The following is a 41,271-nucleotide window of genomic DNA, read 5'->3' on the forward strand; positions in this document are numbered from 1 at the left end:
CGCGGGGGGGGGCGGGGGGGGGGGGGGGGGGGGCGGGGGGGGGGGGGGGGGCGGGGGGCACGGCGGGGGCGGCTCGGGGTGGCAGGGCTTCGGGTGGTGGTGGTGCCCGTGGCCCTTGCCCTTGCCGTTGCCGTGGTGCTCGTGGCCCTTGCCCTTCCCGTGGCCCTTCCCGCCACCGTTTCCCTGGTCGTCGCCGTCGTGGTGGCCGCCGGCGATCGCCACCGCGATCTGCGAACCGCCCGAATCGGTCGAGGCGTAGGCGCAGGCGTCGGCGGCGGCGGGCACCGGTGTGGTGAGCAGCCACACGAGACCGAGGGCCGCCAGCGGCCGCGCGAGGAGTGATCCGTACAGAGACACGCCGTCGAGCTTGATCACAGACGGGGCGCGCCGGGGCGGAATCGCGCGGGATTCGCCAGATGGAGGGGATCTCCGGATGTGAGGGCTTGACGTTTCGCCGGATGTCGGTGACGGATTCGGCGCAATGCCCGGTATTGGCGGTCGTGATGATTGCGGACGGGTGGCCGGCACCGCTCGTTCAGGCCTCCCGGGGGAGAACTGTCCGGTTGTCGCCCTGTCGGACGGACCGCCCAACAGGGCATCCTGCACCGGCGACCGGGCCCCGAGAACGGCAACAGCCGAGGTACGGAGGGGGCCTGGGACCCCGTCGGCCGCGGACGGCAGTCTTCCGGGAACCGACGCACGATCATATGCACGTGAATTTGCACAGTCCGAAGGCGTGAAGTCTGCGTTCCAGGAGCACGTGCCAATGGCGTGTGACCAAGAACGGACCGCGAATTTCCGTTTCTACTCGCTCTCTTGGCGGGCGATCAGTAGCCTCACCTCGAACACCGGCCGCGAACACATGGCCGCACCCCCCATGGCGACTTGTTGGAGACATTGATGGAGCGTCCCGCCTGGGCCCCGCCCGGCATCGACATTTCGGTGCCGAGCGTGTCCCGTATGTACGACTTCTATCTGGGCGGCTCGCACAATTTCGAGGTGGACCGGGAAGCGGCGCGCAAGGCCATGGAGTTCATGCCTGGCCTCCCCAAGATCATGCAGGCGAACCGTGCCTTCATGCGGCGCGCCGTCCGCCATGCCGTTGACAACGACGTCACCCAGTTCCTCGACATCGGCTCCGGCATACCCACCTTCGGCAACGTGCACGAGGTCGCCCGCGCCGCCGACCCCGCGGCCCGGGTCGTCTACGTCGACCACGACCCGGTCGCCGTGGCCCACAGTCGCGCCGTCCTGGAGGGCGACGACACCGCGGCCGTCGTCTCCGCCGACCTGCGCAAGCCCGCCGACATCCTCTCCAGCCCCGAGGTGACCCGGCTCCTCGACCTGGACCGGCCCGTGGCCCTGCTCCTCGTCGCCGTCCTGCACTTCCTGGAGGACGAGGACGAGCCCTACCAGGCCGTCGCCGAGCTGATCGAGGCCCTCGCCCCCGGCAGCCTCGTCATCCTCACCCACGCCTCGTACGAGGGCATCCCGCTCCCCGAGGAACAGGCCGGCGGCACCGTCGGGATCTACCGCGACATCCGCAACCCCCTGGTGATGCGGTCCGGCGGCGAGATCATCCGCTTCTTCGAGGGCACCGAACTGGTCGAGCCCGGACTCGTCCCCATGCCGCTGTGGCGGCCGGACGGCCCGGCCGAGGAGGAGGATCCCTACGCCTTCTCCGGGTTCGCAGGGGTGGGGCGCAAGGCGTGAAGGTCCCGTCGCAGCCGTCCGGCGCCGTCGCCGAAGCCGACGGCCCGGAGGACAGACTCAGGCGGTTCGTCACCATCTGGAGCAGGGCGATCTTCCCGGTGACCGCCACCTCGCTGACCCGCACCGAGTTCGAGGGGCACCTGCTGCCGCTGGCCCGCACCCTGTGCGACGCCCTGCACGCCCGGCCCTTCGACACGGCACCGGCCCAGCGCACCGGCGCGGCCCTCGTCGCCGCCCACTGCACCGACCCGGACGCGCTCGGCCGCAGCCTCGGCGTCGTCGACTCGTACCTGGTGCTCTACTGCGGTGCGGAGTCGGACCTGCCGGCCGAGGAACTGCGCGCCCGCTGCGCCCGCCTCCAGCACGCCATGGCCGCCGGCTACGCGGGGGCCCTGCGCGAGCGGACCCTCACCGAACAGGAGGCCATCGCCCGCTCCGCGCTCGCCGCCCGCAGCGCCGCCGAGATCGCCCTGCACGCCACCGAGAGCCGCTTCCGCGCGGTCTTCGACGGGGCGGCCATCGGCATCGGCATCGCCGACCTCGACGGCAACGTCCTGGAGGTCAACGAGACCCTCACCCGCATGTTCGGCGGGATGGAGGGCCAGGTGCGCAGCCGGAACGTCAGCGAGTGGGTCCACCCGGAGGACGGGCCGCACGTCTGGAAGCTGTACGAGGAGCTGGTCCGCGGCGAACGCGAGCACTACCGCGTGGAGAAGCCGTACTACCGGGGTGACGGAACGGTTCTCTGGACCAACCTCACCGTCTCGCTCCTCCGGGACGCCGAGGGCCGCCCCCAGTACCAGCTGGCCCTCATGGAGGACACCACCGAACGGCGCCTGCTCCATCTGCGCCTGCGGTACGAGGCCACCCACGACGCGCTCACCGGGCTGCCCAACCGGACCCTGTTCTTCGAACGCCTGGAGAAGGCGCTCACCTCCGGAGAGAACGCCCGCTTCGGCCTCTGCTACCTCGACCTCGACGGCTTCAAGGTCATCAACGACAGCCTCGGCCACTCCACCGGCGACCGGCTGCTCGTCGAGGTCGCCGACCGGCTGCAGAGCTGCGTCACCGGGGCGGGCGAGATGGTGGCCCGGCTCGGCGGCGACGAGTTCGTCGCCCTCACCACCGGCGCCGCCGGCCGGCGGGACGTCACCGAACTGGCCGACCGCATCCTCGCCGCCCTCGCCGCCCCCCTCCGCATCGACGGCCGCGAACTCACCGTGCGCGGCAGCCTCGGCGTCGTCGAGGGCCCGGCGGGGGAACGGACCGCGGCCGAGGTGCTCCGCAGCGCCGACATCACCATGTACCGGGCCAAGTCGGCGGGCGGCAACCGCTTCGAGGTCGCCGACCCGGAGGCCGACGCCCGCGCCATCACCCGGCACGGGCTCACCACCGCCCTGCCGACCGCCCTGGAACGCGGCGAGTTCTTCATCGAGTACCAGCCGCTCGTCCACCTCGACGACGGCAGCGTGCACGGCGCGGAGGCCCTCGTCCGGTGGTGCCACCCGCAGCACGGGGTGCTCGGCCCCGACCGGTTCATCCCGCTCGCCGAGGACACCGGCCTCATCGTGCCGCTCGGCCGCTGGGTGCTCCAGGAGGCCGTGCGCCAGGCCCGCTTCTGGCAGGCCCGGCACTCCGACGGCGGCCCGCTGCGCATCAACGTCAACCTCTCCCCGACGCAGCTCCACCACCCGCGCCTGGTCGCCGACACGGTCGACGTCCTGGAGCGCTCCGGCCTCGAACCGGGCGCGCTCTGCCTGGAGGTCACCGAGTCGGCCCTCATCGGCGCCGACGAGGACCTGCTGAAGCCGCTGCGGCAGCTCGCCGAGATGGGCGTGGACATCGCCCTCGACGACTTCGGCACCGGCTACTCGAACCTCGCCAACCTGCGGCGGCTGCCGGTGAGCGTCCTGAAGCTCGACCGCTCCTTCACCCGGGGGATGCAGCAGCACCCGGTGGACCCGGTCGACCTCAAGATCGTCGAGGGGATCGTCTCGCTCGCCCACAGCCTGGAGCTCGCCGTCACCGTCGAGGGCGTGGAGACGGGGGCGCAGGCGCGGCAGCTCCGGGACCTCGGCTGCGACACGGCCCAGGGCTGGTACTACGCCCGCCCCGGCGCCCCGGACCGCATCCATTCCCTGCTCCTGGCGGACGCGGTCTGAGCCCCGGCCCGGTGGACCTCAGTCCTCCTCGGAGAGCTGTGGGGTCCACTCGTACCGTGCGGTGGCCGGGACCTGGTCGCAGATCAGGAGGTATCCCTCGGGGCTGAAGGAGGCCGCGAGCGCCTCCTCCGCGGAGCAGGGGGCGAACACGGCGGGCCCGGCGGGGTCCGGCGGCCCCGCCTCGGCCCCGGCCGGAACCGTGCGGACCGGGGTCGGTGAGGCGCCGTCCGGAGTGCCTCCGGACCCGGTGTCCGAGGTGAGCGAGGACAGCGCGGTCATCGCGGCGGCGGTGAGGGCCACGGCCCCCAGGACGGCCGCCCCGAGGACCACGCGCCTCCGGCGGCGCTCCGCCGTCGTGGACGATGCCGCGGTGGGTGCCGGAGGGGCATGGCGTGCCGGAGGGGCGTGGCGTGGCGGCTCCGCCGCGGCCGCCGGCTCGTCCGCGAACTGGTCCGGCACCAGGAAGGGTTCGCCGTCCCACAGGACGGGCCACCGCTCGGCCCCCCGGGCCGTCCGGTGGCGGGCCAGTTCGTCCCGGGCCTCGCGAGTCGTGGGCCGGTCCCCGGGGGCGTCGGCGGTCATCGCGGCCACGAGGGCGGCGGGCGCCCCGAGTTCGCGGAGCACGAGACCCGCCGCGTAGACGTCCTGCGCGGGACCGCCCCCCGATCCGGCCCGGACCTCCGGGGCCAGGTAGTCCGGGGTGCCCACGGCGAACGCCGTCGAGGTGAGCCGCAGATGGGGCAGCACCCGGGCGACTCCGAAGTCGCTCAGGTACAGGTGAGGGCGGCCCGTGCCGCTCGCCGCGAGCAGCAGGTTGGACGGCTTCACGTCGCGGTGCACGAGCCCCGCCGCGTGGACGGCGGTCAAGGCGTCCATGAGCTGATGGGCGATCAGTAGGACCACTGGCGGCGGGAGTTCCCCGTAGTCGGCGAGGAGTCCGGCGAGGGTGCCGCCGCGCACGAGCGGCAGCACCAGCCAGGCCTCGCCGTCCCGGACGAACCAGTCGACGGGGGCCAGGACGTGCGGGTGGCCGAGGCGCACCGACTGCTCGCAGACGAGCCGCAGCAACGACTCCAGATCCGCGCTCCCGGACACCTTCACGGCCACGTCCGTGCCGTCGCGCGTGTCGACGGCACGCCAGACCGCACCCTGGGCTCCGCGCGCCACCGGCGCCACGAGCCGGTACCGCCCGGCCAGCGTCCCCCCTGCCTCCATGCGCCGCAGAGTACCTCCGAGGCGCGGTGGGTCAGAGGGTGGCCAGCGTCAGGACGACGGTGTCGGCGCTGGTGGCGACCGAGACGGAGGTCTTGTCCGAGGTGGCGGTGAAGACGCCGGCGATGTCCACCACCGTGTACTGGGCGCCTTCCAGGGCCTTGCGGTAGTCGGCGAGGACGGCCCGGGGGTCCTGGGTGGTGAAGGTCAGGACGTAGGCGCCCTTGCTGCCCGTGACGCTGGTCAGCTCTCCGGAGGGCAGCGGCAGGCCCGCGGGCAGGTCGTCCGGCTTCTTCACGCCGCCGGTGGCGGGCGCCTCGGAGGTGGGTGAGTCGGTGCCGCCGTCGGCCGGCGCCTGTGTGGTGGCGGTGGCGGAGGGGGCGCCCTTGGCGTCGGTGCCGTCGGACCCGCAGGCGGTCAGCCCGAGGACGGAGAGGGCGGCGACGGCGACGAGCGAAGTGGTGCGCTTCCAGGGCATGGTGACGTCCCATCAGTGAGGGTGGGTGAGGTCGTGCCTTCCGACGGGGAGATTGACACATGAAAACTCTCTTTGACAAGTGTCAATTCGGAGGCCTAGCGTCCTCTCATGGACGCGACCGCCATCGCCCGCAATCAGGAGCTCCAGCGCCAGTGGTACGGAGCCCCGCTCGGCGAGTTGTGCCGGGAGCTGTGCGACCGCTTCGGAATGACCCAGTCCGGGCTCGCGGAGACCCTGGGGATCTCGCCCGCCATGCTCAGCCTCGTCATGCGGGGCCAGCGCGCCCGCATCGCCAACCCCGACGCGGCGGCCCGCCTCTCCGCCGTCCTCCACCTCGCCCAGGAGGTGCGCGCCGGCACCGTGCCGGCAGGGGACGCCCCCCGGGCCCTCGCGGAGATCCGCGCCAGCAGGACACCCGGCCAGGACTCGATGGGCGCGGTCGCGCCCCCACCGCGTCCGGCGAGTGAGAACCGCCCGGCCGGAGCCGGAGCCGGAGCCGGAGCCGGAGCCGGAGCTGGGCCCGGTGCCGGGGCCGGACCCGACCCGGACCTGAGCTTCGCCCTGCGTCTGCGCGACCTGCTCACCAGCCGCGCGAGCGCCGTGGACATCCTGGCCGCGGCCGCGCTCCTCGACGCGGACCACCCCGGTCTCGCCGAGGTCCTCCGCGTCTGCGGAGCGGGCCGCACGGACGAGGCCGTCGCCCTCGTCCGCACCCCGCGGCGGTGACCGCGGGCCGCGTCACGTGCCGCGACGGGAGGCCATGAGCAGCTTCTGGAGCTCGCGGGCCGCCCTCGGCGGGGCCACGTCGCTCCGGTGCGCCAGTGCGATGGTGCGGCGCAGGCCCGGCCGGGCCAGGGCCGTCACCCGCAGGTCGCGGCCCGCGCGCGCCGCGACCATCGCAGGCACGACCGCGAGCCCCAGTCCGGCCCGTACGAAACCGAGCACGGCGTCCAGCTCCCCGCCCTCGACGGTGAACGAGGGCTCGAAGCCCTCCGCCCGGCAGGCCGCCACGGTCAGCTCCCGCAGGTCGTAGCCGTGCCGGAACATCACGAGCGGCTGGTCCCGCAGGTCCTTGATCCGCACGGGCCGCCGCGGAGGCGGCTCCGAGACGGCGGAGACCACGACCAGGTCCTCCGTCAGCAGCTCGACCGTCGTCAGGGCGGGCGAGGGGGAGGGCAGCGGCAGCACCACGAGGGCCAGGTCGAGCGCCCCGCGCGCCAGCTCGCGTACGAGGTCGTGCGAGCCGCCCTCCTCGATGAGGAGCTCGATCCCCGGGTGCAGGCCGTGGAAGGCCCGCAGCACGTCCGGGAGGAGCCCCGTGCACAGGCTCGGCGTCGCGCCGAGCCGCACCCGGCCCCGCTTGAGCTGGGCCAGCTCCTGCACCTCCAGGCGGGCCGTCTCGGTGTCGGCGAGGATCCGCCGCGCGAGCGGCAGCAGGGCCTCGCCCGCGTCGGTGAGGGCGATGTTCCCCCGGGCGCGGCTGAACAGTTCCGCGCCCAGCTCCTGCTCCAGGGCCTTGATCTGCTGGGAGAGCGAGGGCTGGGAGACGTGGACGCGCTCGGCGGCGCGGGTGAAGTGACGGGTCTCGGCGACGGCGACGAAGTAGAGGAGCTGCTGGAACTGCATGCTCCCAGCCTAGGGGAACCGAATAGGTACAGCCTATCGAGATGAGCCGGACCATGTCTTGGACCTCTCGGGTCCTTCGGCCCTAGCGTCGAGAACATGGCTCTGGCACCCACGAGGGAGCGGACGGCCGCCCGCCCGCCGTCCCCCGCACCGACCCCGACCCGTGGCTTCTGGTCGTCGACCCTCGGCAAGAAGACGGTCATGGCCGTCAGCGGGCTGATCATGCTCGGCTACCTCGTCGCCCACGTCGCCGGCAACCTCAAGGTCTTCTTCGGCCCCGAGGAGTTCAACGCCTACGGCCACTGGCTGCGCGTCATGGGCGCCCCGGTCCTGCACCGCGAGTGGGCCCTCTGGCTCGTCCGGATCGTGCTCGTCGCCGCCGTCGTCGCCCACGCGGTCTCCGCGTACCAGCTCAGCCGGCGCGACCTGAGGGCCCGCCCCACCGCGTACGTCCACCGCCGCAGGCGCGCCTCCTACGCCACCCGCACCATGCGCTGGGGCGGGATCATCCTCGGCCTCTTCGTCGTCTGGCACCTCCTCGACCTGACCACCGGCACCGCCCACCCCGGCGGCTTCGAGGAGGGCAAGCCCTACCAGAACGTCGTCGACACCTTCTCCACCTGGTACGGCGACGTCGTCTACATCCTCGCCATGCTCGCCCTCGGCCTCCACGTCCGCCACGGCTTCTGGAGCGCCGCCCAGACCCTGGGCGTCGGCAACGCCCGCCGCGAACGCGTCCTGAAGTTCTCGGCCAACGCCCTCGCGCTCGTCCTGACCGCGGGCTTCGTCTCCGTCCCCGTCGCCGTCATGACCGGAGTGGTGAGCTGAATGACCTCCCCCGACTACACCGTGGGCGCCCCGATCGCCGACACCAAGGCCCCCGCCGGCCCCATCGCCGACCGCTGGGACACCCGCCGCTTCGAGGCGAAGCTGGTCAACCCCGCCAACCGCCGCAAGCACCGGATCATCGTCGTCGGCACCGGCCTCGCCGGCGGCTCCGCCGGTGCCACCCTCGCCGAACAGGGCTACCAGGTCGTCCAGTTCTGCTTCCAGGACTCCCCGCGCCGCGCCCACTCCATCGCCGCCCAGGGCGGCATCAACGCCGCGAAGAACTACCGCAACGACGGCGACTCCGTGCACCGGCTCTTCTACGACACCGTCAAGGGCGGCGACTTCCGGGCCCGCGAGTCCAACGTCCACCGCCTCGCCCAGATCTCCGTCGAGATCATCGACCAGTGCGTCGCCCAGGGCGTCCCCTTCGCCCGCGAGTACGGCGGACTCCTCGACACCCGCTCCTTCGGCGGCGTCCAGGTCTCCCGCACCTTCTACGCCCGCGGCCAGACCGGACAGCAGCTCCTCCTCGGCGCCTACCAGGCGCTGTCCCGGCAGATCGCCGCCGGAAACGTCGAGATGCACGCCCGTACGGAGATGCTCGACCTGATCGTCGTCGACGGGCGGGCCCGCGGCATCGTCGCCCGCGACCTGATCACCGGACGGATCTCCACCCACCACGCCGACGCGGTCGTCCTCGCCAGCGGCGGCTACGGCAACGTCTTCTACCTGTCGACGAACGCCATGAACTCCAACGCCACCGCCGTCTGGCGGGCGCACCGGCGCGGGGCGTACTTCGCCAACCCCTGCTTCACCCAGATCCACCCCACCTGCATCCCGCGCACCGGCGACCACCAGTCCAAGCTGACCCTGATGAGCGAGTCGCTGCGCAACGACGGCCGCATCTGGGTGCCCAAGGCGCAGGGCGACACGCGTCCGGCCGCCGACATCCCCGAGGACGAGCGCGACTACTACCTGGAGCGCATCTACCCCTCCTTCGGCAACCTCGTCCCCCGCGACATCGCCTCCCGCGCCGCGAAGAACGTCTGCGACGAGGGGCGGGGCGTCGGCCCCGGAGGACAAGGGGTCTACCTGGACTTCGCCGATGCGATCCGGCGGATGGGCCGCAAGGCCGTCGAGGAGAAGTACGGCAACCTCTTCGACATGTACGAGCGGATCACCGCCGAGAACCCGTACGAGGTCCCCATGCGGATCTACCCCGCCGTCCACTACACGATGGGCGGACTCTGGGTCGACTACGACCTCCAGACCACGGTCCCCGGCCTCTTCGCCATCGGCGAGGCCAACTTCTCCGACCACGGGGCCAACCGGCTCGGCGCCTCCGCCCTCATGCAGGGCCTCGCCGACGGCTACTTCGTCCTGCCGGCCACCATCAACGACTACCTCGCCCGCCACCCGTCGAGCGAGCCCGTCACCGACGACCACCCGGTGGTCCGCGACCTCCTCGCCGAGACCGAGGACCGTCTGAACCTCCTCCTCTCCGTCGACGGCGACCGCACCCCCGACTCCTTCCACCGCGAACTCGGCGAACTCATGTGGGAGTACTGCGGCATGTCCCGCACCGAGGAGGGCCTGAGCAGGGCCCTGCGCCGCATCCCCGAGATCCGCGAGGAGTTCTGGCGCCGCGTCAAGGTCCCCGGCACCGGCGAGGAGTTCAACCAGTCCCTGGAGAAGGCCAACCGGATCGTCGACTACCTGGAGCTCGCCGAGCTCATGTGTCTCGACGCGCTCCACCGCGCCGAGTCCTGCGGCGGCCACTTCCGCGAGGAGTCCCAGACCCCGGACGGCGAGGCCGCGCGCCGCGACGAGGAGTTCGCGTACGCGGCGGCCTGGGAGTTCACCGGGCAGGACCGCCCACCCGTCCTCCACAAGGAGGACCTCGCCTTCGAACACGTCCACCCCACCCAGCGGAGCTACGCATGAGGATCGACCTGCGCGTCTGGCGCCAGAAGAACGGCGACGCCGAGGGGGCCATGGTCACCTACGCGGTGGACGGCGTCTCACCCGACATGTCCTTCCTCGAGATGCTCGACACCCTCAACGAGGACCTCATCCTGCGCGGCGAGGACCCCGTGGCCTTCGACCACGACTGCCGCGAGGGCATCTGCGGCGCGTGCAGCCTCGTCATCAACGGCGACGCGCACGGACCGGAGCGCACCACGACCTGCCAGCTCCACATGCGCGCCTTCCGCGACGGCGACACCATCGACGTCGAACCCTGGCGCGCCTCCGCCTTCCCGGTGGTCAAGGACCTGGTGGTGGACCGCTCCGCCTTCGACCGCGTCATCCAGGCCGGCGGCTACATCACGGCCCCGACGGGCTCGGCCCCCGAAGCCCATGCCACCCCGGTCCCGAAGGCCGACGCGGACTCCGCCTTCGAACACGCCGAGTGCATCGGCTGCGGCGCGTGCGTGGCGGCCTGCCCGAACGGCTCGGCGATGCTCTTCACCTCCGCCAAGGTCAACCACCTGAACGTCCTGCCCCAGGGCTCCCCGGAACGCGAGACCCGGGTCCTCGACATGGTGGCCCAGATGGACGCGGAGGGCTTCGGCGGCTGCACCCTGACGGGCGAATGCGCGACGGCCTGCCCGAAGGGCATCCCGCTCCCGTCGATCGCGGCGATGAACAGGGAGTGGCTGCGGGCGCGGAGGAAGGCCGGCCGGGGCTGAGGCCGGATCCGGACAATCCGAGGGAGTGGGCCCCGCCACACGCGGCGCCCCGGTGCGAAAGATCATTCACGGAATGATCATCTTCTCCGCAAGATCTTCGCTCCGGGGCGCTTCCGTGCGCCGGGACAGCAAGATCGAATCCGTTCAAAATTGCACTTCCAGTGGCAAGTTGACCACTTCACGGCCAACCGCCGACGGGTGATTTCCGCCGCGCCGACACCCCCGGGTACTGATGGGTCCTGCCGGGGGCATATGACCAAACCCCCGGTCGCACAGACCTACTGGGGGTTTCTCATGTCCAGCATCACCCGCCGCCGGGCCCTCGGCGTCGCGGCAGGCGCCGCGGGCGCCGTCACGGTCCTCGCCCAGGCGGGCCCGGCCGCGGCCTCGGCTCCCCGCGCGGCCGCCCCGGCGGCCGACTCCGACCCGGCCTCCTTCGACGAGGTCTACCGGGGCCGCCGCATCCAGGGCGGGCCCGCGCACGGCGGCCACCACGGGGGACACCACGGAGGCGGCTACTCCGTCACCATCGACGGTCAGGAACTGCACGTCATGCGGAACGCCGACGGCACCTGGATCAGCGTGATCAACCACTACGAGCCCGTCGCCACGCCCAGGGCGCTGGCCCGCGCGGCCGTCCGGGAACTCCAGGGCGCCCCGCTCGTACCCCTCACCCTCGGCTGACCGATCCAGGAGCGGCACCACCATGACCGTACGCAAGAACCAGGCCACCCTCACCGCCGACGAGAAGCGGCGCTTCACCGCCGCCCTCCTGGAGCTCAAGCGCTCCGGGCGGTACGACGCCTTCGTCACCACGCACAACGCCTTCATCATGAGCGACACCGACGACGGCGACCGCGTCGGCCACCGCTCGCCGTCCTTCCTGCCCTGGCACCGGCGCTTCCTCATCGAGTTCGAGGAGGCCCTCAGGTCCGTCGACGCGACCGTCGCCCTGCCCTACTGGGACTGGACCGCCGACCGCACCTCCCGCTCCTCGCTGTGGGCGCCCGACTTCCTCGGCGGCACCGGCCGCGCCCGCGACGGCCAGGTCACGGACGGCCCCTTCGCACGGACGGGCGGCCGCTGGCCCGTCAACGTCCGCGTCGACGGACGCGACTACCTCCGGCGCGACCTCGGCGCGGCCGGCCGGCAGCTCCCCACCCGTGCCGAGGTGGACTCCGTCCTCGCCATGGAGACCTACGACACCGCCCCCTGGAACAGCGCCTCCGACGCCTTCCGCAACCACCTGGAGGGCTGGCGCGGAGTGAACCTCCACAACCGCGTCCACGTCTGGGTCGGCGGCCAGATGGCCACCGGCGTCTCCCCCAACGACCCCGTCTTCTGGCTGCACCACGCCTTCGTCGACAAGCTGTGGGCCGACTGGCAGGCCCGCCACCCCCGCTCGGCGTACCTGCCGTCCGCGGGCACCCGGAACGTCGTGGACCTCCACGACACCATGCGCCCGTGGAACGACGTGACCCCCGCGGACATGCTGGACCACACGGCCCACTACACCTTCGACACGGCGGCCTGACGGGCTCCGGACCCTCCCCGGGTGCCCGCGCGGGCACCCGGGGAGGGTCCGGGCGTAGAGCATTTGCCGACAACAAAGGATGATCTGCGCGGAAAGGAGGAATCCGGGACGTGCGCGCCGGGTACCCGGGCCTTCGCAGGCCGGGAGGCGCACACGGTCCGTGTCGCGCGCCGTCCACCGGGCCGTACCCGAGGGAACGAGGAGAACACGTGACCCGGCAAGAGTCGGCGCAGGCCCCGCGCCGGCAGTGGGAGGAACCGGGCCCGAACCGGTGGAAGGCGCTCGGCGTCTGCCTCGTGGCGGGCTTCATGACCCTCCTCGACGTGTCGATCGTGAACGTCGCGCTGCCCTCCATCCGCTCCGGACTCGACGCCTCCGAGTCGGACCTCCAATGGGTGCTCTCCGGGTACGCGCTCGCCTTCGGCCTCTTCCTCGTCCCGGCCGGACGGCTCGGCGACGCGCGCGGCCGGCGCAGCGTCTTCCTCGTCGGCCTCGCGCTCTTCACGCTCGCCTCGGCCTCCTGCGGAGCGGCGCAGTCGAGCCTCTGGCTGGTGATCTCACGGCTGGTGCAGGGGGCGGCCGGAGGCCTCGTCTCACCGCAGATCTCCGCGCTCATCCAGCAGATGTTCCAGGGGGCCGAGCGCGGCAGGGCCTTCGGAGTGTTCGGCACCGTCGTCGGCATCTCCACCGCCGTCGGCCCCCTCCTCGGCGGGCTGCTGATCCAGGGGGCGGGAGCCGAGGAGGGCTGGCGCTGGGTCTTCTACGTCAACCTCCCGATCGGGATCGTGTGCCTGTTCCTCGCCCGGCGGCTGCTGCCCGACACGCCGGACGCCAAGCCGGTGCGGCTCGGCAGCCTCGACCCGGTCGGCGTGGTGCTCCTCGGCGCCGCCGTCCTCGCCCTGCTGCTGCCCTTCGTCCAGTCCCGGCAGTGGGCCGGGAACGGGAAGTACCCGCTCGTCCTCGTCGCAGCCGCGCTGCTCGCGGCCTTCGTGGGCTGGGAGCGCCGCTGTGCGCGGTCGGGCACCGAGCCCCTCATCGACCTGGAGCTCTTCCGCGTCCGGTCCTACTGGCTCGGCTCGCTGCTGATCCTGCTCTACTTCGCGGGATTCACCTCGATCTTCTTCGTCAGCACGCTCTACCTGCAGAACGGACTGCACTACACCGCGCTCCAGGCCGGACTCACCCTCACCCCCTTCGCCCTGGGCTCGGCGGTCTCGGCCGGGGTCGGCGGCCGGCTCGTGGACCGCTTGGGCAGGCCGCTCGTGGTCCTCGGCCTGGTGATGGTGGCGATCGGCCTCGCCGGGACGGCGTTCGCGGTGCACCAGGTGCCCGGCCGGGGCGCGGGCTGGGCGATGCTCGCTCCGCTGCTCCTCGCGGGGATCGGCAGCGGCCTGGTGATCTCCCCGAACCAGACCCTCACCCTCTCCGAGGTTCCGGTGCGCCGCGCGGGCAGTGCCGGAGGCACCCTGCAGACCGGCCAGCGGGTCGGCTCGGCGATCGGCATCGCCGCCGTCGGCTCGGTCTTCTTCGGCCAGGTCGCCCAGGACGGCTGGGCCACCGCCTACGACCACGGCCTCCTCGTCTCGCTCGCCTTCGTCGGGGCCGCGCTCGCCGCGGCCGTCGCCGACGTGGTGGCGGGCCACCGCGCCGCCCGCCGCTGATCCCCGCGCGCCCGGACGGACACGCCGCCGCCGACGCGGGGCCGGGCGCGTCCCGGCGCCGTCACGGGGTGCGGAAGCCGCGGAAGGTCACCTGCTTCCGGGTGGTGAAGCCGAGCCGTTCGTAGAGCGCGATCGCAGCGGTGTTCTTCTCGGCCACGTGCAGGAAGGGGCGTTCGTGCCGGGCCAGGACGCGGGTGACGAGCGCGCCCACGAGGTGGGCCGCGTACCCCCGCCCGCGCGCCTCGGGGGCCGTGCAGACGGCGCTGAGCTCGGTCCAGCCCGGGGGCCGGAGCCGCTCGCCCGCCATGGCCACCAGCCTGCCGCCCGCGCGGATTCCGAGGTAGGTGCCGAGTTCGCGGGTGCGCGGCCAGAACGGTCCCGGCTGCGTGCGCGCGGTCAGGTCGAGCATCTCGGGCACGTCGGCCGCACCGAGTTCGACCACCTCGGCACCGGTCGCGAGACGGGCCGCCCCGGGCCGGGCACCGGCGGGCCGGACCATCTGCCGGCCTTCGAGGACGAAGACCGGCTCCCAGTCCGGCGGCGGGACCGCCGCGCAGCTGAACATGTCGGCGAAGGCGTCCCGGCCGAGGAGCCGGGCGAGGTCGGCCCAGTCCGCCGCGTCCGCGTCAGCGGGCACCGCAGAGAAGGTCGCGACCTCCGGCAGGTAGGCCGCGGCACGACCGCGCCGGCGTCCCAGATCCGAGTGGTGGCCGCGCAGCGACTCGCCCACCGGGTCGTCGAGTACCCGGGCGTCGTCGTACTCGCCGTCCGTCATCGTGTGTCGCCTTTCCTCGGGACCGCCACTGTTCCACAGGGGCCGAGGGGCGACGTCCACGGGCCCGGCCCGCGCGCGGGGACTCCTCAGGCCCGTCCGGAGAGGGCCCGGGCCAGGTACGGCGCGGTGCGGCTGTCCGCCGCCCGCGCCACCAGGTCCGGGGGACCCGCCGCCACCACACGGCCGCCCTGGTCGCCACCGCCCGGGCCGAGGTCGACGACCCAGTCGGCGGTGGCGACGACGTCCATGTCGTGCTCGACGACGATCACCGAGTGCCCGGCGTCCACGAGGCCGTGCAGCTGGCGCATCAGGACCTCGACGTCCGCCGGGTGCAGACCGGTCGTCGGCTCGTCGAGCACGTACAGGGTGGGGGACCGGTGCGGCCGCTGGAGCTCGGAGGCGAGCTTGATGCGCTGCGCCTCCCCGCCGGAGAGCTCCGTGGCCGGCTGCCCGAGCCGCAGATAGCCGAGGCCCACGTCGAGGAGGGTCCGCAGGCTGCGGGCGGCGGCGGGGGTGTCGTCGAAGAAGGCGGCGGCGGACTCGACGGTCAGGTCGAGGACCTCGGCGACGGTGAGGCCGCGCAGCCGCACCTGGAGGGTCTCGGGGTTGTAGCGGGCGCCGTGGCAGTCGGGGCAGGGCGCGTACGTACTGGGCAGGAAGAGGAGTTCCACCGAGACGAAGCCCTCGCCCTGGCAGGTCTCGCAGCGGCCGCCGGGCACGTTGAAGGAGAAGCGGCCCGCCTTGTACCCGCGCGCCCTGGCCTCCTCGGTCTCGGTGAAGAGCTTGCGCACGACGTCGAACAGTCCCGTGTACGTGGCGAGGTTGGAGCGCGGGGTCCGGCCGATCGGACGCTGGTCCACCGTCACAAGGCGCCCCACCCCCTCCACCTCCTCCGTGAGGGCGTCGACCAGGGTGGACTTCCCCGAGCCCGAGACGCCGGTGACGGCGGTGAGGACGCCGGTGGGGAAGGCCGTGTCCACCGCCCGCAGGTTGTGCCGGGTGACCGGCCCCGGCCGCAGCCAGCCCGCCGGTTCCCGTACCGTCCGTGCGGGCGCGGGAGCCCGGTCGAAGAGGAACCGCCGGGTCGCGGACGCCTCGACGCCGGCCAGGTACTCCGGCGGACCGCTGTACAGCACCCGCCCGCCGTGCACTCCGGCGCGCGGGCCGACGTCCACCAGCCAGTCGGCGTGGCGTACGACGTTGAGGTGGTGTTCGACGACGAAGACCGAGTTCCCGGCGGCCTTGAGCCGGTCGAGGACCACGAGCAGGGCCTCGGTGTCGGCCGGGTGCAGCCCGGCGGAGGGCTCGTCGAGGACGTACACCACGCCGAAGAGGCCCGAGCGCAGCTGCGTGGCGAGCCGCAGCCGCTGGAGCTCGCCGTTGGACAGGGTGGGCGTGGCGCGGTCCAGACTGAGGTAGCCGAGGCCGAGTTCGGTGACCGTGCCGATCCGGGCGACGAGGTCCTCGGTGAGGACGCGCGCGGTCTCCGAGGCGCCCTCCGCCGTCGCCGCCGTCGAGAGGAGGCAGGACAGGGCCGTCAGGGGCAGCGCGGCGAGCTCGGCGACGTTCCGGCCGGCGAAGGTGACCGCGAGGGCCTCCGGCCGCAGCCGGCCGCCACCGCACGCCGGGCAGGGCGCACTGGTGAGGAAACGCTCCGCCTTCGCGCGCAGGGACGGGCTCTTCGAGTCGGAGAAGGTACGCAGGACGTAGCGGCGGGCGCTCATGTACGTGCCCCGGTAGGGGCGCTGGATACGGTCCGCCTCCCGCACCGGGTGCACCGTGACGACCGGCTGCTCGTCCGTGAAGAGGATCCACTCCCGGTCCTCGGCGTCCAGCTCCCGCCACGGCCGGTCGACGTCGTGGCCGAGGGTGTCGAGCACGTCCCGCAGGTTCTTCCCCTGCCAGGCGCCCGGCCAGGCGGCGATCGCCCCCTGACGGATCGACAGACTCGGGTCCGGCACCAGGAGTTCCTCGTTGGTGTCGTGGATCAGCCCGAGGCCGTGACACGAAGGACACGCGCCCGCCGCCGTGTTGGGGGAGAAGGAGTCGGAGTCGAGCCGTTCGGCGCCCTCCGGATAGCGGCCGGCCCGGGAGAACAGCATCCTCAGGGAGTTGGAGAGGGTGGTCACCGTACCGACGGAGGACCGCGCGTTCGGCGAGGACCGGCGCTGCTCCAGGGAGACCGCCGGCGGCAGCCCGGTGATCTCGCCGACCGCGGGCGCCCCCACCTGGTGGATCAGCCTCCGGGCGTAAGGGGCCACCGACTCGAAGTAGCGGCGCTGCGCCTCGGCGTAGATCGTCCCGAAGGCCAGCGACGACTTGCCGGAGCCGGAGACCCCGGTGAACACGACGAGCGCGTCGCGCGGGATGTCGACGTCGACCCCGGCGAGGTTGTGCTCGCGGGCGTCTCGGACGCGGACGTACGGGTCGTGGGGGGTGTCGTGCATGAGGGTGACCTTATCGAATGGTCCGCGTTTGCCCTGGTCGCTCCCTGGGACCCCGGCGGGCCTCGACCGGGCCCGGGCGGCCTCGACCGGGCCCGGCGGTCATGGGCGGGCCCCGGCGGTCATGGGCCGGGGGCCCGTCCCTCGTCTCCGTGGAGGCGGCTCTTTGTCCCGGGAGTGGAAGAAGTCGTACCTGTTTCCTGCTCAAGTAGTTCCCAGGTCGGCGGAGCACTGCTACGTTCCTCTCGAAAGCCCGACGGATCGGCAGCCGCGGACAGGCATTCGGCCCCCAGCCGGAGGCGGGGGAGGGGAGGGATTCGTGAGACGGATGACTGCTCGACCCGCGAACGTGCACCAGGCGCGGCTGCTGCGCCTGTTGCGCGACGGAGGGCCCAACTCCCGTGCGCAGCTGGGCGATCTGGTGGACCTGTCCCGTTCCAAGCTGGCGGTCGAGGTGGACCGGCTGCTGGAGACGGGGCTGGTGGTCGCGGACGGGCTCGCCGCCTCGCGCGGCGGACGCCGCTCGCACAACCTCCGGCTCGCCCCGGCGCTGCGCTTCCTCGGGGTCGACATCGGGGCCACCTCGATCGACGTCGCCGTCACCAACGCCGAGCTGGAGGTCCTGGGGCACCTGAACCAGCCCGTGGACGTCCGCGAAGGACCCGTCGCCGTCTTCGAACGGGTGCTCGCCATGGCGGACAAGCTGAAGGCGTCGGGGGTCGCGGAGGGTTTCGACGGCGCGGGCATCGGCGTGCCCGGTCCCGTCCGCTTCCCCGAGGGCGTGCCCGTCGCACCGCCGATCATGCCCGGCTGGGACGGCTTCCCCGTCCGCGAGGCCCTCAGCCAGGACCTCGGTTGCCCGGTGATGGTCGACAACGACGTGAACCTCATGGCGATGGGGGAGCAGCACGCGGGCGTCGCCCGCTCCGTCGGCGACTACCTCTGCGTCAAGATCGGTACCGGCATCGGCTGCGGCATCGTGATCGGCGGCCAGGTCTACCGCGGCACGACGGGCAGCGCCGGCGACATCGGACACATCCAGGTCCAGCCGGACGGACGGGCCTGCGCCTGCGGCAACCTGGGCTGCCTGGAAGCGCACTTCAGCGGTGCGGCGCTGGCCCGCGACGCGGAGGACGCGGCGCGCTCGGGCCGGTCGGCGCAGCTCGCCGCGCGGCTGGAGGCGGCCGGGGAGCTGACCGCCGAGGACGTCTCGGCGGCCGCGGCGGCGGGCGACACCGTGGCCCTGGAACTGATCCGCGAGGGCGGACAGCGGCTGGGCCAGGTCATCGCCGGGCTCGTCAGCTTCTTCAACCCGGGGCTCGTCGTCATCGGCGGCGGCGTCACCGGGCTCGGCCACACCCTGCTGGCCAGCATCCGCACCCAGGTCTACCGTCAGTCGCTGCCGCTCGCGACCGGCAACCTCCCCATCGTGCTGGGCGAGTTGGGCCCCACCGCCGGAGTGATCGGCGCGGCCCGCCTCATCAGCGATCACGTCTTCTCACCGGCCTGACCCGACGGGCCCCGCCCGCCCCACCACTGTCTTCGGCAGCGGCACGCCGCACGCCGAAGCACGTACCACCGCACGATCCGGCATCACCGCATCACCGCATCACCGCATCACCGCATCACCGATCACCGCACGAGCAGCGTCACCGATCACCGCATCACCGCACAAGCGGCGTCGCCGCACCTCCGCACGCCGCGCCCCCGACTCACCGCACCACCACGCCCCGCACCACGCAACGGTCCCGTGGCTCTCAGCCATGCCCGCTCACCCCGCACGCGCCGGCACGTCCAAGGCCTCGGGGCCCTGAGTCCTTCGCCCGTTCCCTCTCATCTCACGCCGCTCACCGTGTCCCGCTTCGCCCTGCCCGCTCACGGCCGTATCCGCCGAGGGGATCCCGATGGCATCACGCCCACCGCTGCTCACGATGAACCGCATCACCAAGTCGTTCCCCGGTGTCCGCGCCCTGGACGGCGTGGACCTCGAAGTCCAGGCCGGCGAGGTCCACTGCCTCCTCGGCCAGAACGGCGCCGGCAAGTCGACCCTCATCAAGGTCCTCGCCGGAGCTCACCAGCCCGACGACGGTGAGATCACCTGGGGCGGCGAGCCGGTCTCCCTGACCTCTCCGATCGCGGCCATGCGGCTGGGGATCGCCACCATCTACCAGGAGCTGGACCTGGTCGGCGGGCTGTCCGTCGCCGAGAACGTGTTCCTCGGGAACGAGCCGACCTCCGCCGGGTTCGTCGTGCGCGGTGCCCGGGCCCGCGCGGCCGCCGGACGTCTCCTCGAGCGCCTCGGGCACCCGGAGATCGACCCGGCCCGGCTCGTCGGCGAGCTGTCCGCCGCCCAGCAGCAGATCGTCTCCATGGCCCGTGCCCTCTCCCACGAGGTGCGGCTCATCGTCATGGACGAGCCGTCCGCCGCGCTCGACCCCGACGAGGTCGACAACCTCTTCCGGATCGTCGCCGAACTCACCGCCGACGGCGTCGCCGTCGTGTACATCTCCCACCGGCTGGAGGAGATCCGCCGCATCGGTGACCGGGTCACGGTCCTGAAGGACGGCCGCTCCGTCGCCGGCGGCCTGCCGGCGGACACCACCCCGACCCGCGACATCGTCGCCCTCATGACCGGCCGCACCGTCGAGCACGTCTTCCCCGACCGCCCCGGCGGAACCGACGGCGCCGCCGCTGCCCGGGACCCCGTCCTCAGGGTCGAGGGCCTCACCCGTGGCGGCGAGTTCGCCCCCCTCGACCTCGAACTGCGGCCCGGGGAGATCGTCGGCCTCGCCGGACTGGTCGGCTCCGGCCGCAGCGAGATCCTGGAGACGATCTACGGGGCGCGCAGGCCGGACGCGGGCCGTGTCCTCGTCGACGGCGTCCCGCTGCGCCCGGGCAGCGTCCGCGCCGCCGTCCGGGCCGGGATCGGACTGGCCCCCGAGGAACGCAAGGCGCAGGCCCTGCTGATGCTGGAGTCGGTCGGCAGCAACGTCTCGGTCTCCACCCTCTCCCGCTACTCCCGCGCGGGCTGGCTCGACCGGCGTGCCGAGCGTGCCGCCGCGCACCGGGCGGTGCGCGAGCTGTCGCTGCGGCCCGACGACCCGGACGCGGCGATCAGGACGCTGTCCGGCGGCAACCAGCAGAAGGCCGTGCTCGCGCGCTGGCTGCTGCGCGGCTGCAAGGTGCTGCTGCTGGACGAGCCGACCCGGGGCGTCGACATCGGCGCCCGGGCGGAGCTCTACACCGTGATACGCCGGCTGGCCGACGAAGGACTGGCGGTACTGCTCGTCTCCAGCGAGGTTCCCGAGGTCCTCGGGCTCGCCGACCGCGTGCTGGTGCTCCGCGAAGGCTCCGTCGTGCACACGGCGCAGGCCCGGGAGCTCGACGAGCACCGCGTACTCGATCTCGTGATGGAAGGGAACCCGACGCCATGACGCAGCAGGCCTCCGCCGCACGGAAGGACGCGCCGTCGTCCGCCACCTCCGACACCGGCGGGAAGGGGGCCCACCGACCGGCGCTGATGCGGTGGGACGTGCGCAGCATGTCGCTGCTCGGCGTCCTCGTCGCCCTCGTCGCCGTCGGCGGCATCACCCAGCCGGACTCCTTCCTCGCCACCAGCAACCTCCAACTCGTCCTGACCCAGGCGTCGGTCATCGGCGTCGTCACCGTCGGCATGACGTTCGTCATCACCAGCGGCGGCATCGACCTGTCGGTCGGTGCGATCGTGGCCCTCGCGTCCGTGTGGGCGACGACCGTGGCCACCCAGGAGTTCGGTTTCGCGGGCATCCTCTTCACCGCGGTGCTCGTCGGCGTCGGCTGCGGTCTCGTGAACGGGCTGCTGATCGCGTACGGCGGCATGGTGCCGTTCATCGCCACCCTGGCCATGCTGGCCTCCGCCCGGGGTCTCGCCCTCCAGATCACGGACGGCAGGACCCAGATGGTGACCGTGACCGACGTCCTCGACCTCGGCGTCAAGGACGCCTACGTCCTGGGCGTCCCGCCGCTCGTCCTCGTCTTCGCCGCCGTGACCGTCATCGGATGGCTGCTGCTCAACCGGACCACGTTCGGCCGCCGCACCGTCGCCGTCGGCGGCAACGCGGAAGCGGCCCGGCTCGCCGGCATCGACGTGCGCCGGCAGCGCCTCTACCTGTACCTGTTGTCCGGCCTGTGCTGCGGGATCGCCGCGTTCATGCTCATCGTCCTCGCCGGATCCGGCCAGAACACCAATGGCAACCTGTACGAACTCGACGCCATCGCCGCCGCCATCATCGGCGGCACCCTCCTCAGCGGCGGACGCGGCACCATCGTCGGCTCCGTCCTCGGCGTCCTGATCTTCACGACCATCACCAACATCTTCGCCCTCAACAACCTGGAGACGGCGGTCCAGCAGATCGCCAAGGGCGCGATCATCGTGGCCGCCGTCCTCGTCCAGCGCCGCACCCTGCGCGGTGGCGACGCCTGACCCGCCTTCCCGCGCCCCTCCTCGCCCCGATCCGACCTGCCCAGCCGAAGGGTTGATCCGCCATGCCCCGAACCGCCCCCAGCCGCAGAGGACTTCTGTTCGGCAGCGCCGCCGTCTCCGCCGGAGCCCTGCTGACCGCCTGCACCAGCAACGAGCCCAAGCAGCGGGAACAGCCGGCCGGCAACACCCCGGCCGCCGACGAGAAGCCCGGCAAGCCCGTCACCATCGGCTTCGCCGGCCCCCAGGCCGACCACGGCTGGCTCAACGCCATCAACCAGAACGCCAAGTCCCGCGCCGCGAAGTACTCCGACGTCACCCTGGAGATCACCGAGGGCTCCAACGACACCGCCGCCCAGATCGGTCAGGTGCAGACCCTCATCAACAAGAAGGTCGACGTCCTCGTCATCCTGCCCGCCGACGGCAAGGCGCTCACCCAGGTCGGTCTCCAGGCGATGCGGGCCGGTATCCCCGTCGTCAACCTGGACCGCGTCTTCGCCTCCCCGCAGGCGTACCGCTGCTGGATCGGCGGCGACAACTACGGCATGGGACTCAACGCCGGCACGTACATCGGCGAGCAGCTCAAGGACAAGCCGAACGCCAAGGTCGTCGAACTCGCCGGCCTCGACAACCTCGAACTCACCCGGCAGCGCACCCAGGGCTTCGACGACGCCCTGAAGAACTACCCCAACATCACCAAGGTCGCCCGCCAGGCCGCCGACTTCACCGTCGAGTCCGGCCAGGCCAAGATGGCCCAGCTCCTCCAGGCGCAGCCCGCTTTCGACGCGCTGTGGAACCACGACGACGACCAGGGCGTCGGCGCGCTCCGTGCCATCGCGCAGGCCGGCCGTGACGACTTCCTGATGGTCGGCGGCGCCGGGGCCAGGTCCGCGATGGACGCCATCAAGGCCGGTACCGGCGTCCTCAAGGCCACCGTCCTCTACCCGCCGACCATGGCCGCGTCCGCCATCGACCTGGCCCGCGCGCTCGGCCAGGGCAAGGGCGTGGGCGGTCTGGCGGAGCTGGAGATCCCGTCCTCGCTGACGCTCTACTCCGCCGTCGTCACCAAGGAGAACGTCGACGACTACCTGCCCACCGGCTTCAACTGACCGGACCCGGGCTTCCGGGGGGACGCCCGGCCTCGCAGCACACCGACGAGTCAGTGACTCTCCGACCAGGAGGAACCGTATGGAACAGCGGGACAGTGACGCGACCGCGCCGCCCGGAATCGGCGTCGGCATGGTGGGGTACGCGTTCATGGGCGCCGCGCACTCACAGGGCTGGCGCAACGTGAGCCGTGTGTTCGACCTGCCGCTGCGGCCCGTCCTCGCGGCGATCGCGGGCCGGGACGCGGGCGCCGTCCGGGCCGCCGCCCAGCGGCACGGCTGGGCGGCGGCGGAGACGGACTGGCGGACCCTGATCGCCCGGGACGACGTGCAGCTCGTCGACATCTGCACCCCGGGGGACAGCCATGCGGAGATCGCGATCGCGGCGCTGGAGGCCGGCAAGCACGTCCTGTGCGAGAAGCCGCTCGCGAACTCGGTGGCCGAGGCCGAGGCCATGGCCGCCGCCGCCGAGGCCGCCCGCGCCCGCGGTCAGGTGGCGATGGTCGGCTTCAACTACCGGCGCGTTCCCGCCCTCTCGTACGCCCGCCGCCTCATCGCCGAGGGCCGGCTCGGCACCCTGCGCCACGTCCGGGTGAGCTACCTCCAGGACTGGCTGGTCGATCCCGACTTCCCGCTGACCTGGCGGCTGGAGCGCGAGCACGCCGGGTCGGGGGCACTGGGCGACCTCGGGGCGCACATCGTCGACCTCGCGCAGTACCTGGCGGGAGAGCCCGTCGTCGGGGTCTCCGCCCAGACGGAGACCTTCGTACGGGAACGGCCCCGGCTCACCGCCGCCGCGGCCGGCCTGGCCGCGCCGTCCGGGCCGGCCGCCACCGGCGCCCCGCGCGGGCCGGTGACCGTCGACGACGCGGCCGTCTTCACCGGACGGCTCGCCTCGGGGGCGCTCGCCGCCTTCGAGGCGAGCCGGATGGCCTCCGGCCGCAAGAACCAGCTCCGGCTGGAGATCAACGGGGAGCGGGGCTCCCTCGCCTTCGACCTGGAGCGGCTCAACGAGCTCTCCTTCCACGACCACCGCGAGCCCGCCGCCACCGCGGGCTTCCGGCGGATCCTCGTCACCGAGGCCGAGCACCCGTATCTGGAGGCGTGGTGGCCGCCCGGCCACACCCTCGGCTACGAACACACCTTCACCCACCAGGCCCGCGACCTGGTCGCCGCGATCGGCGCCGGCACCGACCCGTCGCCGTCCTTCGCCGACGGGCTGCGGGTGCAGCGGGTGCTCGCCGCGGTCGAGGAGAGCGCCCGGAAGAACGCCGTCTACACACCCGTCCAGGAAGTGCCGGCCGAGGTCCGCTAGAGACCGCCCGCACACCGTTTGGAGGCTTCATGCCGCGTCCGTTCACGCTCTTCACCGGCCAGTGGGCCGACCTGCCGCTGGAGGAGGTCTGCCGGCTCGCCCGCGACTTCGGCTACGACGGCCTCGAACTCGCCTGCTGGGGCGACCACTTCGAGGTCGACAAGGCCCTCGCCGACCCGTCGTACCTGGCGGGCCGGCACGCCCTGCTCGACAAGTACGGCCTCACGTGCCGGGCGATCTCCAACCACCTGGTGGGCCAGGCGGTCTGCGACCACCCGATCGACGAGCGGCACCAGGGCATCCTGCCGGCCCGGATCTGGGGCGACGGCGAACCCGAGGCCGTGCGGCGACGGGCCGCAGCCGAGATGGGGGACACCGCGCGCGCCGCGGCCGCCTTCGGCGTCGACACCGTCGTCGGCTTCACCGGCTCCTCCATCTGGCACCTGGGGGCCATGTTCCCGCCCGTGCCGGAGCGCATGGTCGAGCGCGGGTACGAGGACTTCGCCGAGCGGTGGAACCCCGTCCTCGACGTCTTCGACGCCGAGGGGGTCCGCTTCGCCCACGAGGTCCACCCAGGGGAGATCGCCTACGACTACTGGACGACGCGCCGCGCCCTGGAGGCGGTGGACCACCGGCCGGCCTTCGGGCTCAACTTCGACCCCAGCCACTTCGTCTGGCAGGACCTCGACCCCGTCGGCTTCCTCTACGACTTCCGGGACCGGATCTACCACGTCGACTGCAAGGAGGCGCGCAAGCGCCTCGACGGGCGCAACGGTCGCCTCGGCTCCCACCTGCCGTGGGGCGATCCGAGGCGGGGCTGGGACTTCGTCTCCGCCGGACACGGGGACGTGCCCTGGGAGGACGTCTTCCGCATGCTGCGGTCCATCGGCTACCAGGGCCCCGTGTCCGTCGAGTGGGAGGACGCCGGGATGGACCGGCTCACCGGCGCGCCCGAGGCGCTGGCCCATCTGAAGCGGTTCGACTTCGACCCGCCGGCCGCCTCGTTCGACGCGGCGTTCTCCGGCGGCGACCGGTAGGACCTCCCGGTCAGGCCCGGTGGCGAGGGCGCCACCGGGCGGTCCGGCCTGCCCGCGCACGGCTTTGTCCTGATGCAGGAGAAAGTTCGACGGATCTGCTGCGCAAGGGCTTTCGGTCACGGACGAACGCGGCTACGGTCCCCTCACATCACCACCACCACGTCCCCTCGCCCCACCGCACGGCCGGCCCGGGAGCGACCACCCCGTTTTCCTCGGCCCGTCCCACCCGAACCCGCCGGGGCCGAGCGAGGGCCCCACCCCGCGCATTGCCCCCGCCCCGCCCCGCCCCGCGCATTGCCCCGCCCCGCCCCGTGCAGTGCCCCCGCCCCTCGTACCTCACCGCCGGGCGGCCCGCGCCGCCCGCCGCCCGCACCGCGGAGGCGCCGCACCCCATCCCCAGCCCTCCACCCCACGCACCCAACGACCTGGCAAGGAGGCAGCCCGTGACTGACACCCACGCACGCACCGGAGTCTGGTTCGCCGGAGCACGCGGCTCCGTGGCGACCACGGCCGTCGCCGGATGCGCCGCCGTCCGCGCCGGACTCCACCCGGCGACCGGCATGGTCACCGAGACGCCCGCGTTCGCCGGCACCGGACTGCCGCCCCTGGCCGCGCTCGTCTTCGGCGGCCACGACATCGCGTCCTGCCCGCTCCCCAAGCGCGCCGAGCAGCTCACCGGCGCTGGCGTGCTCCCGCACGGGACCGCCGCCGCCGTCCACGCCGAACTCGCCGCCGCCGACGAGGAGATACGCACCGGCGGCCCCCTCCCGGACGACCCCCGCACCGACACCGAACTCATCGCCGACCTCGCCGCCGACCTCGTGTCCTTCCGCCGCCGCCACGCACTGGCACGCGTGGTCGTCGTCAACGTCTCCTGCACGGAGCCGCCGCCCGCGCCCGACGCCGAACGCCTGCCGCCCAGCTCCCTCTACGCCGCCGCGGCCCTGCGGGCCGGCTGCCCGTACGTCGACTTCACCCCGTCCACCGGGCTGCGCACCCCGGACCTCTCGGTCGCCGCGACCGCCGCCGGACTGCCCCACGCGGGCCGCGACGGCAAGACCGGCCAGACGCTGCTGCGCTCCGTGCTCGCCCCGATGTTCGTCCAGCGGGCCCTGGACGTACGGGCCTGGTCCGGCACCAACCTGTTGGGCGGGGGAGACGGGGCGACGCTGGCCGACCCCGCCGCCGCCGCGGCGAAGAACGCCGGCAAGGAGCGCGTCCTCACGGAGACGCTCGGCCACCGGCCGGAGGGCCAGGTCCACATCGACGACGTCCCCGTGCTCGGCGACTGGAAGACGGCCTGGGACCACATCGCCTTCGAGGGCTTCCTCGGATCGCGGATGATCCTCCAGACCATCTGGCAGGGCTGCGACTCCGCACTCGCCGCGCCCCTCGTCCTCGACCTGGCCCGCCTGGTCGCCCGCGCCCACGAAGCCGGGATCTCCGGGCCGCTCCCGGAACTCGGCTTCTACTTCAAGGACCCGGACGGCGGGCCCGCCGGCCTCGCGGAACAGTTCGCCGGGCTGCTGGACTTCGCCGACCGACTGCGGGAGGCGAAGTGACGCACCCCGGCCGCCCGGACCGCGCCGAGCGGAGCGGGCCCGAGCCCGAAGAGGGACGCGGCCGTACGGTCGCACCCGTGTCCGGCCCCGAGTCCGCGCCCCCGTCCGGCCCCGAGTCCGCACCCCCGTCCGGCCCCGCGCCGGCCGTCGGCTCCCTGCCGGTGCCCGCGCCCGAGCCCGGCCTCGCACCGGGCGGCGGCCGGATCCGGGCCTGGGCCGAACTGCTCCGCGTCTCCGCGCTGTTCAGCGTGCCCGGGGACGCGCTCGCCGGCGCCGCGGCCGTCGGCCTGCGGCCCGGCCGGGGGACGGCCTACGCGGTCGGCGCGTCGCTCTGCCTGTACGAGGCGGGCATGGCGCTCAACGACTGGGCCGACCGCGAGGAGGACGCCGTCGACCGTCCCCACCGCCCCCTGCCCTCCGGTCGGATCGCTCCGGCCGCGGCACTGGGCGCGGCCGGCCTCCTGACCGCCGCCGGCCTCGCCCTCGCCTCCCGCGCCGGCCGCCCGGCCCTCACCGCGGCCGCCGCCCTGGCCGGCACGGTGTGGGCCTACGACCTCCGCCTCAAGCACACGCCCGCCGCCCCCGCCGCCATGGCCACCGCCCGCGCCCTCGACCTCGTCCTGGGCGCGACGGCCACGGGCCCCGCACCGGGACGGACCGCCGCCACGGTGCCGGTCCGACGTCCCCCCGGCCCCGTCACACCCGCCCCGGTCGCGCGGCGCGGTGCGGCGACCCGTACCGGACTCCGGGTCGCGGCGCCCGCGGGCGCGCTCGCGGTCCATACGTACGCCGTCACCGCCGTGTCCCGGCACGAGGCGCAGGGTGGCTCGACGCTCGCCCCGCTCGGGGCCCTCGCCGCGACGTCCGCGCTCGGGGCCGTCACCGCCCTCCGGGCGCTCCGGAAGCCGGGCGGCGCGGCGGCGCTCGTACCACTGCTGCCCGCCGCCCTGTACGTCGGCACCACCGCCGTGCCCCTGCTCCACGCCGCGCTCAACCCCTCCCCGGCCCTCACCCGGCGCGCCGTCGGCGGCGGGATCCGCGCCATGATCCCGCTCCAGGCCGCGCTCGCGGCCCGAGCCGGGGCGACCGGCACCGGGATCGGCGTGCTGGGGCTCGCCCCCCTCGCCCGCGCCCTCGCAGAGAAGGTGAGCGCCACATGAGCGCACGGCAGGGACTCCGCCTCGGGTACGGCACCAACGGCCTCACCGACCTCCGTCTCGACGACGCCCTCGGGCTGCTCGCGGACCTGGGCTACGACGGCGTCGGGCTCACGCTCGACCACATGCACCTGGACCCGATCGCGCCCGGCCTCGCCGCCCGTACCGCCCGGGTCGCCCGCCGGCTCGGCGCGCTCGGACTCACCGCGACCGTCGAGACCGGGGCCCGGTACGTGCTCGACCCTCGCCGCAAGCACGGCCCCTCGCTGCTCGACGCCGACCCGCGGAACCGTGCCGCCCGGGTCCGCCTGCTGCTCACGGCGGTCGGGGTCGCGGCGGACCTCGGGGCGCACGCCGTGCACTGCTTCAGCGGCGTCACCCCGCCGGGCACCGACGACGCCACGGCGTGGCGGCGCCTGACGGAGGCGCTGGCGCCCGTGCTCGACGCCGCCGCCGACGCGGGCGTGCCGCTCGCGATCGAACCCGAACCGGGACACCTCCTCGCCACCCTCGACGACTTCCACCGGCTGCGTGTCGCACTCGGCGACCCCGCGCCCCTCGGCCTCACCCTCGACATCGGCCACTGCCAGTGCCTGGAAGCGGCGCCGCCCGCCGCGTGCGTCCGCGCTGCGGCACCCTGGCTGCGCCACGTGCAGATCGAGGACATGCGGCGCGGTGTGCACGAGCACCTGCCGTTCGGCGAGGGCGAGATCGACTTTCCGCCCGTCCTCGACGCCCTCGCGGCCACCGGTTACCAGGGCCTCACCGTCGTCGAACTGCCCCGCCACTCGCACGCCGGCCCGCGACTGGCCGCGGAATCGGCCGCGTTCCTGCGCGACGCGGCCGCGACCGCCGCGAAGGGAGCGCCGGCATGCTGACGCCACCACCGCCCCGGACCCGCGCGGACATCGAGGCCCGGCTGCCCGACGACCACGCCCGCGCCTGGTTCGCCGAGGCCCTCGCCGACGCCACCCGAGCTGCGACGGCACCACAGGCGCCACCCGCCGCCGACCCCGTCCGTGCGGCGTCAGCAGCACAGGCACCGCCCGCGCCCCACCCGGCGCGTCCCGCCTGGCAGCTGCACTTCGTCACCGCCGGCCGGCACTGCGGCAGGGACGCCGCGGACGCCGTACGGGCCCTGCTGCTGATCGAGGCCCGGCCCGGTACGGAGACGCTGACCCGCCTCTACCGGGAAGGCAGTGCCGCCGAGCGCCGCGCGGTGCTCCACGCCCTGCCCTCCCTCGTCGACGGCCCCCAGGCCACGCCCCTCGTGGACGACGCCCTGCGCACGCACGACACCCGGCTGATCGCCGCCGCCGTCGGCCCCTACGCCGCGGCCCACCTGGCCCCGCACGCCTGGCGGCACGCCGTCCTGAAGTGCCTCTTCACCGGCGTCCCGCTGAGCGCCGTGACGGACCTGGCGCGGCGGGCCGCGGGCGACGCGGAACTCGCCCGCATGCTCGCCGCCCACGCCGCCGAACGCACCGCGGCGGGCCGGGAGGTCCCCCGCGACCTCCGCCACGCCCTGACCCTGACCGGCGTACCGACCGAGGAGCCGTGATGCGCATCTTCGACCCGCACATCCACATGACGTCGCGCACCACCGACGACTACGAGGCGATGTACGCGGCGGGCGTCCGCGCCGTGGTCGAACCGGCCTTCTGGCTCGGCCAGCCGCGCACCTCTCCCGCCAGTTTCCTCGACTACTTCGACGCGCTGCTCGGCTGGGAGCCGTTCCGTGCCGCCCAGTACGGCATCGCCCACCACTGCACGATCGCGCTCAACCCCAAGGAGGCCAACGACCCGCGCTGCACGCCCGTCCTCGACGAGCTGCCCCGCTACCTCGTCAAGGACTCCGTCGTCGCCGTCGGCGAGATCGGCTACGACGCGATGACACCCGCCGAGGACACCGCACTCGCCGCCCAGCTCCAGCTCGCCGCCGACCACGGCCTGCCCGCCCTCGTCCACACCCCGCACCGGGACAAGCTCGCCGGACTCCACCGCACCCTCGACGTCGTCCGCGAGTCGGCCCTGCCCGTCGAGCGGACCCTCCTGGACCACCTCAACGAGACGACCGTCGCCGCCGCCGCGGACAGCGGCTGCTGGCTCGGCTTCTCCGTCTATCCCGACACCAAGATGGACACGGACCGCATGGTGACCATCCTGCGGACCTTCGGCACCGAGAGGATCCTCGTCAACTCGGCGGCCGACTGGGGCAGGAGCGATCCGCTGAAGACCCGCGAGGTCGCCGACGCCATGCTCGCCGCCGACTTCACCGACGACGACGTCGACCGGGTCCTGTGGCGCAACCCCGTCGCCTTCTACGGACTCAGCGGCCGGCTCCAGCTCGACGTCCCCGCCCCGGACGCCCTGCACGAGGGCAACTCCGTGCTGCGCGGCGGGGAATGAGGAGGGACCCGTGCGCTTCCGCCACCCGGACGGCACCCTCGTCCACCTCTCCTACTGCACCAACGTCCACCCCGCCGAGACCCTCGACGGCGTCCTCGCCCAGCTCCGCGACCACTGCGAGCCGGTGCGCCGACGCCTCGGCCGCGACCGGCTCGGCATCGGCCTCTGGCTCGCCAAGGAAGCCGCCCACGCCCTGGTCGACGACCCGGTGGCGCTGCGCGGGCTCCAGACCGAGCTGGACCGCCGCGGCCTCGAGGTCGTCACCCTCAACGGCTTCCCCTACGAGGGCTTCGGCGCCGAGGCGGTCAAACACCGCGTCTACCGCCCCGACTGGACCGAGCCGGAGCGCCTCGCCCACACCACCGACCTCGCCCGCCTCCTCGCCGCCCTGCTCCCCGACGACGTCGCCGAGGGAAGCGTCTCCACCCTGCCGCTCGCCTGGCGCACCGGCTTCGACGAGCGCGCCGCCGCCACCGCCCGAGCCGCACTCACCACCCTGACGGAACGGCTCGACGCACTGGAGGAGCTGACCGGCAAGTCCGTCCGCATCGCCCTCGAACCCGAACCGGGCTGCGTGGTGGAGACCACCACCGACGCCGTCGGAGCGCTCACCGGCCTGTCCGGCGACCGCGTCGGCGTCTGCGTCGACACCTGCCACCTCGCGACCTGCTTCGAGGACCCGGCCACGGCGCTCGCCGCACTCGACGCCGCCGGCATCCGCGTCCCCAAGGCCCAGCTCTCCACCGCCCTGCACGCCGAACACCCCCACCGGCCCGACGTACGCGCCGCGCTCGCCGCCTTCGCCGAACCGCGCTTCCTGCACCAGACCCGCACGGCCACCGCCGCGGGGCTCCGCGGCACCGACGACCTGCCCGAAGCGCTCGCGGGGGACACCCTGCCCGACACGGCCCCCTGGCGCGCCCACTTCCACGTCCCCCTGCACGTCCCGCCCGCCCCGCCGCTCACCTCCACGCTCCCCGTCCTCGAGGACGCCCTGACCCATCTGGTCGGCGGCGCCCACCCCCGCACCCGCCACCTGGAGGTCGAGACGTACACCTGGCAGGCCCTCCCGCGCGGAGCGCGGCCCCGCACCCGCGGCCACCTCGCCGACGGCATCGCCGCCGAACTCACCCTCGCTCGCGACCTGCTCACCGGCCTCGGCCTGAAGGAACTCCCGTGAAGGAACTCCCATGACCGACGCGAAGCCCCCGGCCGACGGGCGCCCGACCCCCCTCCTCGTCCTCGACGTCGTCGGCCTCACCCCCCGGCTCCTCGACCACATGCCCCGCCTCCGCGCCCTCGCCGACTCCGGCTCGCGGGCTCCCCTGTCCACCGTGCTGCCCGCCGTCACCTGCACCGCCCAGTCCACCTTCCTCACCGGCACCCCGCCCGCCGGGCACGGCATCGTCGGCAACGGCTGGTACTTCCGCGAACTCGGCGACGTCCTGCTGTGGCGCCAGCACAACGGACTGGTCGCCGGCGACAAGATCTGGGACGCCGCCCGCCGCGCCCACCCCGGCTACACCGTCGCCAACATCTGCTGGTGGTACGCGATGGGCGCCGACACCGACATCACCGTCACCCCCCGTCCCGTCTACTACGCCGACGGGCGCAAGGAACCCGACTGCTACACCCGCCCCCCGGCCCTCCACGACGAACTCACCGCGGAGTTCGGCACGTTCCCCCTCTTCCGGTTCTGGGGGCCGGGCGCCTCCCTCGCCTCCAGCCGGTGGATCGCGGACGCCACCCGCCACATCATGCGCACCCGCCGCCCGGACCTGACGCTCTGCTACCTCCCGCATCTCGACTACGACCTCCAGCGGTACGGCCCCGACGACCCGCGCTCGCTTCGCGCGGCCGCCGAACTCGACGCTGTCATCGGGCCGTTGCTCGACGACGCCCGCGCCGAGGGCCGCACGGTCGTCGCCCTGTCCGAGTACGGGATCACCCGCGTCAGCCGTCCCGTCGACATCAACCGCGCCCTGCGGCGCGCCGGACTCCTCGACGTCCACACCCAGGACGGCATGGAGTACCTCGACCCGATGGCCTCCCGGGCCTTCGCCGTCGCCGATCACCAACTCGCCCACGTCTACGTCCGCCGCCCCGAGGACCTCGCGGCCACCCGCACGGCCCTCCAGGACCTGCCCGGCGTCGAGCGACTCCTCGACGACGAGGGAAAGAAGGCACATGGCCTGGACCACCCCCGCTCCGGCGAGCTGGTCGCCGTCGCCGAACCCGACGCCTGGTTCACGTACTACTACTGGCTGGACGACGCGCGCGCCCCCGACTTCGCCCGGCTCGTCGAGATCCACCGCAAACCCGGCTACGACCCGGCCGAACTGTTCATGGACCCCCAGGACCCCTACGTACGGCTCAAGGCCGCGGCCGCCGTGGCCCGCAAGAAGGCCGGCCTGCGCTACCGCGTGGCGGTCGTGCCCCTGGACCCCTCACCCGTCCGCGGCAGCCACGGCCGGCTGCCCGCGAGCGACGCGGACGGCCCGCTCATCCTCTGCTCCGCCCCCGGCGCCCTGCCCGGCCGCACCGCGGCCACCGAGGTGAAGCCGCTCCTCCTGCGGCTCGCCGGCCTCGCCTGACCCGCCGCGCCGCTCCCCGTACCGCCGCGCCCTCTGCCGGGCTGCTCCGCCGTCCGGCCCCGAGCTTTCCGGCGCCCGGGACGCACCCGTACCCCCGTCACCACCCGTACCCCCGTCACGACGAAAGCGAGAACGCCATGGCCACGTCCCCCGAAGAGACCACCTCCGGCGACGAGCTGCGCCGCACGCTCGGTGTCAGCCGCCGCCGCTTCCTCAGCACCTGCACGGCCGCCGCGGCCGTGGCGATCGCCGCCCCCGTCTTCGGCTCCTCGCCCGCCCTGGCGCAGACCGAGCCCGAGACGGCCGACGACCACGGCCGCTCCGCCCTCGTCCCGCCGGACAAGCGCGGACTGATCCTCTACACCGTCCGGGACGCGGTGGCACGCGACCCGCTCGCCTCCGACCTGCCGTCCGGTTTCCGCGAGGTGTTCCGGCAGCTGGCCCGGTACGGCTACCGGCAGGTGGAGTTCGCCGGGTACCGCCAGCACGCCAACGCCCCCGGCGGCGCGGACCTCGGCACCGTCGAGGGCGCGCGGCTGATGCGCTCCTGGCTCGACGAGTACGGGCTGCGCGCCCAGGGCAGCCACGGCTTCATCCCGGGCTCCTGGCCGCTCACCCCCGCCGACCTGGACGCGTTCCGCCGGGCCCTGGAGATCGCGAACATCCTCGGCATGGAGCACATGGGCACCGGCGGCGACCCGACCGGCAGCCCCTACCGCGCCGACTGGGACGTCGCCGCCGACAAGTGGAACACCCTGGGCGCCCTCGCCGCCCGGGAAGGGATCAAGCTCTACACCCACAACCACGACAGCGCCTACGACTTCCTCCTCGACGGCGGCCCGCTCGACGCCCAGGGCCGGCCGACCCGCAGCTCCGGCATCCGGAAGCTGGAGTACTTCCTGCGGATCAGCGACCCCGGAAGCGTCTACCTGGAGCTGGACGTCTTCTGGGCCCACGTGGCCCAGTACAAGTTCCACACCTACACCGCCCACGACGGCACCCGGCACGAGCAGGTCTTCGACCCGGCCGGGCTCGTGGCCCGCCACACGCCCCGCTTCCCGCTCTTCCACGCCAAGGACGGCGTGATCAATCCGCAGAGCGGCATGGGCTACGACATGGTGCCGTTCGGCACCGGCGACATCGACTACCGCCGGTTCTTCACCCGGGTCGGTGCGAAGAACCGCCACCACCCGATGGTCGAGCAGGACACCGCCCCGAGCGCCACCGTCCCCGGGCAGTCGCTGGAGTACGCCCGCATCGGCTACGACAACCTCGCCGCCCTCCGCGCCCACCGCTGACCACGACGCACCGCCCCGAACCAGTAGCGAAGGAGTTCCGCGTGCGCAACAGACGGATCGTCACCCTCCTGGGCACGGCGGCGCTGGCCGGCGCCATCGGGCTGCTGCCCCTGGCCCCCGTCCAGGCCACCACCGCACCGGACGCGGCCCCACCGGCCGCGCCGGCCTTCCAGAAGGTCACCCTCAACGACCGGCCGGGCGAGCCCATGGCCCTCGCCGTCCTGCCCGACCTGCGCGTCCTGCACACCGCGCGCACCGGCGAGATCCGCATCCACGACCCGAAGAGCGGCGTGAACTTCCTCGCCGCCGACATGAAGAAGAGCCCCGCCGGGCTCTACCAGCACGACGAGGAAGGCGTCCAGGGCATCGCCGTCGACCCCGACTTCGCCAGGAACCACTGGGTCTACCTCTACTACTCGCCCCGCCTCGACACCCCCATGGACGACCCGGCCACCCCGGGCGTCAACGAGGGCGACGCCCCGCAGACCGGCACGCCCGCGGACTTCGCCCCGTACAAGGGCTACACCCGGCTCTCCCGGTTCAAGCTCACGGGGAACACGCTGGACTACGGCTCCGAGCAGAAGATCATCGACATCCCCGCCGACCGCGGCATCTGCTGCCACGTCGGCGGCAAGATCGACTTCGACCACCGGGGCAACCTGTTCCTGTCGACCGGCGACGACTCCAACCCCTTCTCCTCGGACGGCTACGCCCCGATCGACGACCGCCCCGACCGCAACCCCGTCTACGACGCCCGCCGCACCTCGGGCAACACCGACGACCTGCGCGGCAAGGTGCTCCGCATCAAGGTCAAGCGCCACGGCGGCTACGTGATCCCCGACGGCAACCTCTTCGCGCCCGGCACACCGAAGACCCGCCCCGAGATCTACGCCATGGGCCTGCGCAATCCCTTCCGCTTCGGGGTGGACAAGCGGACCGGTGAGGTCTACGTCGGCGACTACTCGCCCGACGCCCGCACCGCCCGCCCGGACCGGGGCCCCGCCGGGCAGGGCCGCTGGATGGTCATCGACCGTCCCGCCAACTACGGCTGGCCGTTCTGCGTGACCCGCGACCAGCCTTACCAGGACTACGACTTCGCCACCCAGAAGTCCGCCGGAGCCTTCGACTGCTCCGCTCCGGTCAACGACTCGCGCCACAACACCGGCCTGACCGAGCTGCCACCGGTCACGGACGCCGAGATCGTCTACGGGTACGGTGCCTCCGCGGAGTTCCCGCAGCTCGGCACGGGCGGCATCGGCCCCATGGGCGGCCCGGCCTACCGGTACGACAAGCACAACACCGCCGAGAACCGCTGGCCCGCCTCCTTCGACGGCAAGCCGCTCTTCTACGAGTGGACCCGCGACCAGATGAAGGCCCTCACCCTCGGCAAGCGCAACGAGGTGCTCGCCATCGACGACGCCGTCCCCGGCATCCGGACGGACGGACCGATCGACGCCGAGTTCGGCCCCGACGGCGCGCTCTACGTCCTGGAGTACGGCACCGGCTACTTCGCGGAACTGCCCGAGGCCCAGCTCTCCCGCATCGACTACGTCCGGGGTAACCGCACGCCCGAGCCCAAGGCCGCCGCGGACGTGGTCAACGGCGTGAATCCGCTGACCGTACGCTTCTCCGCCGCCGGCACGACGGACGCCGACGGGGACGCGCTCCGCTACGCGTGGGACTTCGACGCCGACGGCACCGTGGACTCCACCCAGGCCGACCCCACGCACACGTTCACGACGAACGGCGTCTTCGAAGCCACCCTGAAGGTCACCGACAGCACCGGGCGCTCGGCCTCCACCGCCGTCCAGGTCGTCGTCGGCAACAAGGCGCCGGTCGTCTCCCTCACCACCGACCCCGCTCCGCACGGGGGCACCGCGTTCCACTGGGGCGACACGGTCACCTGGAAGGTCGACATCACCGACGACCAGCCGGTCGACTGCTCGAAGGTCACCGTCTCGTTCATCCTCGGCCACGACTCGCACGGGCACCCGCTGTCGTCGAGCACCGGCTGCTCGGGCTCGTTCCGGACGTTCGTGGACGGCGGCCACGCCGGCTCGGACAACCTGAAGGCCGTCTTCAACGCCTCGTACAAGGACACGCCCCCGGCGGGACTGCCGTCCCTCTCGGGCAGCGCGGAGGTGGCCCTGACACCGGCCGGCTGACACGCACCACGTCCGTGCGGGGCCCTCGGGGCGGGTTCGCCGCCCCGAGGGCCCTCACACGTGTGACGACGACGGGTGCCGCGGAAGTGCCCCGGGCGGGCTCCCGGGAATCGGCCGCACACTCCTGACGTTATACCCACAGGGGTATTCTCGAGTCGACGGTCGGTGAGAAGGAGGAGCCCGGTGAAGGTGGAAGAAGAGGCGGCGACCGCGGTCCTCAACCGGCTGCGACGGGCGCAGGGGCAGCTCGCGGGAGTCATCGCCATGATCGAAGCGGGCCGTGACTGCAAGGACGTCGTCACCCAGCTCGCGGCCGTCTCCCGCGCCCTGGACCGGGCCGGCTTCAAGATCGTCGCGAGCGGCATGCGCCAGTGCCTCGCCGAGAGCGAGGAGGGCGCGCCCCCCATGAGCGAGCAGGAGTTGGAGAAGCTCTTCCTCACCCTCGCGTGACACGCGACGGCGGCGGACGACGCCTAGGCGGCTGGGGCAGACCCTCTCCGCGGTCGTGCGAGGGCGGTCGGAGGCGACCTTCCGGCGGTGGCCGAACGCCGCCACCGCGGCGCCGACCGGACACGGGCCGGCTCCGACCCGACGACCTCCTGACTCGCGCCGGACGCTCGGACGGGACGAACCGCCCCCCTGATCCACCTGGCAGGGCTGTTCGTTCCGATACGGAGGGCGTCGCTGCCGAGGCCGCCGGCGAGTGACCGCGGGCGACGAGCGCCTGTGGCGGCGTTCGGATCGGCCGACGACGTCAGCCGATCCGATCGCCGCCACCGCCGGCGAGTACGGCGCGGCCACCGTGTACGTCGCGGACGGCGCCGAGTTCACCGAGCGGCTCGTGGTCCCCAAGGTCGACGCGCTCACCCAGATCGCGAAGGAGAGGGAGGTGGCCGCCGTCCTGGTGACCTCCTCCGGCGAGGGCAAGGAGATCGCCGCCCGCGTCGCGCTGCGCCTGGGCTCCGGCCTGATCACCGACGCCGTGGAGCTGGAGGCCGGAGACAAGGGCCCGGTCGCCACGCAGTCCGTCTTCGCCGCCTCGTACCAGGTGAGGTCCACCGTCTCGCACGGCGTGCCGGTCATCACCGTCAAGCCGAACTCCGCCGCCCCCCAGGCCGCCCCGGCCGCCGGCACGGTGGAGAACGTCACGGTCGCCTTCACCGGCAACGCCGCCCGGGTCGTCTCGCGCACCCCGCGCGTCTCCACCGGCCGCCCCGAGCTGACCGAGTCCGCGATCGTGGTCTCCGGCGGCCGCGGCGTCGGCGCGGCCGAGGGCTTCGCCGTCGTGGAGAAGCTGGCCGACTCGCTCGGCGCGGCCGTCGGCGCCTCCCGGGCCGCGGTGGACGCCGGCTGGTACCCGCACGCCAACCAGGTCGGCCAGACCGGCAAGCAGGTCTCGCCGCAGCTGTACGTGGCGGCGGGCATCTCCGGCGCGATCCAGCACCGGGCCGGCATGCAGACCTCGAAGACCATCGTCGCGGTCAACAAGGACCCCGAGGCCCCGATCTTCGACCTGGTCGACTACGGCGTGGTCGGCGACCTCTTCGAGGTGCTCCCCCAGCTCACGGACGAGATCGGCGCGCGCTGATCCCGTGACGGACGCGTTCGGTGCGCCGATCCCGTGACGGACGGGATCGGTGCACCGATCTCCCGGGCGAAGAAAAGCATGAAGTGAAGAAGGGGTGGGTGGCACTCTGTGCCACCCACCCCTTCTTCACGTCCGTGTCCGGCGGCTCAGTACCAGCCGTCGAGGGGGACCTCCTCGCAGAGCCGGACGACCGGCCTGCGCCCGGCGGAGGCGGTGCCGGAGAGCTTGACCCGGACCCCGGGGCGCACCGCGTGCAGCGGTCCGTCGACGCGGCAGCGGACGACGAAACCCTCCGTCATGTGGACCGGCCAGAGGTCGGCGTCGGCGGCCGCGACCCCGCGGCGTACGGATATCACGCCCTCGCCCCCGCTGAGTTCGGGCGCCAGGTCGGTCGACCCGCAGGTCGGGCAGAGCAGACGCTGGAACGTCGTGGTGTGGCACCAGCGGCAGCGCTGGAAGTACAGCTCGGACTCAGGGGCCGACTCCTCGGCCTGGACGGCGGTCCCGCTCCTCATTCCCGTGTGGAACACGATGCCTTCTCCTTGCACTCGGCGGCTCGACCGTGCATGGAGCAAAGATATGGCACTGAGTGCCACCAAATAAAGACCTGAGTTCCCTCAATTCGAGATACCGAGAACCCTGAGGCCATTCGGTGACCCCCCGGAGACCCCCCGGTGACCCCTCAGCCCTCGCCGAGGCTCGACTCCACCTCGCGCACCACGCGCCACATGGGGGTGGAGCGCTTGGTGATCACCACCACGACGTCCTCGGTCTCCTCGGCCGGCGCGTCCGCCGCCTGGCCGCCGGTGGCCCAGGTGGCGCGGACGAACTCCAGGGCCCCGTCGACCTCCGCCAGCGGGTCGCCCTCGCCGCCCGAGCGCAGCCAGTGCCGCAGGGCGTGGTTGTGGGCGGCGACCACGGCCGCAGCGACGACGTTGGCGCGCAGGGTGCCGTCCCTGCGGTCGGCCCAGCGGGTGCGCAGGTAGTCGCCGAGGGTCTTCTCGTACCGCCAGACCACCGACAGCTCGTACGTGCGCAGTCCGGCCACCTCGCGGGTGAGCCGGTAGCGCTGCACGGAGAAGGTGGGGTTCTCGGCGTACATCCGCATGACGAGGCGGGCGGCGTCGCAGACCCGGACGACCGGGTCGTCGGAGTCGGCGCTCGCGGCGAGGAAGCGGGTCATGTCGGCGAGGCACTGCTCGTGGTCGGGGAAGACCACGTCCTCCTTCGAGGGGAAGTACCGGAAGAAGGACCGCCGGCCGACGCCCGCGAGCGTGACGATGTCGTCGACGGTGGTCTGCTCGTAGCCCCGCTCCAGGAAGAGCTGGAAGGCCGCGGCGATGAGGGAGTCCCGCATCGCGGGCTTCGTGGAGTTCGTCGAGGCTGTTCCCATGGCCCGAACCTAACACCCGGACGGACCTCCTGCGGCACTCGGTACCGGAAGAATCCGGCACCGAGTGCTGTCCTGGGGGTACGGAGGCCCAGGAGGCACCCCGACGGGCCCGCAGGCCTTCGGGCCGCGGCGGCTTCGCGGGGGCCGCAACGGCCTTGCGGGGCTGCCCGGGGGGGCGTGCAAGCCCCCGGGCAGCCCCCACCGGCCGGCACCGTGCGGCCGGTCCCCGAGCCCCCGGCCGGTCAGGACCTCAGCGGGCGCTCATGCGGAGGGCGCCGTCCATGCGGATCGTCTCGCCGTTGAGGTAGTCGTGCTCGGCGATCATCGTCACCAGCCGGGCGTACTCCTCCGGGCGCGCGAGGCGCTGCGGGAAGGTGACGCTCGCGGCGAGACCGGCCCGGACGTCCTCGCCGAAGCCGGCCATCATCGGGGTGTCGACGATGCCGGGGGCGATGGTGACGACCCGGATGCCGAACTGCGCCAGGTCACGCGCGGCGGTGACGGTCATCCCGGCGACGCCCGCCTTGGAGGCGGCGTACGCGATCTGGCCGACCTGCCCCTCGAAGGCGGCGATGGACGCGGTGTTCACGACGAGGCCGCGCTGCCCGTGCTCGTCGGGCTCGTGGCGGGCGATGGCCTCGGCGGCGAGCCGCATCACGTTGAAGGTGCCGAGCAGGTTGACGTTGAGCACCGTACGGAACAGGTCGAGGTCGTGCGGTCCCTTGCGGCCCAGGATGCGGGCGGAGGGGGCGATGCCCGCGCAGTTCACGGCGAGCCGCAGTTCGGCGCCGTCGGCGTCGATCGCGGCGAGCGCCTCGCGGACCTGCTCCTCGTCGGTGACGTCAGCGGCGAGCAGCCGGACGCCCTCGGGCATCGGCCCGGCGGCGGCCACGGCCTTGTCCAGGTCCAGGCCGTAGACGGTGGCGCCGCGTGCGGCGAGCGCGGCGGCGGTGGCGGCGCCGAGGCCGGAAGCGGCGCCGGTGACGAGAGCGGCGGAGCCGGCGATGTCCATGGAACTCCTCGTTCGTGTCGTGCGGGTGCGACCCTGCCGCCGGGATGGCCGCCGGATCGGGCGCGTGCCCGCGGAGGACCGCGCGGTCCGCGCGATCTGCGCCGCCCACCATAGAACCGTGTGCGCCGCCCCCGGAAGCGGAGGCCGAGCCGCGGACCGGGAGGGAGGGCCCGGCCTCTTCGCCGAGCCGTCCGGCGGCCGGGGCCGCCCCGACGCCGGGGGCAGGCCCCCCGGGCGCGGCTCCGACCACGCTTCTGCCTGAATGAACGTCAGAAGGCCTTTTCCGGAAGGTACTTGCCGCCATGGGCGATGACGGTGGGGTCGGCGGCCTCCTTCACGTCCAGTGCTCACCGGGATCGTCCGGCGCACCGCGCCGGCCACCGTCCTGCCCGACGCCGCCACCCGGGACCCCCCGTGGCCGAGCCCGGTGCCGCCCTCCCCCGCGCCGCCGTCCCGCGCGGGGCCTTCTCCCCGCCCGGGTCAACCGATCGGTCGACCCCGGGGTCCACCACCCGGGCGGCCGGGTGCAGCCGGGACGACGACGGGCGGCGGCGGGGCACGGCACCAGGATGGGAGACAGAGCGGGCCACGGCTTCCCGACGGCCCCGCGGTTCCCCGAGTCCACTGGAGCAGATCCCCATGAAGCACGTGAAGAAGGCCTCCTCGCGCACCCGTGTCGTGACCGGTGGCGCGATCGTCGCCGCCCTCGCCCTCGGCGGCTTCGGGGCCTACTCCGCGAGCGCCACCGGCGAGGACACGGCGGCCGCGCCGGCCGCCGCCACCGCCGAGGCGGACGCCAGGAACAAGAACACGACGCGCTCCACGCACCTGACGATCGAGGCGGCCACGAAGGCCGCGCAGGCGACCCTGGACGCCGCCGAGGCGGAGAACCAGCGCGTGTCGGTCGCGGTCGTGGACCGCAACGGCAACACGATCGTCACCCTGCGCGGCGACGGCGCCGGCCCGCAGTCCTACGAGTCGGCCGAGAAGAAGGCGTTCACCGCCGTCTCCTGGAACGCCCCGACCTCCGAGCTGGCCAAGCGCCTGACG

The 41,271-nt window shown here is 73.4% G+C and carries 35 protein-coding genes and 1 pseudogene; 28 read left to right on the plus strand and 8 right to left on the minus strand.

Features of this window, described 5'->3' with window-relative positions; all coding sequences use genetic code 11:
• Positions 1–108 precede the first annotated feature (108 nt).
• The 3 genes from K7G60_RS28865 to K7G60_RS28875 all read left to right on the plus strand — a co-directional run bounded on the left by K7G60_RS28865 (position 109) and on the right by K7G60_RS28875 (position 3,875).
• On the plus strand, positions 109–342 hold the full coding sequence (locus tag K7G60_RS28865; RefSeq protein ID WP_225803900.1) for a hypothetical protein: 234 nt from the start codon (positions 109–111) through the stop codon (positions 340–342).
• Positions 343–900: 558 nt separating this feature from the next.
• Positions 901–1,713 carry an SAM-dependent methyltransferase gene (locus tag K7G60_RS28870; RefSeq protein WP_225803901.1) on the plus strand — a complete coding sequence of 271 codons (813 nt, stop codon included), beginning with the start codon at positions 901–903 and terminating at the stop codon, positions 1,711–1,713.
• A complete protein-coding gene (locus K7G60_RS28875; protein ID WP_225803902.1) occupies positions 1,710–3,875 on the plus strand; it encodes an EAL domain-containing protein in 2,166 nt (721 codons plus the stop codon). The genes K7G60_RS28870 and K7G60_RS28875 overlap by 4 nt, the downstream gene beginning before the upstream one ends.
• 18 nt (positions 3,876–3,893) lie before the next feature.
• Here the strand turns inward: K7G60_RS28875 and K7G60_RS28880 are convergent, their stop codons facing one another.
• A complete protein-coding gene (locus K7G60_RS28880) occupies positions 3,894–5,090 on the minus strand; it encodes a serine/threonine-protein kinase (protein WP_225803903.1) in 1,197 nt (398 codons plus the stop codon).
• A gap of 31 nt (positions 5,091–5,121) precedes the next feature.
• On the minus strand, positions 5,122–5,565 hold the full coding sequence (locus tag K7G60_RS28885; protein ID WP_225803904.1) for a hypothetical protein: 444 nt from the start codon (positions 5,563–5,565) through the stop codon (positions 5,122–5,124).
• Positions 5,566–5,673: 108 nt separating this feature from the next.
• Here K7G60_RS28885 and K7G60_RS28890 point away from each other — a divergent pair, with 108 nt between their 5' ends.
• A complete protein-coding gene (locus K7G60_RS28890) occupies positions 5,674–6,291 on the plus strand; it encodes a helix-turn-helix transcriptional regulator (RefSeq protein ID WP_225803905.1) in 618 nt (205 codons plus the stop codon).
• A gap of 12 nt (positions 6,292–6,303) precedes the next feature.
• Here the strand turns inward: K7G60_RS28890 and K7G60_RS28895 are convergent, their stop codons facing one another.
• Positions 6,304–7,191 carry a LysR family transcriptional regulator gene (locus tag K7G60_RS28895; RefSeq protein WP_225803906.1) on the minus strand — a complete coding sequence of 296 codons (888 nt, stop codon included), beginning with the start codon at positions 7,189–7,191 and terminating at the stop codon, positions 6,304–6,306.
• Between the two features lie 96 nt (positions 7,192–7,287).
• Here K7G60_RS28895 and K7G60_RS28900 point away from each other — a divergent pair, with 96 nt between their 5' ends.
• The 6 genes from K7G60_RS28900 to K7G60_RS28925 all read left to right on the plus strand — a co-directional run bounded on the left by K7G60_RS28900 (position 7,288) and on the right by K7G60_RS28925 (position 13,907).
• A complete protein-coding gene (locus K7G60_RS28900) occupies positions 7,288–8,019 on the plus strand; it encodes a succinate dehydrogenase (RefSeq protein ID WP_225803907.1) in 732 nt (243 codons plus the stop codon).
• Positions 8,020–9,966 carry a fumarate reductase/succinate dehydrogenase flavoprotein subunit gene (locus K7G60_RS28905; protein WP_225803908.1) on the plus strand — a complete coding sequence of 649 codons (1,947 nt, stop codon included), beginning with the start codon at positions 8,020–8,022 and terminating at the stop codon, positions 9,964–9,966.
• Positions 9,963–10,712 (plus strand): succinate dehydrogenase/fumarate reductase iron-sulfur subunit, encoded by a 750-nt coding sequence (locus K7G60_RS28910; RefSeq protein ID WP_225803909.1) that lies wholly within the window; start codon positions 9,963–9,965, stop codon positions 10,710–10,712. The genes K7G60_RS28905 and K7G60_RS28910 overlap by 4 nt, the downstream gene beginning before the upstream one ends.
• Positions 10,713–11,006: 294 nt before the next feature.
• The gene (locus K7G60_RS28915; RefSeq protein WP_225803910.1) at positions 11,007–11,396 is read left to right on the plus strand and encodes a tyrosinase cofactor; all 390 of its coding nucleotides are present in this window, start codon (positions 11,007–11,009) and stop codon (positions 11,394–11,396) included.
• Between the two features lie 22 nt (positions 11,397–11,418).
• Positions 11,419–12,246: a tyrosinase family protein gene (locus K7G60_RS28920; RefSeq protein ID WP_225803911.1), complete on the plus strand. Its 828-nt coding sequence runs from the start codon at positions 11,419–11,421 to the stop codon at positions 12,244–12,246.
• A gap of 209 nt (positions 12,247–12,455) precedes the next feature.
• Positions 12,456–13,907: an MFS transporter gene (locus tag K7G60_RS28925; RefSeq protein ID WP_225803912.1), complete on the plus strand. Its 1,452-nt coding sequence runs from the start codon at positions 12,456–12,458 to the stop codon at positions 13,905–13,907.
• 61 nt (positions 13,908–13,968) lie between these two features.
• Here K7G60_RS28925 and K7G60_RS28930 read toward each other — a convergent pair whose 3' ends face one another.
• Both K7G60_RS28930 and K7G60_RS28935 read right to left on the minus strand, forming a co-directional pair.
• The gene (locus K7G60_RS28930; RefSeq protein WP_225803913.1) at positions 13,969–14,682 is read right to left on the minus strand and encodes a GNAT family N-acetyltransferase; all 714 of its coding nucleotides are present in this window, start codon (positions 14,680–14,682) and stop codon (positions 13,969–13,971) included.
• Positions 14,683–14,768: 86 nt separating this feature from the next.
• Positions 14,769–17,129, minus strand: a complete 2,361-nt coding sequence (locus K7G60_RS28935) for an excinuclease ABC subunit UvrA (protein WP_225803914.1) — start codon at positions 17,127–17,129, stop codon at positions 14,769–14,771.
• Between the two features lie 325 nt (positions 17,130–17,454).
• Here K7G60_RS28935 and K7G60_RS28940 point away from each other — a divergent pair, with 325 nt between their 5' ends.
• From K7G60_RS28940 to K7G60_RS29020, 17 genes and pseudogenes are all read left to right on the plus strand, one after another.
• Complete coding sequence (locus K7G60_RS28940; RefSeq protein WP_225803915.1) at positions 17,455–18,636, plus strand: ROK family transcriptional regulator; 1,182 nt, start codon at positions 17,455–17,457, stop codon at positions 18,634–18,636.
• A gap of 394 nt (positions 18,637–19,030) precedes the next feature.
• Positions 19,031–20,560, plus strand: a complete 1,530-nt coding sequence (locus tag K7G60_RS28945; protein ID WP_225803916.1) for a sugar ABC transporter ATP-binding protein — start codon at positions 19,031–19,033, stop codon at positions 20,558–20,560.
• Positions 20,557–21,588, plus strand: a complete 1,032-nt coding sequence (locus K7G60_RS28950) for an ABC transporter permease (RefSeq protein ID WP_225803917.1) — start codon at positions 20,557–20,559, stop codon at positions 21,586–21,588. Before K7G60_RS28945 ends, K7G60_RS28950 begins: the two co-directional genes overlap by 4 nt.
• Positions 21,589–21,650: 62 nt before the next feature.
• Positions 21,651–22,694 (plus strand): substrate-binding domain-containing protein, encoded by a 1,044-nt coding sequence (locus K7G60_RS28955; RefSeq protein WP_225803918.1) that lies wholly within the window; start codon positions 21,651–21,653, stop codon positions 22,692–22,694.
• Positions 22,695–22,773: 79 nt separating this feature from the next.
• Positions 22,774–24,006: a Gfo/Idh/MocA family protein gene (locus K7G60_RS28960; RefSeq protein WP_225803919.1), complete on the plus strand. Its 1,233-nt coding sequence runs from the start codon at positions 22,774–22,776 to the stop codon at positions 24,004–24,006.
• Between the two features lie 29 nt (positions 24,007–24,035).
• A complete protein-coding gene (locus K7G60_RS28965) occupies positions 24,036–25,043 on the plus strand; it encodes a sugar phosphate isomerase/epimerase (protein WP_225803920.1) in 1,008 nt (335 codons plus the stop codon).
• 443 nt (positions 25,044–25,486) lie between these two features.
• Entirely contained in the window at positions 25,487–26,605 is a 1,119-nt protein-coding gene (locus tag K7G60_RS28970) for an inositol-3-phosphate synthase (RefSeq protein ID WP_225803921.1), read from the plus strand.
• A 77-nt stretch (positions 26,606–26,682) separates the two neighbouring features.
• Positions 26,683–27,765 carry an SCO3242 family prenyltransferase gene (locus tag K7G60_RS28975; RefSeq protein ID WP_374115704.1) on the plus strand — a complete coding sequence of 361 codons (1,083 nt, stop codon included), beginning with the start codon at positions 26,683–26,685 and terminating at the stop codon, positions 27,763–27,765.
• Positions 27,762–28,640 carry a sugar phosphate isomerase/epimerase gene (locus K7G60_RS28980; protein ID WP_225803922.1) on the plus strand — a complete coding sequence of 293 codons (879 nt, stop codon included), beginning with the start codon at positions 27,762–27,764 and terminating at the stop codon, positions 28,638–28,640. Before K7G60_RS28975 ends, K7G60_RS28980 begins: the two co-directional genes overlap by 4 nt.
• On the plus strand, positions 28,634–29,323 hold the full coding sequence (locus tag K7G60_RS28985; protein ID WP_225803923.1) for an EboA domain-containing protein: 690 nt from the start codon (positions 28,634–28,636) through the stop codon (positions 29,321–29,323). Before K7G60_RS28980 ends, K7G60_RS28985 begins: the two co-directional genes overlap by 7 nt.
• Positions 29,323–30,171 carry a TatD family hydrolase gene (locus tag K7G60_RS28990; protein ID WP_225803924.1) on the plus strand — a complete coding sequence of 283 codons (849 nt, stop codon included), beginning with the start codon at positions 29,323–29,325 and terminating at the stop codon, positions 30,169–30,171. Before K7G60_RS28985 ends, K7G60_RS28990 begins: the two co-directional genes overlap by 1 nt.
• A 10-nt stretch (positions 30,172–30,181) precedes the next feature.
• Positions 30,182–31,351: a metabolite traffic protein EboE gene (eboE, locus tag K7G60_RS28995; protein ID WP_225803925.1), complete on the plus strand. Its 1,170-nt coding sequence runs from the start codon at positions 30,182–30,184 to the stop codon at positions 31,349–31,351.
• 10 nt (positions 31,352–31,361) lie between these two features.
• Complete coding sequence (locus tag K7G60_RS29000) at positions 31,362–32,765, plus strand: nucleotide pyrophosphatase/phosphodiesterase family protein (protein WP_225803926.1); 1,404 nt, start codon at positions 31,362–31,364, stop codon at positions 32,763–32,765.
• A gap of 137 nt (positions 32,766–32,902) precedes the next feature.
• Positions 32,903–34,063: a sugar phosphate isomerase/epimerase gene (locus K7G60_RS29005; RefSeq protein ID WP_225803927.1), complete on the plus strand. Its 1,161-nt coding sequence runs from the start codon at positions 32,903–32,905 to the stop codon at positions 34,061–34,063.
• Positions 34,064–34,104: 41 nt separating this feature from the next.
• Positions 34,105–36,228 carry a PQQ-dependent sugar dehydrogenase gene (locus K7G60_RS29010; protein ID WP_225803928.1) on the plus strand — a complete coding sequence of 708 codons (2,124 nt, stop codon included), beginning with the start codon at positions 34,105–34,107 and terminating at the stop codon, positions 36,226–36,228.
• A 183-nt stretch (positions 36,229–36,411) separates the two neighbouring features.
• Complete coding sequence (locus K7G60_RS29015) at positions 36,412–36,678, plus strand: metal-sensitive transcriptional regulator (RefSeq protein ID WP_031004254.1); 267 nt, start codon at positions 36,412–36,414, stop codon at positions 36,676–36,678.
• A 304-nt stretch (positions 36,679–36,982) separates the two neighbouring features.
• Positions 36,983–37,816 (plus strand): annotated as a pseudogene (locus tag K7G60_RS29020) (electron transfer flavoprotein subunit alpha/FixB family protein); the annotation flags it as partial.
• A 146-nt stretch (positions 37,817–37,962) separates the two neighbouring features.
• On the opposite strand, the gene K7G60_RS29025 reads toward K7G60_RS29020, so the two are convergent.
• The 3 genes from K7G60_RS29025 to K7G60_RS29035 all read right to left on the minus strand — a co-directional run bounded on the left by K7G60_RS29025 (position 37,963) and on the right by K7G60_RS29035 (position 40,221).
• The gene (locus K7G60_RS29025) at positions 37,963–38,346 is read right to left on the minus strand and encodes a zinc ribbon domain-containing protein (RefSeq protein WP_225803929.1); all 384 of its coding nucleotides are present in this window, start codon (positions 38,344–38,346) and stop codon (positions 37,963–37,965) included.
• A gap of 152 nt (positions 38,347–38,498) precedes the next feature.
• Positions 38,499–39,209, minus strand: a complete 711-nt coding sequence (locus K7G60_RS29030) for a TetR family transcriptional regulator (protein ID WP_225803930.1) — start codon at positions 39,207–39,209, stop codon at positions 38,499–38,501.
• A 250-nt stretch (positions 39,210–39,459) separates the two neighbouring features.
• Positions 39,460–40,221, minus strand: a complete 762-nt coding sequence (locus K7G60_RS29035; RefSeq protein WP_225803931.1) for an SDR family NAD(P)-dependent oxidoreductase — start codon at positions 40,219–40,221, stop codon at positions 39,460–39,462.
• A gap of 648 nt (positions 40,222–40,869) precedes the next feature.
• Here K7G60_RS29035 and K7G60_RS29040 point away from each other — a divergent pair.
• A partial coding sequence (locus tag K7G60_RS29040) for a heme-binding protein (protein WP_225803933.1) occupies positions 40,870–41,271 on the plus strand: 402 nt, incomplete at its 3' end.

The sequence above is a fragment of the Streptomyces sp. NK15101 genome (genome assembly GCF_020400725.1).
Classification (GTDB): domain Bacteria; phylum Actinomycetota; class Actinomycetes; order Streptomycetales; family Streptomycetaceae; genus Streptomyces.

Excerpts from the sequence above, each read along its gene's own strand:
- K7G60_RS28945 (WP_225803916.1), top strand. The coding sequence starts at position 19,031 with ATGGCATCACGCCCACCGCTGCTCACGATGAACCGCATCACCAAGTCG.
- K7G60_RS28965 (WP_225803920.1), top strand. The coding sequence starts at position 24,036 with ATGCCGCGTCCGTTCACGCTCTTCACCGGCCAGTGGGCCGACCTGCCG.
- K7G60_RS28920 (WP_225803911.1), top strand. The coding sequence starts at position 11,419 with ATGACCGTACGCAAGAACCAGGCCACCCTCACCGCCGACGAGAAGCGG.
- K7G60_RS28955 (WP_225803918.1), top strand. The coding sequence starts at position 21,651 with ATGCCCCGAACCGCCCCCAGCCGCAGAGGACTTCTGTTCGGCAGCGCC.
- K7G60_RS28960 (WP_225803919.1), top strand. The coding sequence starts at position 22,774 with ATGGAACAGCGGGACAGTGACGCGACCGCGCCGCCCGGAATCGGCGTC.
- K7G60_RS28990 (WP_225803924.1), top strand. The coding sequence starts at position 29,323 with ATGCGCATCTTCGACCCGCACATCCACATGACGTCGCGCACCACCGAC.
- K7G60_RS29000 (WP_225803926.1), top strand. The coding sequence starts at position 31,362 with ATGACCGACGCGAAGCCCCCGGCCGACGGGCGCCCGACCCCCCTCCTC.
- K7G60_RS28930 (WP_225803913.1), bottom strand. The coding sequence starts at position 14,682 with ATGACGGACGGCGAGTACGACGACGCCCGGGTACTCGACGACCCGGTG.
- K7G60_RS28950 (WP_225803917.1), top strand. The coding sequence starts at position 20,557 with ATGACGCAGCAGGCCTCCGCCGCACGGAAGGACGCGCCGTCGTCCGCC.
- K7G60_RS28885 (WP_225803904.1), bottom strand. The coding sequence starts at position 5,565 with ATGCCCTGGAAGCGCACCACTTCGCTCGTCGCCGTCGCCGCCCTCTCC.
- K7G60_RS28890 (WP_225803905.1), top strand. The coding sequence starts at position 5,674 with ATGGACGCGACCGCCATCGCCCGCAATCAGGAGCTCCAGCGCCAGTGG.
- K7G60_RS28980 (WP_225803922.1), top strand. The coding sequence starts at position 27,762 with ATGAGCGCACGGCAGGGACTCCGCCTCGGGTACGGCACCAACGGCCTC.
- K7G60_RS28905 (WP_225803908.1), top strand. The coding sequence starts at position 8,020 with ATGACCTCCCCCGACTACACCGTGGGCGCCCCGATCGCCGACACCAAG.
- K7G60_RS28880 (WP_225803903.1), bottom strand. The coding sequence starts at position 5,090 with ATGGAGGCAGGGGGGACGCTGGCCGGGCGGTACCGGCTCGTGGCGCCG.
- K7G60_RS28915 (WP_225803910.1), top strand. The coding sequence starts at position 11,007 with ATGTCCAGCATCACCCGCCGCCGGGCCCTCGGCGTCGCGGCAGGCGCC.
- K7G60_RS28935 (WP_225803914.1), bottom strand. The coding sequence starts at position 17,129 with ATGCACGACACCCCCCACGACCCGTACGTCCGCGTCCGAGACGCCCGC.
- K7G60_RS29030 (WP_225803930.1), bottom strand. The coding sequence starts at position 39,209 with ATGGGAACAGCCTCGACGAACTCCACGAAGCCCGCGATGCGGGACTCC.
- K7G60_RS28985 (WP_225803923.1), top strand. The coding sequence starts at position 28,634 with ATGCTGACGCCACCACCGCCCCGGACCCGCGCGGACATCGAGGCCCGG.
- K7G60_RS29005 (WP_225803927.1), top strand. The coding sequence starts at position 32,903 with ATGGCCACGTCCCCCGAAGAGACCACCTCCGGCGACGAGCTGCGCCGC.
- K7G60_RS28900 (WP_225803907.1), top strand. The coding sequence starts at position 7,288 with ATGGCTCTGGCACCCACGAGGGAGCGGACGGCCGCCCGCCCGCCGTCC.
- K7G60_RS28910 (WP_225803909.1), top strand. The coding sequence starts at position 9,963 with ATGAGGATCGACCTGCGCGTCTGGCGCCAGAAGAACGGCGACGCCGAG.
- K7G60_RS28870 (WP_225803901.1), top strand. The coding sequence starts at position 901 with ATGGAGCGTCCCGCCTGGGCCCCGCCCGGCATCGACATTTCGGTGCCG.
- K7G60_RS28940 (WP_225803915.1), top strand. The coding sequence starts at position 17,455 with ATGACTGCTCGACCCGCGAACGTGCACCAGGCGCGGCTGCTGCGCCTG.
- K7G60_RS29035 (WP_225803931.1), bottom strand. The coding sequence starts at position 40,221 with ATGGACATCGCCGGCTCCGCCGCTCTCGTCACCGGCGCCGCTTCCGGC.
- K7G60_RS28895 (WP_225803906.1), bottom strand. The coding sequence starts at position 7,191 with ATGCAGTTCCAGCAGCTCCTCTACTTCGTCGCCGTCGCCGAGACCCGT.